The following is a 57,671-nucleotide window of genomic DNA, read 5'->3' on the forward strand; positions in this document are numbered from 1 at the left end:
ATTTAATAGAGCTTTTACTACATCTTTTTCATCATTTAGACATGCTATGTGTAATAATATTAATTCTTTTTTTCTAAAGCCATCATTATCACTAAATTTATAATTTATATCAAAATTTTCGTTGCTCCATTCTTCATAAGTAGATGAGCATCTTTCTTTTATTTGCCCTTTTATTTTTTCAACTATGTTATTACCATTCAAATCATTTTCACGATTTACTATACTTAATATCTGTTTCAACAATGCTAAATACATATCAAACTCTCCTATAAAAATAATAATATACTTTAATTATTATATATCTAAGTAACAAAGTCAAGGATTTAATTAATTATCATAAATATTTAAACAAGAAAAAGGGGCTTTTGTGCGAGCGTTATTAATCTTCAGTTTAATAGGATAAGATTCGTCAACATTTCTGTAAGTATCTTCTATATAGAAGAGTTGCTACCAATAAAGCCTAAGCTGACCAAATACATTTCTGTAGATTCAGATCTACTTGACTTTGGTTTGAAGTATCTTACTGTTTTGAACATTTTTTTTAGCTCATTGCAGAAATCTTTATCAGACTCTCCTTGAAAAATTTTTACTACAAATTTGCCATCATGATTCAAAAAATGCTTTGCAAAATTGAGCGCTGCTTCGCATAAAAGCATAATTCTGATATGATCTAACGATTTTAAACCGCAAGATTCTGGTGCCATATCAGATAAAATTACATCAAATTTGTGATCCTTGAATTTTTCTCTTAAAATTTCAAGTTCGCTGATAATATCACACTGTATACACTCTACTCCACTAATTGCGTTTATTGGTTTTATGTCAACAGCAATCACACTCGCTCCTTTCTTAGATGCAACTTGTGACCATCCACCAGGAAAAGCGCCAAGATCAATAATTTTTTGCCCTTGTTGGAGTAGTTTAAATTTATCGTCTATTTCTATTAACTTATATGCCGAGCGCGATCTATAACCGTCCTTATTGGTTTTTTGCACATACTGATCATTCAAATGGCGATGTAGCCATCTTGTTGAAGATAACTTTCTACCTCTAGCTGTTTTTACTCTGGTCTTTATACTAATAACCTACTTATTATTGATTATATCTTTGAGCTCTTTTTCAACTACTTCTTTTACCAATGCATGTAGATACTTATTCAGCCACTCTGAAAGCTGAGGTTTTAAAAGAGATACAACTAATTCTTCAACAGTAAGATCCGCTCTTTTTTGTTGTTTATGCCGTAGTTCGCTTTGCATCTTTTCAAGCAATGTTTTAATTTCCTCCATATTTTCTTTTAAAACTAAATGCTCGTTACTTTGTTCTTGATAGCTCACTTTGTTATTACTCATTTGGATATTATCATACAAATTTTTCTCTTCTGAGTTGTAACTATTAAATTGGTTATTCATTTTCTCACTTTGACAATCATTCTCTTCTTCACTATTTTCTTTTTCTTCGATGTCTTCTGGGTACTCCTCTTCAAGGCATAGTACATCATCATCTTCATCGATTACTTCTGCTTTATCAACACTTGCATTTTTACCCGATATAGCTTTTTTTATATCTTCTAGGATATCTTTTACAGATTGATTATCGCTCATACCATTAAATTTAAAGGTTTATACTATTTATCATAAAAAGCAAGTTGTAAACACTAATTACATAATTGCTTTTTGCTCCAACCAGATCGGAGCGTGCTTTAAATAATGCATCTTCAGTGTCCAAAAGGTCAGATGTACTCTTTAAACTTAAGTTTACCTCTTGCTTAACTCCTTCCAATGCTAAAGCTGCTGCTTTTTCCGCTTCTTGACTTGCTTTAATAATAGCTTTTGCTGTCAGCACGTTATTCCAAGCATTTACAACTGCTTCTTCTATATTTTTTACCGTTTCATAATAATCGTAGGTAGATTTTTTTGCATCCATTTTAGCTTTACTGACACCAAAAGCATTCGCTCCTTTTTTAAAGATTGGAACATCAAGAGTAAAAACTATATGAACATTTTCTAATAGCTTGTCTAATTTTACACCATCTTTCCCAAAATTTTTGCTTGCGCTTAGATTTAAAGAAGGAAGCCACTTGGAGCTTTCAGCGATCACTTCCATTCCAGCAGCTCTTTTTTGATAAACTGCTGCTTTTAGAGATAAATTATTGGTTTTTGCTAATTGTAAACATTCATTTAGCTCTGGAACAGAAGGTAATTTATCATTAGCTTCAGAAAGTTCATCAGCATCTTCGCCAATCAAATGATAATAAGCAATATTTGCCAATTTTAATTTACCTTCAGCATCAACTCTTTCGGATATAGAAGACGAAAATTTTGCTTTTGCTAGCAAAACTTCAGCATTAGTAACTTCTCCAAGGGAAAAGCGTTTTTTCATAGCTGACAAATGTTCCAAAGAAACGCGTTCTCTATGTTCTCTCAGTTTTAATATTTCTACCTTTTGTAAAACATTAACATATGCTTTCACAGCATTAAGTGCAAGCTCTTGTTTTGACTGCTGAAATTGCATTTTTGCTGCTTTGAGAAGATTACTTGATCGACTGAATGTAGCAAAGGTGCCACCACCATCTATTATTCTTTGACTTAATATTAGATGCTTTCCAGAGTTTTCCAGGCTAAAACTACTATCGAAATTATATTGTAAATTAATGTCAGGTAAAAATCCAGCTAACCCAGAAGATTTATAATATTTTTCTGCGCTTTTATATTGGTAAAATTGAGACTTTATTTTTGAGCTATTTTTGATAGCTTTGCTTATAGCCTCTTCCAAATCGATTGCATAGCAATCTATAGCACTAAAAGCGATTACAAATATAATAATCAATCGAAACATTTTGCTTTCTAGCATATTATTAAAGTTATTAGCATAAATTACTTTAATAATCAATAACTAATGTTGTTGACACTATCAAGCAACTTAGTATATCATAATCTACTGTTATGTATTGATATATGAAAACTTTTTTCTTAAAAGAGAAACAAGTCGATAAAAAATGGCTTGTTATAGATGCAGAAGGATTAGTAGTAGGAAGGCTTGCAGCGTTTGTAGCAGCGCTATTGCGTGGAAAGCATAAGCCTGAATACACACCTCATATGGATTGTGGAGATAATGTAATTATTGTTAATGCAGAAAAGGTACATTTTACCGGAAAGAAACTTAAAGATAAAATCTACTATAGGCATACAGGTTATTCTGGTGGTTTAAAGAAAACTACTCCAGATAATATTTTAAATGGCAAATTCCCTGAGCGTGTGATAAAAATGGCAGTAAAAAGAATGCTTGATGATGGTCCTATGGCACGTAGACGGTTTGAAAATTTGTATGTTTATTCTGGTTCAGAACATAAGCATCAAGGACAGCAACCTGAAAAAATAGATTTTGCCTCTTTAAATCGTAAAAATAAGAAATAATGGAGCAAAAAGTGAAAATAAATAATAATGATCAGCCAAAAAAGGCAATGATTGACTCACTTGGTCGTTCATATGCCACAGGTCGAAGGAAAGAATCTGTAGCAAGAGTATGGATAAAGCCAGGAAGTGGAAAATTTAGTGTTAATAAAAAAGATGATTTAATTTCTTATTTTAAAAGAGAATCAGTGTGTCAAATGATTAAAGCGCCATTCATAGTAACTTCTATGTTAGATAGGTATGATGTGTTTGCAACTGTAAAAGGTGGAGGACTATCTGGCCAAGCAGGTGCCTTAGCTCATGGAATAAGCAGAGCTTTAAGTAGTATAAGTCAAGATCTACACTCTATATTACGTAAGGGTGGATTCCTAACTAGAGATTCACGTGTTGTTGAGCGTAAGAAATATGGTCAACATAAAGCTCGGAAAAAATGTCAGTTTTCTAAGAGATAATTGTTTCATAATGGTATTTTTTTGTAAATATTATACAAGTTCTTACAAGGGTTTATGACATTTTCTCTTTTTATGACGAATTTAGTTGACTATTGGCATTAGCATAATATGCTGTTTATGTAATTTTTCAATATTAAGGTAATTTATGAGTAAAGAAGATATAGTAAACCAACTGAGTCGAGAGTGCTCTAGTCAAGGTATAGATATAACAAAAGCTAGTTTGGGTAAGCTTCATGATATTTTTATGGAAACAATCAAGAACGATCTAAATCGTAAAGGTGAAATACGTTTGCATGGAATAGGGACATTCTCTACTGCTATAAGTAAGGAAAGACAATGCCGTAATCCTCAAAATGGTGAGATTATGACCGTTCCTGAAAAGAAAAGAGTAAGGTTTAAAGCAAGTCAAGCTCTTTCAAGTACTTTAAATACCAAAGAGAAAGTATAAGCTACTTAGATATTGTCATTTTCATCTTTTTAGTTACACTATGTAAGCCATGAAATATAGCCTCGCTGATTAAAGAATGGCCTATATTAAGAGCTGAGATGTGAGGTATCTCTTTTACTCTTTTAGCATGTTTATAATTTATGCCATGCCCTGCGTGGCATTCTATTCCTAGCTTATTAATGTATTCTGCAGAGTTAGTAATAAGTTTTAATTTTTCTTCTGATGGATTATCACAGTAATCCCCTGTGTGAATTTCTATTATGTCAGGCTTTCTTTCTAGCTTCTCAAGATATTTTAGTTGATTAATATTTGGATCGATAAACAGTGAGACTTTTATGTCAAAGCTATGCATTTCCTCTATTATACCAGAAAGTTTACTGTGCATATTCACGATATTCAGGCCACCTTCGGTTGTTAATTCTTCTCTTTTTTCTGGTACTATACAAATCGAATAGGGTTTTACTTCTTTTGCTATTTTGAGCATTTCTTCCGTAGCTGCGATTTCAAGATTTAACTCAGTGCTAATGTTTTGTTTTAGATTGAATACATCCTCATCTCTGATATGCCTTCTGTCTTCTCGTAAGTGTACGGTGATAAAATCTGCTCCAGCATCAATAGCTATTTTTGCTGCTTTTAATGGATCTGGATAAGAAGCTCCACGTGCGTTGCGAAGGGTTGCAACGTGATCAATATTAACGCCCAATTTCATAATTTACCTCAAAAATTATTTATAAATTATACATATTATTAGATCTTATGCATGTCATTGTTTAATGCCATAGCTGAAAGACGGAGCTAGCAGTTATACCAATTCTCATTGTTGGCAAGTCAAATAAGAAACATTCAAAATTGTTTGATTGTGGAAGTGGAAAGAGAAGTAATAAATTTGCATACACTTGCCCTTTTTTACAGTTAATCTAGTTTATAGAACTACTCGTGGTAATCCAAACAAGATTTTTTCTCATAATCAAGTTATAGTAAACGGGGAAAATTTTTCGCATCTAAAAAATTTTAGATTTAGGATTGAAATTAATAAGTGGAGTGATTATGTAATGCATGTATTAGTAAAAGGAGGTACAACATGAGTAATATAGTTCATTTAAATAAAAACAATAATCGTGATAATTTTAGTGTAAGAGGGTTACAAAGAGCCGTTGATGACATATTTGATAGCTTTTTTACAGGATGGAACCCAGAGCTTTCCAAAAGAGGCAGTAGTCTACTACCAGTTTGTGATTTTTATGAAACAAAGGAAAGCTATTGCCTATCATTAGAGTTACCAGGTATTCCTAAAGAAAGCATAGACATTAGTATATCTGGCAATAACTTAATAGTGAAGGGTGAAAAAACATGTGATAATGAATCAAAAGATAAGCAGTTTTACCATAAAGAAAGGTACTATGGTTCTTTCTATAGATCTATTCAACTTCCAACAAATGTAGAGCAAGATAAGGTATCTGCCAACTTTTTAGATGGAGTATTGCATGTAACCATACCTAAGTCAGAGAAACACATCAAGAAAATTGATGTAAAGTAATCAGTAAGTAATAGCAGGCTTCTGACCTTGAGGCTTGCTATTTTAATATCTGTTCAGCAGAGTGGCAAAATAAGGTAAACGAGAAAAGACAACTAAATGAGTGTCATGAAAGTAGCTGATGCTGGCTCCCTTATGAAGGTGTCATCTTAGCACCCAGACACTGATTTTTTAATTGAAAATGTTGTCTTGTTTGTGATAAATTTTGCTCGATGCCAGTGTCGAGCACTGGCATGACATTATAGAAGCTGGAATTACAGTGTCAGCTACTTGAATGACAATATTTGCTGTGTAATTTACCTTAAAAAATGAATATTCCTACAGCTACGTGTAAGCTACTTTCATGATACTCATTTACTTGTCTTTTTTGCCACTTTGCTGAACAGATATGCAAAATATTAACTTAGCAATACAAAAAATTATCTATAGATTAGACACACCATTAGATCTTATGCATAGTCATTTTTTAATTCCATAGCTGAGACGGAGCCTGCTCCCCTTATCATGAAACTGAAGTCTATATGGTACCACAGTATAATGATATAATAAAATATGAAAAAAATACCAATAAAAAAAGGCAAAAAAAGCCCGTATTAACTTTAACAATTTAAAATGATTTAATGTGAAAACCATAGGCGCCAATTGTTTTTTTAACTTAAAAATAAAAGTCAAGTATCAGGAATTCTAGACATAAACCCTCCTATATGAATAAAGAGCTAGCAAAAATAAACTTATATATTTTTTGCTGAAATTTGATTATTTGGTGAAAAAACCTGCAGGTGAAGATAGATTTTGGATCCTAAAAAATCTTCATTCTCCACTATAATGAAGCCACCAGAGTCTGTCAAGTAATTTTTTATTTAAACTGCTCGCAATCTTTTTATACACTCATCTTTACCAAGAATTACCATGATATCGATGATTCCAGGCGCATCCATTATTCCAGTTATTGGGGCGCGTAATGAGTGGTATATATCGCTCATTTTTATATTATGTAATTTTGAAAATTCCTTAATCTGAGAAGATAAAAAATTCTTATTCCAATCTTCACTACCTACACTCGAAAGAAATGATGCAAGTAACTTAATTACATTGAGGTTAGATTTGACAATTTGCTGAGCTTCTTCACTTAAATCAACTTGAATATAAAATTTTGCTAAGTCCAATAATTCGGTCAGATAGTTTGCTCTTTTTTTCAGCTCTGTCAGTCCCTGCAGTAAATAGCCCTTTTTTTTGTCAGTTAGAGTATTTTCTCTAAGCATTAGAGTCAGAATATCTTCATTGCTCATATTACTAATATAGTGGTTATTCAAATGCTCCAGTTTTTTGAAATCGAGCCGTGCAGGTGAACGACCGATGCTTTCTAAATTAAACCACTCTATTGCTTGCTCATCGCTAATAATCTCATCGTTGCCATGACTCCAGCCAAGTCTTAGCAAGTAATTACGCATTGCCTGTGGCAATATTCCCATCTTTTCATAATCGCAAACACTTGTAGCCCCATGCCTTTTAGATAGCTTATTCCCGTCTTCTCCATGAATTAGCGGTACATGTGCAAAGCGTGGAACATCAAAATCAAGAGCTTGGTATATTAGTAATTGCTTGAAGGTATTAGTGAGATGATCAGAGCCACGTATAATATCGGTTATTCCAGCATCATGATCATCAACCACTACAGCAAAAATATATGTTGGAGTATTGTCAGAGCGCAAGATTACTATGTCATCAAGCTGATCGCTACTTATTGTAACTTGGCCGTATATTTTATCGTCAACAACAATATCTTCTGAGTCTGGCACTTTGAAACGGACAACAGGGTTTGCGCTTGATGTCGAATGAGTACACTTATGCTTATATATTTTTCCTTCTTCTCTTGCTCTTGCCTTCTTTTCTGCAACTTCATCTTCAGGGCAGTAACAGTGATACGCCCTACCCTTTTCAACTAAAAGATTTGCAACTTCAATATGTCTAGCTATTCTTCTCGATTGGTATATTATTTCTCCATCATAGTTTATTCCAAGCCATTTTAGCCCATCCATTATTGCATCAATTGCTTCTTGTGTTGAACGTTTTCTGTCAGTGTCTTCAATCCTTAGCAAAAACTCCCCACCATGACGCTTTGCATAGAGCCAATTAAATAACGCAGTACGAGCTCCTCCAATATGTAAAAATCCTGTTGGTGATGGAGCGAATCTAGTGACTATACCTGGCATATTTGTCTATTGTGATAACGTAACCGATGATAACTAAAATTTGCACTTGCAACAACGTGGAACTATAGTAAATTTGAAAGATCAATTTACATTTATTTTTAACAAACTGCATTGTATAATTTAATATTAGTGAATGCAGTGAGGTGTATATATGGATAATTTATTTGAAATTGCAAGAAAAGGGAATGTGGATAAATTTGTCGATTCTTGCAAGGAAAGAGTTGCTTGTGTAGCTAAGCATAGAATTGATGAAAATGGAAACCCATTTCATATAGCAGCAAGTAAAGGGTTTCTATTATCTGCGTTACAGGGGATCATAAAGTATTTAGAAAAAGATACTGAGAGCAAAGTCAAGAAAGCAAAAGAAGCTAAAGATTGGGAAAAAGTAAAAAGATTAGAAAAGGAATTTAAGAATAACAAGAAATATATTAAGGAAGCACTCCTCGATAAAAGCTATATTAAGGATAATAAGGCAGTATCACCTCTTTACTTCTTGGATCCTTCAGAGCAGAAGGAAGTTAAGCAAATTGCAGATATAAAATGTGGCTTTATATGTAATAAGAAGTTTCATATATGCTTATATATAGTAGGAGCTATAGTGTGTGCTACCGCTATGTGTGTATCTTTGTATCTTCTATTTTCGGCTTCTCAATCTCTTGCATTGGCTTCAATAGCGACAATAGCTTCTGGAGGGTCTTCATATCTGTTATTTAAGGCATGTAACGAGGTATATGGCCTCTATAACGAAAGTACTATAGTGACAGATCCTAATGTTATGCAACTTTTAGAGGGTGGTTTAGCCCCAACATGAAGTACTTGCAAGGAATAATATAGAAATTTACTTTCTTAACTTAAGAAAGTATACTGATAAGATGATAAGAAAGAAGTATAGTAAAATTTTAATAGCAAATAGAGGAGAGATTGCTTGCAGGATAATCAAAACTGCTCGCAAGATGGGTATATCTTGTGTATGCGTATATTCAGATGCAGATGTAAATTCTGTGCATGTAAGGCAAGCAGATGAGTCGAAGTACATTGGTCCTTCACCTTCTTGCCTGAGTTATTTAAATATTGAAAAAATATGCGAGGTGGCAGTTGAAACAGGTGCTGAAGCGGTTCATCCTGGCTATGGGTTTTTAGCAGAAAATCCAGATTTTCCCCGTGCTCTGGAAAAACATAACATAGATTTCATTGGTCCAAGTGCAGAAACAATAGAAGTTACAGCCAATAAAATAACAGCAAAAGAAGAGGCAAGAAAAGCTGGAGTAAATGTAGTGCCAGGATATATGGGTAAGATCGAAGATGCTGCCCACGCAGCCATCGTTGCTGAAGAGATTGGTTTTCCCGTTATGCTCAAAGCTGCATCAGGTGGTGGTGGCAAAGGAATGCGAATTGTATATTCCAAAAAAGAAATTGAACTAGCATTTACATCAGCAACAAATGAAGCAGAGAAAAGTTTTAAAGATGGCAGTATTTTTATAGAGAAATATATAGAGCTGCCAAGACACATTGAAATACAAATCATAGCAGATAAATATGGCAATATAGTGTGTCTTGGAGAGAGGGAATGCTCGATACAAAGGAATAACCAGAAAATAATGGAAGAAACTCCAAGTCCATTTATTAGTGAAGAAGTAAGACAAAAAATGTATGCCCAATGTGTTTCTTTGGCAAAGCAAGTTGGTTATTTTTCAGCAGGTACTGTCGAGTTTGTTGTAGATAAAGACCAAAACTTCTATTTTCTTGAGGTAAATACGAGATTACAAGTTGAGCATCCAGTAACAGAATTTATAACTGGAATAGACATAGTAGAAGAAATGATTAGAACTTCCTGTGGAGAAAAATTGAGATTCAATCAGGATGATATTAAACTTACTGGTTCTGCAATAGAAAGCAGAATTTGCGCTGAAGACCCATCAAAGAAATTTTTCCCTTCCAGCGGAAGAATCAAATATTACGACAAACCAGATGATGTAAGAATAGATGATGGAGTAGCTAGCGGTTCAGAAATCAGCATGTTCTACGATTCAATGATTGCAAAAATTATAACCTATGGAAAAGATAGAATAGAGGCGATCAGCAGAATGCAAAAAGCTTTGTCTGAGTGCTATATAGGGGAAGTAATAAACAACATAGAATTTCTAGAATCCATCTTCCATAATCCAAATTTTATTGCAGCAAAACTCCACACAAGATTCATTCCAGACCATTATCCCAGTGGGTTTCAAGGCGATTTTATCACAGAGGAATATATTAAAATATTTATCTTTACTGCACTGTATGTTCACTTAGAAAATGAGGGAAAGTATTACAGTAAGTCAATAGATGAAGCATTCATAGTGAAAATAGACGATAATGAGTACTCCGTAAATGCAAAATATCAAGATAACACATTAACAACAGTATATAACCACAATAAATACTCCGTGGTAGGTAAGTGGAAACCAAGTTACAGGTTGTTATATATAACAATTAATGATGATACCAATATAGCACTTAAAATAGAAAGGCAAGGCAGCAAATACTTTATAAGACACGCAGGTATGAAAGCTAAATGTTGTGTATTGAAACCTCATGTAGCTAAACTAAGCAAATTAATGCTAAACAACAAAACAGAAGGGATTTCAGTAGACACTGTGAAATCTCCAATATCTGGTTTATTAGTTAAATTACACGTAAATGCTGGAGATCAGGTAGAAATAGGACAACCTCTCTTTGTTGTGGAGGCAATGAAAATGGAAAATATCATATGTGCTGAATCAGAAATGGTGATAAAAAATATCCCTGTTACAGAGGGGAAAAATGTACAGGCTGGTGATTTGGTATTAGATCTGCTTTCTTAAATAACACAAGAAATATAAACCTGACCCAAATAAGATAAATGAAAACATTTGATGGGCTATGGCAATGGCCATTGGTATATGCAGCAACAAAGTGACTACTCCTAAAATTACCTGAATAATGACGGAGAGTAGCATAATATATACTGGTTTTACACTGGCATTTTTTATTGTGAGTATTGCTGTCAGAACTAATATCAGCAATGCCAATGCCCGGTGTATGAATTGCACTGTTACTCTATTTTCAAAGATATTGAGCCATGTAGGCTGTAAGAAAAATAAATCTTCCGGAACAATTTGTCCATCCATTAGTGGAAAGGTATTGTAAATTAAACCAGCATTTAGCCCTGCAACAAATGCACCGAAGATTATTTGTACTGTCACTAGGATTAAAATTATCCATATGTAACATGTACTAACCTTAAGTTTAGTTTGCCTTGGTTTGATTTGGTAATCAAAAAATTGATACGACAATAATGCAAAAATAACCAATGCAAGCAGTAAGTGAAGTGCAAGCTTATAGTGACTAACATGAGGATTAGATACCAAACCGCTTTTTACCATATACCAACCAGCAAAAGCTTGTAAAATTCCAAATAATAGTGCTGTAGATAACCTTATTACTGCATTTTTAGGTATTCTTTTTTTTAGTGTAAAGTATATAAATGGTAAGATAAAAACTAAACCTGTCAGCCTTGCAATTAACCTGTGCACATATTCTATTAAGTATATGGTGCGAAACTCTTCCATACTCATACCATAATTAAATGCTTTATATTCAGGTGTAGCTTCATATTTTGATTTTTCTTTTAGCCAGTCTTGTTCACTCAGCGGTGGCAATGTTCCGGTAATTGGTTTCCATTCCGTGATTGACAATCCTGCTTTTGAAAGTCTGGTAAATCCACCAATTCCCACCATGCAAATCACCATGAGAGAGCAGAGAAAAAGCCAAATAGCTACAGGTTTTGCTTCCATAATCCATGCTGAGTTTTATTCCATTGCTGAGGGTGAATAACAAATTCCCACAAAGCGAGAAAAGCTGCAACGCTATGTAGTAGACTATAGACGGGAAAAAATATTGATACTATATAAAAATAAAAAGGCATTTTTTGTTGTCTGATAGCTATTATCAAAAAAATCAAGTTAATACCGTATACTATTATAAAATAATATAAGAATAATTCATTCAAAATTTGAGTCAGCACCAATGAAAGTAACAAAAAAGGAGTCGTGAAAAATATAAAAGCTGAGGAACCAACAAAAAGGTTTAATAGCAAAACTCCCTTAAGCCCAGTGTGCTTAAAAAGTAATTTTATATTTTTTAAATGAACGATATAAGTTTGCATATAACCTTTAATCCAGCGTGCTCTTTGTTTGATCCAAGCAAACACAGTAGTTGGTGATTCTTCCAATGTTTCTGAATCAATAATCCTGGTTTTATATCCCATTTGCGCAAGTCTCAAACCAAGGTCAGCGTCTTCAGTGACATTGTAAGCATCCCAAAAAAGCACTTTCTTTAAAATTTCCACTGAAAAATGGTTACTGCTACCACCCAAAGGTATTGGCATGTTCATTTTTTGAAATCCAGGCAAAAAATATTGAAACCAGTTCATATACTCGAGAGAAAAGAATTTTGTAAGAAAATTGCAACCAAAGTTATAGTAATTTAATTTCGCCTGTACACAAGCCAACTTTTCGTCGCCCTTATTAAATTCAATTAGTGCTTTTTTTAACTGCAACGGATCTGGCTTGTCATCTGCATCATATATTACCACATACTTTCCTCTAGCAAAGCTCATAGCATAATTGCATGACTTAGCTTTTGTTCTAGGCAGAGAATGAGGCACTTTTATTACTTCAAAATACTGTGGTAAAGTGCATTTTTCTATAGCTGCCAACATTTCTTGATCATCGCTCTCTATCACAAGCTTTACATCTAATTTTGATTTTGGATAATCCAAACTTTCAATGCTCTTAATCAATTGCTTTATAACCGCATTCTCTTTAAAAGCAGGCAATAAAATAGTATATATAGGTTCATTCATCTTATCATAATCTGCTTTTTGGTTAGAAATTTTACGCAAGCCAAAAATTTTAGTTACAAATTTGAATAAAGAACTAGAACATCCGATTATAAATATCAACACCAAAGCAAAATATGCATATTTTTTTGTCAGTGTTAAAGTCGAAATCACAACAAAGAAAGAGGAAAAAAAGATTGAACTCAGCCTAATGCTTTTAGCTGAAAAATTAGGATTCTTATAATATAAGTAGTTACTTGCGAATTCTGAAATACCAAAGTGTGAGTTAAGAAGATTTAAAATCTGTTTGCTATCTACTTTTATCAATACATATTCAATACCGTAATGAGATTCGACCCAAAGATTGATATCTTGGCTTATGTCTTCAACCATAAAAAAAGTAGTATCATTTAATTTTTGCCAAGGAATTATATTAAACCTATAGTAGAAAAGTTTCTCTTGTTCTTTGCATAAACTAGAATCAAATTTAATTTTTTCTACATTATCAGTTTGAAGTACAGGCATTAAACTTAATGCAACTTTTTGCTCAAGTCACGTGAAAACGAAGATATAACCTCACTACTACGCTTATCATCTTTACGTTCATGCATTATTTTTTTTACAGCATCAGCAGCTATACTCGCTGTGTTAGCTTGTAAATCCCCAAGAGCTTTTTCAACTTGGTCAGTAACTTTCTTCAAATTAGAATGGGCATTTTCATCTAACGTTTGATCGAGTTGCTGTCTATTATGCTTAATAATACTATTAGCCTTATCAAGTGCTTCATTCATCATTTTGTTAACTTCTGCATCTAATTTTTTGTATTTTTCAGAAGATTTTTTGTAATACTCCAACATATCTTTTCTGAATTTTTCAGTTTCTTCACTTGAAAACTTGCTTTTGTTACGTTTATTGTTAAGCGCGTTTTTTATTACCTTCCTTAGCAATTTATATGAGAGGATAAAACCTACTAAAAAAGCAAGGCTTATAACTAGTAATGTAGACATAAAAACCCTAAAATTCTTTTGACACCAAGTCAGCAACAAATTCCTCTTCAATCTCAGAATTAGTTAACTTAGTATAGTAAATCAAAGCAATACTAGTAGCCATTTGTTTTAATTCACTAATATACTTAGATTTAAATTGTACTACCTTTTCTTCAACAAGTTTAATCATCTTCTTGTCTTCCTCTTCCAATATATCCTTAACATTCGCTCTCATTTCTTCTACTTGAGCAAATGCATCATCTATGATTTTTTTTGCCCGTACTCTAGCTTGATTTAAAGCTGCATTATACTTGGCAATTTGCTCTTCTGTAAGTCTTAAAAGGTGAATAGAACTATTAAATGAATCTAACACTTCTTTACTTCTAGTGCTTATTATTTCATCTAACTTCGGTAAAAACAAACAACTCACTACAAAAAAAAGTGAAGAGAAAAAAATTAAAAACCAAAAAATTTGAGAAGAGAAAGTTGAAACATCAAGCTGTGGCATCTGTTAAGCAGCAAATATTAATAACATTGCAAGTACAAACGCAAGCAACCCCATGATTTCAACCATGGCAGCACCAATATAAACGTAACTTTTCATTTTACCTTCTGACTCAGGATTTCTCGCAATCCCATTTAACATAGCAGAGAAGATATTAGCTATACCTAAACCAGCACCGAGCATTCCAAATACAGCCAAACCAATTGCTATAAATTTTAAAGCCACTAAATCCATATATTACCTTTAACTATTTCTTTATAATATAATTGTAAAATATTCTGCAAGGAAGTCAATTACTTTACTGCATCTGACAAATATACACATGTTAATATAGTAAATATATAAGCTTGCAAAACTGCAACAAATACTTCAAATCCTATTAGTGCAATTATAAACAAAAAAGGTGCAGGTGTAAAAAATATGTTCATATTTATGACGAATCCTGCTATCACTTTGATGATTGTATGACCCGCAATCATATTTGCTGCAAGCCTTATTGATAAACTAATCGGTCTTACTAAATAAGCAAATAATTTAATAATGATGATTATAGGTGCAAGCCACGAAGGAGTTCCTTTTGGTAGCAATATACGTAAAAATTCTACTCCTCTTTCTTTAAACCCAACAATCGTTATATAAGTAAAAACCACCATTGATAAAGCGAAGGTAACTATCACATGACTTGTAACTGTGAAACTATAAGGAAGAACACCAACTAAATTACACGATAAAATGAAAATAAATACTGTAAATATCAAAGGAATGTGCTCCAAACCTTTGCTTCCAGTGTTACTTTCTATTATTGAAACAACAAAATCATATACATATTCAACTGCAGCTTGCAAATATCCTGGTATTACTGCACCTTTTCTTATTCCAAGGAGCAAAAACAGTACCATTAATATCACCGAGATCATCATAAAAAGAGATGAGTTGGTAAAGTTTATGTCATACCCAAATAATTTTGGTAGTTCTATTATTGTATATACTTTAAATTGTTCTAGCGGATTTAACGCCATTTTGACCCTGTATACTTAAACTGCAGCAGTAAATAAAGTATAAATTTTATAAAATAAAGTCAAGAATTAAGATAAGGAGCTCTGTATTATTAGAGCATTAACATATTAACAAAATATACAATTAAAATGCAAATTATAGTCAGCTACCAATCTTATTCTAAATTCTTGACTTAACATCTTATTTTAACTATAATTTAGTTTTAATATGAGGCAATTATGAACGAAATAGATTTTACTAATCCACCTTTAAATTTAGAACAGGAATGTGGTAACGGGTACATCAAGTTTACAGATTATTCTTCTAACTCAGACACTGGTCTTTTCCACATGGCAGGTGAAATGCTAAATGAAAGCCATGATGTTATAGGAAATTTCACTGGTGATGCTTACATTTATAATTTCCATATAGATGATCACAATATGAACATTCAACTCTGCATGGAAATGGACTGCAAAGGTGATATAAAGAAAATTCTTTCTTTGTAGAAAGAGTAGGCTTCTCTGTTGTTTCTTGCAATATAGAAGCCACTTATTACAACAAACTTTAAAAACATCACATTTTACATTACAATGAATTTTTGTTTCTTGTTAGATAGATGAAATTCACATTATCTTGGTTATTAGAGTACTTAGAAACCAATGCTAGTTTAGAGGAAATTACTGATAAATTAACTCACATAGGGTTGGAAGTAGAGAATGTGATCGACAATTCCAGATTGGCCGGGTTTGTTGTTGCAGAAGTATTAGAAGTCGCACCTCATCCAAATGCTGATAAATTAAAATTATGTAGAGTAAATGATGGAAGTAAAGTTCTGCAGATAGTCTGCGGAGCAAAAAATGTTAAAGAAGGCATGAAGACTGTACTTGCATCTCTTGGTAGCACATTGCCAGAAAGCAACTTTACAATTAAGCCTACAAAAATAAGAGGAGTGCTAAGTGAAGGGATGCTCTGCTCTGCCTCTGAGCTTTCGCTGACTCAAGATGAAAGTGAAGGAATAATCGAGCTTTCTGATGATTATAAAACAGGAGATAAATTTTTCAATTGCGATCCTGTAATTGACATAAACATCACTCCAAACCGTGGAGATTGCTTAGGTGTTTATGGAATAGCACGTGATCTAGCAGCAACTGGAATTGGAACGTTAAAGACTTTAATCATTCCACAACTTACCGCTTCTATGAACTCACTAATAAACGTCAAAGTCATCGATGGGGAGAGTTTTATTAGTGGAGTATATATCACTAATGTAAAAAATAAAGAGAGTCCAAAATGGCTAAAAGATAGTCTGGAATCGATAGGAATGCGCTCCATTTCTGCAATAGTTGATATTACTAATTACATCATGATATCCTTTAATCGCCCAATGCATACATATAATGCAAAAAAAATAGAAGGAGAGCTCACAGTACGTAAAGCAAACGATGGAGAAAAATTTATTGGTTTAAATGATAAAGAATACTCATTGAACAAAGACATAAGCGTTATTTCTGATGATAAAAACGTTCAGGCAATTGCTGGAATTATGGGAAGTAAGTACAGTGAATGCACTCTTGAAACTACTGATATCTTTTTAGAGTCTGCTTGGTTTGACCCCATCTCCATCACTAAATCTTCAAGGCAGCTAGGCATCTCCACAGACTCAAGTTACAGATTTGCACGTTCAATTGACCCTGAATTTACCCTTGATGGACTCAATCTTGCAGCCAAAATGATTTTGGATTTATGTGGCGGAGAAGTGTCAAGCATAGTGTCTGCTGGCAATTTGAATAAGGCTTATACCAAGATAAATTTTGATTATCAGAATGCAAACAAACTTGGAAGTGTATCTGCATCACCTAATGAGGTATTCGATATTTTAACAAAGCTAGGGTTTAGTATCGATAAAAAAACCGAAGGTAATTGGAATATACAAGTACCAAGCTGGAGACCGGACGTAACCATACCTGCTGACTTAGTTGAAGAGGTAGTAAGAATATACGGCTATGATAAAATAAAGGAAGAGCAACTAGCAGAAGACGTTACAGTAGAAGAAGAGACACAAGATGATTTGCGCATTTTAATGACAAGCAGAGGGTTTCATGAAGTGATAACTTGGTCTTTTATGAGTGAATCAACAGCTGAAAAGTTTGGTTACTTGAATAAGTTATTCATTATCGATAATCCATTTAATAATAACTTCAATATAATGAGGCCAAGTGTCATACCAAATTTGTTGCAAGTCACTGCAGATAATATTGCTCACGGGATATCTGATCTCGCAATTTTTGAAATTGGACCAATTTATAATGGTGAGGCTCAGTCTAAGTACGTTTTAAGTGGAATTAGATCAGGAAATAATTCGCCGAAAAACCACTATAACACTGATAGGAAAATAGATATTTTTGACGCAAAGGCTGACCTCATAACAGCTTTGGAACTTTTTAATGTCAATTGTGATAATTTAGCAATAGAGAGAGCAGAAAAAGAATATTATCACCCAGGAAAATCAGGCTCCTTATCTTTTAGAAGTAAAATAGTTGGTTATTTTGGAGAATTGCATCCGAGTATATTGGATTTTTTTAACATTAAACAAAAAATTGTAGGCTTTGAGTTGATATTAGAAAATATCGAAAATTTACCTATAAGTAGAAAAAAATTTATCGATTATAAATATCAAAGTGTAAAACGCGACTTTGCATTTATTGTAAATAAAGATGTAGCAGCAGGCAGTATAATCAATATGGTGAAAAAAAGCTCAGAGCTCATCACAGAAGTTTTGATATTTGATGTATATCATGGAAACAATATAGAATCGAATAAGATGTCTATAGCATTTTCAGTTACTTTCTGCTCTCCAACTCACACTTTAACTGAAGAGGAAATCCAAAAAGAATCAAATATGATAGTCAACTTAGTGTGTGAAAATACTGAAGGAACTTTGAGAGCTCATTATTAAGCCGTAATCGCCGTTTCCTGATTTTGCTGTGTCACGTTTACTTCATCCAATTTATTCCCTATCTTGAATTCAATATCCTTGAAAAACCTATCCCACATTCCATGCAAATGCTCTTCTACTTTAGGCCAGACATCATTTTTAAATGTCGTTCCATCATCAGAAAATAAATTACCCAAAAAAACTCCTACTTCCTCATAACTTGATTGAAAATGTTGAAGAAATGTTTCTACTTCCTTATGAGTATCATGTGCCACACTCAACGCTTTTCCTTCTGTGCTCTTATCCCCACGCATTGCAACGGCAAGACCTGTTTGAATATATCCCAAGCCTGTCCTAATAGCTTTTATAGGCTGCAGCCATGAACTCTTATCACTTTTTGGTACATTATTTACTATATTTTCCACCAACCTATTTATTAAAGGAGACAATAAATCTTGACAAAAATGTTTGATATTGTCTTTTGTCTTAATCACAGGACTTTTTATGCACTTTTCTGCCAAATAGTACTCAAGTTCTGCTCTCTCTAGTAACTTCTTAATTGCTTCTTCATCAAAAATTTCATGCTCGAACGCCTCCAGTAAATCATCCTCTATTATTGCAAATTTTATTTTTTCACGAGATTCTAGCTCTTCTCTATAATTATTTTTTGTTTTTTCATTTATCAACAATCCTTCTTTTTCTAATTTTAACTGTTCTAATGCTTTTAGAATTTCTTTGTTATTTTCTAAGTGCTTCTGTATTAGCTTTGTATTTGGATGCTTTTCTCCTTTTCTCTTTCGCTCATCTTCTAAGTACTTATTTAAATCCTCACTTTCTTCTATTACTTCTATTACTTCTCTTAACGATATAGGTTGATCTAAGCATTCTGCAATTTTCACTCGGTGCACATTAATCCTCTGTACTAAATCCGGCTCCTTTTCCTCTAACAGCTTACATGAATTCTCTATACCCTTTGCTTGACTTTTAAACAAATCTTGCGTTTTACGTTTCGTTATTTCTAAATACATCTTTGCTATAAAATCATTCACTTTACCTGAAGCTTCTTCTAAACTTTCCCCATTCAAAGGACCTTTTATCTCCTCTTCTAAATCTCGAAACTGGTCTATTAAGCTTAGTATTCCTAACAGGCTTAACTCACCCTTTGCTTTTCTCATTACTGATTTTACTAGCCTTCGCTCAACTTCTTGATCACCATACTCGAACTTAAAAAGACCTTCTAATTTCCTTTTTAAATCATTGTCTGTTAAGTTATTTTTTCCTTCATCATATATTGCTTTCAATTTTTCATGTATCCTAATATATCTTTCCTGTCCTTCTTTTTTTAAACACTCAATCTCTCTTTTAGTGTTATCTAGAGCTTTCTTCGTTTCTTGAGGATATATATCCTTATAAACATCAATGATTGTACTCTTAGCTATTTTCCCTTCTTCTTTAAGTCGTTCCCACTCTGCTTTAAATACAGGAAGTGCATCATCACTTATATCTCTTGTTATCCCACCTACTTTTCCCAATGCTTCTAATCGATCATCTTCATCAGCTAAATCAAGTGCCTCTTTATTTTTCAGTTTTTTTATATCTCCTATTATCATCTCTTTCTCATTTGGTAATTCCTTACCTTGACTTTCTAATTTCTGTTTCACTAAAGTATTTTTTAGCTCATCCTCCAGTGAAAAATCTTCTCCCCGTCTATTTTGCTGAAACTTAATTGCTTGTATGAAGGCAACTTGATAAGCATTTTCTATCAAATGAGTTGTCAATTGATGGCCTATACTATCTACAACTTTCAGCCTGAATTCGTTCAACAACTCCTTCAGTTTATCATGTGTAATATCTTTCTTTTCTAGCTTCATCAGCTCTTCCATAGTTCTTGCGCATTCTTGAATCGAAGTTGCAAGCACACTCTTGATTTTATTACGCAAGGGCTTAAGACCATTTTTTAAATTGATGTTAGTTGACAATTTCAGTACGATATTGCGCTCTGAATCCCGCGTTACACTAAACCACTGATTATTTTCATTATCGCATAAATCTCTAAGTAATTGTTTAAATTGCGGTGGAAACTTTATTTCCATATCCCATGTAATGTTTGGTTCAGGAAACTCCGTTTCATGAAAAGATATCTCAATATTTTGGTGCTTATTAGAATACTGCCCCATAGTTATTTTAAGAGCAGTAACTAAAGAGTGAGATAAATCTCTATTTAAAAGATAAAAAGTAGCCAAAGCAACTGTTGCAGGAACGATTAAGGCTACAAGCACAGTCACATTAACAAAAATTGCCATTGCAGCAAGAGCGCCATATGCCAATCTTTTTGGCACACCTGTTTCACTCTTTTTTGTCTTATCTTCCACTACACCTTCTTGTGTCTTGCTATTTGCTTTAAATCTACTGTATATGACTAACCCCAGTGCAGTAAAAGCAATATAAGGGAGCATTAAAACTGACAGAGCTAAATTTAATACTTTCTTCTCTGGGCAAGCTCTGTTTATCTCTTTCAATATTTCGCTTGACATATTATACCAAGAGGTAAAAAAGTCAGAGTCATAATCCTTATAATGGAATATACTGAGCGGAACATTAAAAGCAGCTATTTGTTTAATTAACCAATCCTGCTTACTTACAGCATCAAAAAACTCTTCTTCCTCTTCTGAATTAGCAAGACCTAAATCATTCCCTTCTTCTACATTAGAAACATCTTCCATAGCATCAAAAAACTCTTCTTCCTCTTCCAAAGCAACATTGGAAATAGATTCTACTTTACCTAAACCATCACTGTTGTTATTTAAATCAATAACTTCTCTATGACCATCTGCAACAACTTGATTCATATCACCACCCTACTTAAAGTAATTTAAGTATAGCATAAACATTACTAACTTTGCAACTTTATTAACTTAATACCAACTGTCAAACCTTGGTATTCCTTAGAATAGAAATCGGCCTCGATCTCTTTATTAGTGTCCAAAGATAAGGCAAGGGTCTGCTCTTTTATATACTCATCCCACCTGTTTATTGCCTCTTTAACTTTCTCATCTTCTGCTTTGATTATTACTCTGATTCTATCTGATATATAAAAATCAGCCTGTTTTCTAGTTTCTTGAATAAGCCTCACAATATCTCTTGCCAGCCCTTCTAGAATTAGTTCATTATTTAATTCAGTATTTAGAATAACAACTCCTTTGTTATTATCAAACACAGCAGAATATTCACTGTTTGCTTTTAATAATAGTTCATATTCACCTTTTTCCATAGTATAGCTCTCTGTTTCATCCCCCAGAAATATTTGCTCATTCTCAACTTGCTTCCACTTTCCTTCCTTAACGTATTGAACTAGTTTCTTGATTTTGTCTGGAACTTTTCTTCCAAGCACAGGAAAATTTAATTTTAACTCTAGTGATGCAACCTCTTTCAATTCACTTACTATTTCTAGTTCTTTTACATTCACCTCATCTCTTACCATCTCTTGATATTCATCTTCAAGAAAATTGCAGGAAGACTTATGATAAATAGTCATGCTACCAAGTGGCTGCCTTATACGTATGTTAAACATGTTTCTAATAGAGAGTGCAGCATTACATATTTCCCTTACCAAATCCATCTTGGCAATGAGTTCACTATTATATCTATCTAATTGTGGAAAATCAGCCAAATGAACAGATGTTTCTTTATACTTCAGCCCCTGCCATATAGTCTCTGTTATAAGTGGCAACAAAGGAGCTGCAGCCCGTAGTATGTAATAAAAAACTGTGTACAGAACATTATAAGCGTCGGTTTTATCTTGATCTAAGTCACTTTTCCAAAAACGCTCGCGACTGCGACGAATATACCAATTATTTAGCACTTCAAAAAAATCTGTCAAGATTTTGCAAGCTTCCTGAGAGTTATAGTTGTTCATAGAAGCTCGCATACCTTCCACAGCTTCAAAACATTTTGAAATCATGTAGCAATCAATAGTATTCTGATAATCCCTACAAATCTCAGCTTTAATTCCATCTGCATTTGCATACATAGTAAAAAAGTGATAACTGTTCCAAATAGGTTTTATTACGTTTTTCAGAACATCACGCACTAAATTTCCTTCTTTGTCGAGTAGTAAATTACCACCGCAGACAATGGAACCAGACAGCATAAGAAAACGCAGCGCATCAGAACCATATTTGTCAAACACTTCCATTGGGTCCGCATAATTATTCAGACGTTTGGATAATTTCTGCCCTTTCACATCAAGAACCACACCGTGGCATATGCAGTTCTTAAATGGCTCACTGTCAAATAAAGCAGTGGAAAGCACAAAAAGCGTATAGAACCATCCTCTTGTTTGTGCTATATATTCAGTGATAAAATCCGCAGGGAAATTTTTCTCGAACCATTCTTTATTTTCAAACGGATAGTGAACTTGCGCGAACGGCATCGAGCCAGACTCAAACCAACAATCAAACACATCAGGCACACGACGCATAACTGATTTTCCTGTTGGATCATCAGGATTTGGTCTCGTCAAAGTATCGATAAACGGTCTGTGCAAGTCATCTATCTTAACATTAAAGTCTCGCTCTAGTTCTGCTATTGAGCCATACACATCCACTCTTGGATATTTTGCATCGTCTGATTTCCACACAGGAATTGGAGTACCCCAGAATCGATTGCGTGAAATAGACCAGTCGTGCGCTCCTTCAAGCCATTTTCCAAATTGACCATCTCTTATATGATTTGGCATCCAATTAACTCTCTTATTTAGCTCTGTCATTCTTCCCTTAAACTTTGTCACAGCAACATACCAAGAAGGCATAGTGCGGTAGATTAAAGGAGTGTCAGTTCTCCAGCAGTGTGGATAATTGTGAATATATTGCTCAGTTTTAAACCAGCTCCCCTGCCTTTTTAATTTCTTGATTACTGTATCATTGGCATCAAAAACATGAACTCCTGCCAAATCTGAAACTTCAGTAGTAAATTTTCCAGCGTTATCAACTGGACAAACAGCTCGAATATCATGACTTTGGCAAAGGTAAAAATCTTCTTCACCAAATCCAGGAGCAGTGTGTACAACACCAGTACCATCTTCTCCTGTAACATAATCAGCAATGAAAACACGGAACGCATTTTTTGTATCTTTAAAGTAATCAAACAGTGGTTTATAGGAAAGACCTGCAAGATCACTCGCTTTAAGTTTTGTATTACAGTTTTCATATTGAATATTGCTTTGTTCACAGTGGCTGACAAATTTCTCTAAATAACTTTCAGCAAAGATGCAGACTTCACCATTTACTAACACCATACAATACTCAATATCCTCCCCTACTGCCAGTGCAAGATTGCTCGGCAACGTCCAAGGCGTTGTAGTCCAAGCAAGTAATCTACATTTTTGTTTAAATTGCTTTGGATTTTCTAAAAGTTCAAAAGCAACAGTTACAGCTTTGCTAATTTTTTCTCTATATGCATTATCAAGCCTTGTTTCAAAATTAGAGAGTGGAGTTTCGCACGCCCAGCTATAGGGAACAACGCGTATTGATTCATACACCAGACCTTTATCATAAAGCTGCTTAAATGCCCACATGACCGACTCCATGAATGACTTATCCATAGTCTTATAGTCATTGTGAAAATCTACCCATCTTGCTTGTCTATTTACATACTTCTCCCATTCTGATGAAAATTTCATCACAGAAGTACGGCAATGATTATTGAATTTTTCAATGCCAAATTTCTCTATCTCAGTTCTACCAGATATTCTAAGTTCCTTTTCCGCGCCCATCTCAGCCGGTAGCCCATGGCAATCCCAACCAAATCTGCGTTCAACCCTTTTTTGCAGCATAGTTTGATATCTTGCAAATGCATCTTTTATAAAACCAGTAAGCAAGTGTCCGTAATGCGGAAGTCCATTTGCAAACGGAGGCCCATCATAAAATACAAAACAATGATCCTTGGAACGTTTCTCGACTGACTGCTCAAAAATTTTATTTTCCTGCCAAAATTTTATGATTTCCTTTTCTAGCAATGAAAAATCAGGACTGCTGCTTGTATCAGGATAATACTTCATATTCATTTTAACTGGATAAAATCAAAGAATATAGAGCTTTCTGGAAAATTACAAATCCAAAAACTCTGTTTCTATAAACATTGATAGGTGTTGACATTATTATACAGCATATTAATAAATCAGACTTATTTACTTAAGTTAAAGATGAATAAAGACAATAACAGTTGGCCTTATCAGAAATTTCACGATGCTAACAAAAATAATAGTAAAAGCAGCGTTATTTGGAGATCGCTTTCTTATGAATATAATAATTCTGGAAAGGTTGAAAAAGTACACTATCAGTGGGAAAAGAAAAAAAATCCCGCAAATCTATTATATCAAGTCTCATATGATTGCGTAACAGAGAGTTGTAGTCCTTTAAGGATTAAATCTAGATAGCTTATAAACTTATAAAAACACACAAAGTGCTTCTACATGAGACCATGGGAGCACTTTTCTCTAATTAGGCAGCGCATCCCAACAAACTATTTTGCCGAGCTTCCAATATCCTTACATTTACTATTTTATCTTTGTATTTATCGTCAGGATCATCAACGCATACTGATTGCATGTATGGGCTTTTACCAATAATTTGATTTTGGTGTTTACCTTTTTTATCACTGAATAGAACAGGAATAGTTTTTCCTATCATACTCTGATTAAATTCAAGTTGTTGCTTGCTAATTAATTCCTGTAAACGAAGAAGACGCTCTGTTTTAACCTCTTCTGGTACTTGATCTTTTCTTTCCGCCCCTGGCGTTCCTGGCCTTGGGCTATATTTAAAACTATAAGCCTGAGCGTACTTTACTTTTTCTACTAACTTCATAGTTTCCTCAAAATCTTTTTCAGTTTCTCCAGGAAAACCAACAATAAAATCAGAAGAAAATTCGATTTCAGGTTTCAATTTGCGCAATCTGTCTATTATTCCCAAATATTCCTCTGCCGTGTGTTTTCTATTCATTGCATGCAATATTTTATTCGAACCTGACTGCACAGGTAGGTGAACAAACGGCATGAGTTTTGATTCCTCCGCATGTACCAAGTAGAGAGATTCGTGCATATCTCTTGGATGAGAAGTTGTGTAGCGGATTCTTTCTAGCTTTTCAATTTTAGCAATGTGACTAATTAATTTTCCTAAATCCCACACCTCTCCTTCGCACTCTCCATGATAAGCATTAACATTTTGACCGAGCAAATTGATTTCCCTTGCCCCATTTGCAACTAACTTCAATGTTTCACGGAATATTTCATTTACTGGTCGTGAATACTCAGCCCCGCGTGTATATGGTACCACACAAAACGTACAAAATTTATCACAACCTTCTTGTATGGCAAGAAACGCAGAAGACCCCTGGCTATTGCCATAGCATTCATCTGGCAATTTATCAAACTTCGCAACTTCTGGAAAATCAGTATTTATTACATGACCTTTACTTCTGCTTGCTTTGACTATTAACTCCGGTAAAGCAGAAATACTCTGCGGACCAACAACAATATCAACAAAAGGAGCCCTTCTGAACACTTCTTCTCCCTCTGCTTGCGCTACACATCCAGCCACCACTATGGTCATTTCCTTATTTTTTTGTGATGAATGGATTCTTCCAAGCTCTGAGTAAAGCTTTTCTGCTGCCTTTTCTCTAATATGACAAGTATTTAATATCACCAAATCAGCTTGTTCTGCATCACTAACAACGTTGAACCCTAAAGGCTTAACTATATTCTCCATTAAAATGGAGTCATAAACGTTCATCTGACAGCCGTAAGTTTTAATATATAGGCCTTTCATATTTAAAATTCTTCACACAAATTCTAGCAAATTATACGAAAAACTGAATTCTAGTACAACAGCCAATAAAGATTGCTTGACAAACCTTCTCGCTTTCCTTACTCTAACAGTAGAGGTATTTTAAGAGCTCAAAAATCTATCTTCGTCTGCAGACTTTTCAGTCAATTTTTCAAAAAAAAACGTAGTGTATCTTCTTCAGCACGTGTTCAAATTCTGTTGTATATGCGCTGCATTTTCTTTCTAATCTTTCAGGAGGATTTTATGTCCAGAATTCCAGATACTTAACCTTTATTCTTAAGCTAAAAACCGATTGGTACCTATGGTTTTTATAAAGAAAGTGCAAAAAATACTTTAAAGAATATGAAATAAAGGTAGAAAAGGTTTGAGTAACCAAAAACTGTTTCCAGGCATAAATTTGTTATGTATACCAAAAAGTAATTACACTAATATAATATTCACACTTATATGCTAATATAGATATAATACTAATTAAAGAGCATGTTATGCAAGAAGAAGTATCAGATTTTACAGATGCTCTTTGTCAAAATAAATGTGATTCCTTTCGAGTGACACTCTCCTATATCTTTCTTTAGGTTATACAGAAGTCTAACACAATTATAGAACAAGCGTAAAAGTTCTGGTAAAGTAGTTTTATTTACAAAAAATATGCTACTTGATATTGAAAAACGCAGCATAACAAATGCACTGTGGAAGTTACAAGAAGCAGATCAAAGGGAGATTTTTACTCTTATACAGAGATTTGAGTTGCCAGAAATATTAGCAAGAATATTAGTTGCTCGTGGTGTTAACATAGAAAATGCACATGACTTCTTACACCCACTAATCAGATCGCTATTACCAGATCCCTTTCACCTCCTTGATATGGATAAAGCTGTTTCTCACATAATAAAAGCAATAAACAATAATGAGAATATTGCAATATTTGGTGATTACGATGTTGATGGTGCAACGTCATCAGCATTGATTAATAGGTACCTAAGAGCGATTGGAACACGCTCTATAATCTATATTCCAGATCGTGTTGATGAGGGCTATGGATTGAACACAGATGCTTTATTACAACTTAAAAAGAATGGTATTGATTTATGTATTTCTGTTGATTGCGGTACGCTTGCATATCAACCAATAGAAGATGCAAAAGTCTTTGGACTTGATATTATAGTTGTCGACCATCACCTTGGAACAGAAAAATTACCAAGTGCTGTAGCAGTTGTTAATCCCAACCGCCTTGATGAGAGCTCTCCTTATAATAACTTAGCAGCAGTTGGAGTGTCATTTCTGCTAATTGTTGCTCTTAACAGAATCCTACGTGAGCAAGGATTTTTTACCAACAAAAAAGAACCAGATTTATTTGATCTACTGGATTTGGTTGCTCTTGGAACTGTTTGCGATGTTATGCAGATTACAGGCCTAAATAGGGCTTTTGTTTTACAAGGATTAAAAGTTATGTCAGCAAGAAAAAATGTTGGCTTACGTGTTTTGTTTGACGCTTTGGGAATCCTTGAAAAACCAAGTGTTTCACGATTAGGGTTTAGTATTGGGCCATGTATAAATGCCGGAGGAAGAATTGGAGAAGCATCGCTCGGTGCAAGGTTGCTTTCCACCGATGATGATGATGATGCACATTCAATCGCGCTAAAACTAATAGATTTGAATAATGCAAGAAAAATGCTAGAAAATGAGGCTATTTTGGAAGCCACAACACAAGCGGAAAATTTTGCCCACTTAGGTGTAAATTTTATAATGGTAAGTGGTAATTGGCACCAGGGAATAATTGGTATCATTGCATCAAGACTAAAAGAGCAGTTTCACTTACCAACGATAGTGATATCTTTAAACAATGGAATAGGAAAAGCAAGCTGTAGGTCAATTTCTGGAGTAGATATTGGTGCTGCGGTTCTTTCTGCAAAATTTACCAACCTAATCATTGAAGGTGGTGGTCACAGTATGGCAGCAGGATTTTCGATTAAGGAAGATAAAATAAGTGATCTACATGATTTTTTTACTGAAAGATTTGCAAACTCCACAAACGATAAAACTATAAAAGCTGATGGTATAGTAACAGCTAAAGCAATAAACTTATCCCTTTGGAATCAACTGCAGCGCTTAGAGCCATTTGGAGCTGGCAATCCTGAACCGAGATTCATCATTCAAGGAGCAAAGATAAGAAAGCCGGAAGTTATAGGAGTTGACCATATAAAATGTTTTATTGCTGACGATAATGTTATGGTCAAAGCTATTGCGTTTCGCTGTGCAAATACTGAGCTTGGCTCTGCTATTATGCAGGGTAATGTTAAAGCCATTTTGGGTAAAATCTCTATGAATTACTGGAATGGCAATGAATTTGTGCAGTTTTTAATAGAGGATGTATTGACCATTAGTTGAGTTACTATTTTACAATAATTACCTATCAATCTCACCAAAGACTATGTCGAGTGAACCGATAATTGCTGCAATGTCAGCAAGCATATGTCCTTTTGCCATGAAATCTAAGGCCTGTAAATGTGCAAAGCCAGGTGCTCTTATTCGACATCTATAAGGTCTATTGGTACCGTCTGAAACTATATATACTCCAAATTCGCCTTTTGGCGCTTCAACAGCCACATAAGCCTCACCTTCTGGCACATGATATCCTTCTGAATAAAGCTTAAAATGATGAATCATAGCCTCCATAGATTCTTTCATTTCTGCTCTTGGCGGTGGAGAAATTTTTCTATCTTCAGTTTTTATTGACCCTTCAGGCATCTTCTCTATGCATTGCTTCACCAAGCTGATAGATTGTCTGATCTCCGCCATTCTTACTAAATAACGGTCATAACAGTCACCATTTTGGCCAATTGGTATATCGAAATCTAATTGGTCATATATCTCATATGGCTGGCTTTTTCGCAGATCCCAAGCAAGCCCAGCAGCACGGAGCATTGGTCCACTAAAGCCCCAATCAAGCGCCTGTTTTATTGATATTTCACTAATTCCTACAGTGCGTTGCTTCCATATCCTATTTTCCGTTAAAAGTTCATCAACATCATCTATATACTTTGGAAATTGCTCTATAAATTTTCCAATATCTTCAATCAAACCTTCTGGGATATCTGCTGCAAGTCCACCTGGCCTTATATAAGCTGCGTGAAATCTTGCACCTGAGGCCCTTTCATAGAACTCGAGTATTTTTTCTCTCTCTTCAAAGAGCCATAAAAGAGGAGTCATCGCCCCAACATCAAGTGCTTGAGAAGAGATATTTAGTAAATGATTTAGTATTCTTGTCAGCTCACAAAACAAAACACGCAAATATTTTGCTCTAATTGGAATTTCACATTGCAACAATTTCTCTACACACAACGAATATGCATGCTCTTGTGACATTGGCGACACATAATCAAGGCGGTCAAAATAAGGCAGAGCTTGAAGATATGTTTTATGTTCTATCAATTTTTCAGTGCCACGGTGCAAAAGCCCAATATGGGGGTCTGCTCTCTCGATCACTTCACCATCCATCTCTAAAACAAGTCGTAGCACCCCATGTGCAGCTGGGTGCTGAGGACCAAAATTTAGCATCATTGTCTTTAGATCAGGCATGCTTTGGTAGCTTAAGGTATTGGAATTGTATAGGGTAAAATGTGCTTAAAGTCAATAGGCTTCTTGTACAAGCTATAACTCATCGTTACAATAGAAAAACTCTCAAAAACTTCACCACTTCTTCATGATCTGATAGACAATGTTTATGTGTCACATACAATTATTGCACTTATGTTGATCAAGGCAGCGAAATTATGTATAGATAATTTTGATTGAGAAATAGTTTTTCTACTATATAAATTCTACTTTAGAGTAATCAAAATTAATGAAAGACAATAAATATAGTTTAGGTTTAAGGATCATTCATTGGTTAATGTCTGCTTTTATTATTGGCATGCTTTGTTCTGGACTATACATGAAAAATTTGCCGATTAGCAGTGAAATTAAATTCAGCATATACGCTGTTCATAAGGCTTGTGGTATCACCGTTCTTGGATTAATTATAGTACGTATATTTTTTCGCGTCTTTACTTATGTTCCGCCATTACCAGCCAATTTTTCTCGATTTGTAATCAATGCGAGCAAAACGATACACTTTGGTTTATATGCTTTGATGGTGCTAATGCCACTATCTGGTTATGTCATGTCTTCTGCTTCTAGCAAAGAGATCAAATATTTTTTTCATATCCCTTTATTAATTAACCATAATGAAGATCTAGCTAGTGCAGCTAATCAGTTACACTCGATACTTGCATATTTTATGATACTCTTTATAGCCTTGCATATAATTGGTGCTTTAAAACACACATTTATAGATAAACAAAACATTTTTAAACGTATGATATAGGTTATATGTTAAGTAGCCTCTGGAAAAAAGGAACAAATTTTCTCGGTAGTGAGTTTGCCATAATGGGTGGCGCTATGAGCTGGGTTTCAGAGAGAAATTTAGTTTCAGCAATCTCAAATGCCGGTGGTTTTGGTGTAATTGCATGTGGTGCAATGTTTCCAGACTTACTGAAAAAAGAAATCATAGAGACACAGAAATTAACTAACAAACCATTTGGTGTAAATCTAATTACTATGCACCCAAAGTTGAGTGAGTTGATAGATGTGTGCATTGAAACGAAAGTAAGCCATATAGTGCTTGCAGGTGGACTACCAACGAAGCCTAATATAGAAAAAATCAAGAGTGCGGGCATTGAAGTTATGTGTTTTGCACCAGCATTAAGCCTCGCGAAAAGGTTAGTAAAAATGGGAGTAGATGCGTTAATAATAGAAGGTATGGAAGCAGGAGGACATATCGGTCCTGTTAGCACTTCTGTTCTCGCACAAGAGATATTACCTCATTTTAAAAATGAGAAAACACCGGTGTTTGTTGCAGGTGGAATAGGAAGAGGCGAAATGATAGTGAACTACCTAGAAATGGGAGCAAGTGGCTGTCAAATAGGTACATTATTTGTCTGCACGAATGAGTCAATCGCTCACAAAAATTTTAAAGAAGTATTCATCAAATCAGCTGCGCGTAATGCTGTATCTTCTGTGCAGATTAGTGCTGATTTCCCTGTAATTCCAGTAAGGGCTATAGTTAACAAAGCAAGTGACGATTTTATGGAGCATCAAAGAGACATTATTGATAAATATCAAAATGGAGAAATCTCAAAAGAAAATGGGCAGCTTGAAATAGAAAAGTTCTGGGCTGGAGCCTTAAGAAGGGCAGTAATTGATGGAGATGTTGAAACAGGATCTTTAATGGCCGGTCAAAGTGTTGGCATGGTTGATAGAGAAAAGCCTGTAAAAGAAGTGATAGATATGTTAGTTCAACAGGCAAGCAATTATGTTGAAATGTAAAATCAGTAATCAGCAAAGAAAATAGTTAGCAAATTGCTATAATTATCCGCAATAAGGCATAACTGCCCGGTTTTAATGTAAAATTAACGCTAAAGAGGTATTCATACATTTTATTTATATGAGAGGAATGTTATGTTTGATTCATCATATGAGAAAAGAGTGCTATTTGATAGCGCAGTAGGAAACAATACTTACTCATCTACTAGCGATCCTATCAGAAGTTCACAAATCTCAGATAAGAGAAAGGAGAAAACAGGGAATTCTTCAGCATCAAAAACGAAAGAGTTGCACGAAATTATACACAAAAAGGTCACAAAAAAAAGACATAATCATGAAAATCTAAAAAAGGGAGATGGAACTATCGCAAAATGCATAGAGTTGTTCAACAAAGGAGCTGATCCGAACATATTAATTAAATTAGAAAAATTACTGAGAGAGCAAGAAAAATATTATAATTATTACACCAAGAAATTTCTTCCAGCATTGGAAAAAGAAGTGATAGAGTCAGAGGAATTAATGAAACCTTCAGTACTTAACAATGAAGAAAAATCATCACAAAGATCACCAACAATAAGAGGGGAAATATTACGAATAATTTTAGAAATTACTAATAAGGGCAGTGACAAAAATCATTCTAGCGTTATTCAAAATCAACAAGATAGACAAGGTAATGCGGAAACATTTAACAAACAAAGTCTTTCTGGTAAAGTTGAAATTCCTAAAAATTCAGGTATTAATCCTCTGGAAAAGGATTCTTTAGCTAAGGGTGTAAGTGGAAAAGGAATCTCTGGAACATATAATTCCTTGAGAAGTTTAGATAGTTATGATGCTTCAACAATTCTTACATCAAAACAATCGCAAGCAAGAAAGAAGATCACACAATCACAATTGAATAGTCAATCTGATCTTTCGATTGATAGTAAAGATTTAAAAAATGAAAAGCCTAATATAACTGTGAATGCTGTAGAAGTGCCAAGTGGTGCAAATACTTCTAAACTCAGTAGTAGTAGTGATTTAGATAGTCGAATAAATTCATCTAGCTTGGCATCAAGTAGCAGAAGGAACAGCTTAACTTCAGTAACAAGCATTTCATCTGAGGAAAGTGTACACTTAAAATTAAACCCTGCTGAGGAAGATAATAGTTTGCAACTAGAAGATGAAGGAAAAACAAAATTAGCACATCCGAACAAAACAAGGCCCAAAGGCCCAAGCGGAAGAAGATCCCCTTCTAAACATTATAAGAAGACTGAAGAAGGGCCTCATTGTGTGATCTCAGTGACAGGCAGTAAGGTAAAAGATACAATGCAATCCAATAATTATGAAAATAATAGTAAAATCAAAAACAAAAATCTTCACGTCGCACTTGTAACAAGTTCTGCTCTCTTAGCAATAGGGTGCATTGTTGCAGGAGCAATGACATCAGGATTAGTAGGAGCAGGACTGTTTGTGGTGGCTGCAGTGTTTGCTACAGCTGCAGCAGTTGAATTGCGTTCAAACTTTCTATCAAGTAAATTGACATCCATTAATGTGAGTCCTCTTGTTGACGATAAAAAGCTTGCGGCGTGGTAAAAATTAAATATGAGTTACTTATGGTGAGCAAGTGAATTCGGTTCTTGCCTATTGATGTAAAAATTGTTACAGTTAAGGAGTATCTTAAAGGTATTTAGCTGATGCGTATTCAATTGGGTAGAGTTTTTGCTATTGTAGCCCTGTTAAGTTTTATCTTCATGTCATGTTCTAGCAAAGCAAGTGATGAATTGAAAAATATACCAGGAACGTTGAAAGAACTTATTTCTTCATTTTCAGTTAAAGATACTATGGAAAATATGAATCCTTCGACAATTATAGGGTTATGTATAGCTACAGTGATACTTGCAGTAGTGTTCAGAGGTCTAATTTTCTTCATGATACTGTTTGGTGTACTGATCATGATGTTTGGGAGTACAGAAAAAGCAACAGATTACTTGAAAGAAAAATTCAACTTTGCAAAAGATATAAAATTACAGCCCGACAGCGAAAAAAAAGATAAAAATTAAGATAGTATTTTTATGTTTTTTAATTATCTTTTTATTGAATACACATAATGTTGTATGCAACCAAAAGTACCAGCCACTAGCTCTAATTCTGAAAAAAAGAACAATTTAGCGTTACTAGAAAGTATTAATTTAGATTTTATCCCTTATGCTTGCCACTACGATGAAGAAACTATACTAACAAAACAGGGGGAATTGTTAAAAATAATCAAATTAGAAGACTATTCTTCAGTTGATAACTATGGTGATCTTAGAACTGAAATTAGAAAAAGTATATCAAAAAATATCAAGAGTTTATATTTTACCGTTTGGATTCACACTGTCCGTAAGCGCAATAAACTGAGCTTACAGTGGAATAAAACTGCAGACTTTTCCGATCAGCTACACTCAACGTGGTTTAATAAACTAGTTGATAGTAAACTACAGTATATAAATGAATTGTACATTGTGGTGTTACTTAGTGATTTTGGCAAAAATATTAATAATGCATTTTTTTTTGGCGGGATAAAGAATAGGCACAAGTTATTTTTACAAAAAAATCATCAAGAATTACAAAAAATAACTGACCTGATTCAAAAAGATTTAGAACCTTTTGGAGCTAAAAAACTGGGCCTTAGGTCTAGTGAAGGCAAAATATATTCTCAAATGATGGAATTTCTCCATTACATTATTACATTAACGCACAAAGATTATCCAATATGTGAAAGGGACCTATCGCAGCATGTGAAAAACCTAAAAGTAGCTTTCGGTTTCAATAAATTTCAAACATCGTTTGAAGGTCAACAGAAGTTTGGTTCTATTTTTTGCATAAAGGAATATCGAGAAATCCCCTTAGAAAATATAGATAGGTGTTTGCAACTTGACTCTGAGCTTATCATCACAGAAATAATAATATTTACTAGTAATAATAAAGCAGTAAAAGAATTCAAAAAACAAATTAATATACTGCAAATCAGTGAGGACAATACCTTACTTCAAAACTCAGGAATAAATGAAATAATAGAGCTTGAAAAAATTTCTGCTATGGATTTTTGTCAACAGAAAATTATTGTTACAATCTTTGCAGATGATAAGAATAGGTTAGCTAAAAATATCAGCGATTTATCCTCTGTAATGTCGTTAATCGGGTTGATGATGTTTAGAACTGATCTGCACATGGAAAATCATTTTTGGGCACAGCTTCCTGGAAACTTTGCTTTTGTTACACAACCAAAAAATATATTAGAAAAATATGCTTGCAGCTTTGCTATGTTGCATGATTTTACATCAGGTACGTTAAAAGGAGGAAGATGGAAAGAAGCAGTAACAGTTTTTTTTTCAAAAAAAGGCAGTCCTTACTTTTTTAACTTTCATGGAAAGAAAAATAATGGTCATACCACAATACTTGGAGCTCCAAATTCAGGTAGAACCTCACTGATCAATTTCTTACTTTCGGAATCAAGAAAATTTAACCCTAGGATTGTTATATTGGATAATACTGGAAAATCAATAATATTTACTAAAGCAGTAAGCGGCCAATATTACATAATTGATCCAAAATATAAAGATAAAAGTCTAAAATTTAACCCACTGAACATTGAAGATAGTGCTTCTAATCGCAATATGCTTGTTGAATTGATCAAAAGGATGGTTGCAGATGCAAGTTTGGTAGACGTAGAAGAAAAGACAAAAAAAATTGTAGATTCTATATTTGCTATACCAAGAGAATCGCGATCTATTTCTCAAATTTCTGAAGTGCTTTTACTTCTTGGAGGCAAAATAAGTAAATGGTGTGGTGAAGGTGAATTTGCTTACTTATTCCAAGATGGTGATGAGTCAGATATTGACTGGGGAACAAAAACTATATCCCTCAATACTGCAAATCTCACTAAGCAAAAAGAATGTATGTCCGTGATACTTTACTATTTCTTATACTCTTTCGAAGCAAAATGTGATGGCTCACCTGCAATACTTGTTTTGGATGAAGCATGGGAGATAAGTAATATTTTTCCTACAGAGGGAGAGTTTGACGACTGGATGCAAAGAATGACAAAGTTAAATGTTGTAGTAATTCTAAGTACTGAAAACTTAAACCTAGCATTTGCTAGCAAGTTTACTCAATATTTAGATAAGCATGTCGATACGAGAATCCTGATGCCGAACATAAATGCAAACAGGTTATACATGAAAGCATTTTCTCTGTCGAAAGAGGAACTGAATGTCATTTTGCAAACACCAACACAGGAAGGTTTATTTTTGATAAAGCAATACAAAGGTTTAGTAACTTTAAATCTAGATTTGAAGAATATGAAAGAAATACATGTACTTTCAGCTAATAAAGAGACTATAAAGTATATGTATGAAGCAATAAAGGAAAAAGGCGAAAAAGTGAGTAAGTGGTTACCGGCGTTCTATGAAAAATGTAAAGCTTAATTTTTTATTGATATTCTCCTTGATATTTTGTCTTTCTTATCAAGGATATGCTGATTGTCCGCCTCTTGTAGAGAGTAATACTACACTTGAAGCTGGAGGCAAAAAAGCTTTGGAGGGTTTTTTAGCAATTTTTACTTTTGGTACTAAAGGTAGTTTTAAAGTTGATGAAAAGCTATACCAATATATTACAGTAAGACAAGTAAAAGACCAAGGAATTGATGGTTATTTTAATCCAAAGATTAAGGTCTGCGACTACGAAGGGAACGACAACTGTTATATATTATCCAGTGGAACATCTTGCCACAAAATATATGGCACACAAGCCACAGGTGCTGGAGTTTCTGCAGCAGCTTTTATCGATTGGGAAGGAGATAGAATGTTAGCTGATGGAACAATTAAGACAGATAACAGTAAAGAAATCAAAGAAGGAATTGCGAAACGCCTTGAATGGGAATGGGCAGATGGTGTTACTGATGAAGAAAAAGTAAAATTTGCTAATGCCCCTAAAATATGTGCTTGCAGTCAGAAAGGGGCTTGTATGGACACTTTTTTTGGAGGTCTTTCTAGAATCTTTTCAGGGGAAAATATTTTCCGTCCAGGGAATATGGAAAATGTTTGCGATACCTGCTATCAAACCAAAGTACAATGTGTGCCTGTACCACTTGCACCTGGCCCACCTCCATTTTGTGAACAACTTGCGATGTCACCACCACAAGTTAGAATTGTTCCTATAACAAATGAAGAAAATGATTATTTCCATCCAAGAGTTGGAGTCATTATTGGTGAGCTGAAAGAAAGAAGGGAGCTACCTTTTCCGCGCGGTTTTTCAAATAGTGAGAATACTCCAATTTATCCATTTACTATTAAAGATACTATCCATTATCTCAAAACCTATAGAAAAAAAGGTCAGCTCTGCGCTGAATACTATGGTACTGAGGAAGAAGAGTCCGAAAGAAAATTACAATTTCCTGCTCGCTGCTTCCCAGCGCCACCTGCTCCAAAGATTGAAGAAGTGAGCATACCAAAGCCTAATGAGGGTAAAGGCGAAAATACGCTAAAAGTAAAAATGAAGATGAGTGAGAACGTTTGTACTTATGACGCACGTGGAACTCACAGTAATGGCATCTGTACTTTTTATGTTAATAAAAATTCTCCTACATATGTTGGCCATCTACCTTTAAAAGTAGTAAAGCCAGCAATAGTGGCAAAAACAACTGATAGCAGTAACAGTAAAAGCGACATCGATAGCGTAATAGAAGGTATATTAAAAAATAATTCGCAATTTGAAGTTCTAGAAAAATATGGGTATGTTCCCGATATCGAAGCAGAATGTAAAGAGCTTCAGAATGGTAAGTGCAAACTAGATGGCTCAGGATATCCAAAAGTAGAAATAAAATATAAAGAAAATCCTAAAAGTAAAATGCTCTGCCTTTCTGGGTGGCAACCAGAACCGGAGGAATTCGTTCTTGAAAAAGGAAGTGAGCTAATATCACTGAAGTCAATGAGAGCAAGATACAATAAATACAATACTGTTTATTCAAAGGAGTCTGATCAGCTTTATTATTTTCCCTGTAACGAAACAATTGAGGTTTTAGCACAGCCACAAGATGCACTGAATGAAATAATATTTAATAAAAAAGGATATATTTCCATTCCTGCTGAAAATAAGTCTAGAGATAACTGCATGGCAAAAGAGGATAAAGAGGTAGATACAAAACAAAATTGTGACAAATGCAAAATAGTATATGAGTTAACAGATGGAAAGTATGAAGAAAAAAACTGTAATCACGGTGATGATGGTTGCCTCTGCTTTGATGGAGTATGTAGTCGCTCAACACAGTATGTAGATAAGAATGATAAACTATTTTACTTAAGATATGAAGAAGTGGATTGCAAGGATAAGGATGGTAAAACAGTAAAAAACGAGAAAGGTGAAATACAAAAGTGCACACAATTAAAAAATCAACCGATTAAAGCAAATAGAACAGAAGTCTTTTATGCTGATAAATTGTGTAGGTTCGATTTAGAGGGTTTAAAAAAGAGATTACGTGAAATAATAATAGCACAATTGAAACATAAGAAGCAGATTATTGAAAACAGGGATCAAAAACTTTATGAGCTTGGAGATGGCTATACAGATGATCTGTCAATGTATGATTACGTTGAAATAGAAGCATGGGGAGGTGGTGAAGCTGGTCATATAGCTGATAAAGCTCAGTCTACTGTAAGTAGACTAGGAATGCCAGGTGATTACATTAAAGCTAAACTAAAAATCAACCCCAATTATCCCTATATTAAAGTAAAAGTGACAGAAGGAGGTGGTGGACAAGAAGATGATGAATCTAACAAGGATGGGGGACCAACTTTAATAAAAATGTGCAGAGACTCTTCAGAAACAATTTGTAAAGATTTAATTACTGTTGCAGGCGGAGGTACATACAGAACCTATGGGGGAAAGAATTACAAAGATACAATAATTCATGAACAAAGTTTAAAATTAAAAGAAGAAATTAAGAAAGGGGACAAGCTAAACTCTAGTAAAGATAATAAAATAGCATATATAGAAAATGGTGAGATTGGGTATAAAGATGTAACAAAATGTAGTAAAAACTACGTGAATAAAACATATGGTGCTGGTGGTTGTATCAACGAAAGCAGCAAAAGTTATAGCAAGGGCGCTCCTGGTTACGCAAACATTAAACCTATATTTGATGAAATTAATAAAGAAAGAGTAAAAAAAATAGATGATGCTATTGAAAAAATGATACAAAATCCAGATGACATCACAGGTATTGATGATTCCTTAATAAATAAACTTGATAAAAAGATTATTGATACAATTAAAGAAGAAATTAGAAAAGAATTGTTAGGTCTATAGTCAAAGAACCCTGATGGTTGCAAATGGGGTAAAGTTGAATTTACATCACTGAGACAGATGCATGTGAAACCAGTGTTTCTTTTCTTGTCATCACAGCTTCCATAATGTCATCTCAGTGCGTGATGCACAGCTGTATAGAAATTGAAGATGTCATTCCAGTGCGTGACACCCACTTCTTTCTAGTGCTTCCTTCCTTGTCATCACAGCTTCCATAATGTCATTCGAGTAGCTGACACTGGAATCCATGTAAATTTAACTGAACGCCAATGTCACAAACTAGTTTTCTCATCTATCTTATTTTGCTACTCTGCTGAACAGATACGTCAATTTTATCTACTGATGAGCTAGGTTTGTTGTTCTTCACATGTTGTGACAAAAGCTCCTTAACTCCTTTTTTCACAAGAAGTACTGAATTTGTATCCTTTTCAAGCATAAAAACTGTAGAGTTTTCAATTATCTCAGCTATTTGTAAAGGAGTATCTCCTGAATGGTTTTTAATATTAGCATCAGCTCCTTTTGCTAATAGTAATCTTGCTATTTCTTTGCGGCCTGTTATAGCTGCTATATGTAGAGGTGTATTGCCAATCTTATCGCCAATATTGACATTTATTCCTTCTATACTAAGTAATAACTCAACTATTTTCTTATGGCCATTCTTGATAGCTACACTTAAAGGATCTCTATCGACATTACAGCCATTGACCTTAGCACCATTATCAAGAAGCAACTTGACTACTGCTTCATGCCCATTCTGAGCAGCTAGATACAAGGGTGTGACATTATTTTTTTTATCTACTATGTTAACATCAGCATTTTTTGTGCTAATTAATAGTTCAACTATTTCAGTATGTCCGTTCTGAGAGGCTAAGTACAGAGCTGTTATACCAAATTCATTGTCTTTAGCATCAATCTCAATTTCTTGAGTATTAAGTAACACCTTTACAACTTCTACAAGTCCATTTTGAGCAGCAATATGTAAAGGTGTCTTACCATCAGTACAGTCTTTTATATTGGGATCAGCTCCCGCTTTAATTAACTCCTCTACTATAGCTTTGCTTTTAGCTACAACAGCAAAGTGTAAAACTGTACTGCCTTTAGTAGTTCTTGCATGAATATTAGCTTCTTTACTGATTAGTAACTTTACTACGTCTAAATGTCCTGAATAAACAGCAAAATGCAAGGCTGTAAATCCTTTTTTATCCTTGATATTGATATCAGTTTTTACATTAAGTAATAACCTAACTTCATTTATGTTACCATTATAAGCGGCTTGATGTAATAGAATATTTTCAACCGGGAGCGATTGATTGCTGAACATATTTACCTCTATATAATAGTATGCCTAGTGGTACTACATCAAAACAAGGAACATTCAAGAAAAATTTTTGCATCTGGCAATCTATTTTCTCTATTCTAATATATACAAACTCTTTAAACCCACCTTGTAATCAGGATAAACTAGAGAGACACCAAGGTCTTTTTTAATTTTAGTATTGCTTACTTTTTTTGAACCTAAATAAAAACCCCGTGCGTAATTTGGTACGGAAGAAATCTCAACTGGCTCTGGAGGGCTAATATTGAGAAGCTCGGCTGCATACGTGACCACTTCAGATTGCGTAGCAGGTAAATCATCTGCACAATTGTATATCTCATAAGGCTTTATATTTTGCATGGAAGAAAATAAAATATTCGATATATCTTCAACATGAACACGAGAAAAAATTTTTTTCACATTTCTTGCTTTGCCAAGCTGCAGGTCAATTAGCGCATTTCTACCAGGACCATATATCCCAGCCAAACGAAAAATATGTACAGGCAATTTGCTACTTAGCCACTTCTTTTCAGACTCAAGGCGCTTTTCTCCTCTAATTTCTATAGGCTTTGTTTCAGATTCCTCATTCACCCAATTACCACAGTGGTCACCATAAACATTAGTTGCAGACAGATAACCAAGCCATTTAATATTCTCCAGACAATGACCGTATCTCTCCATAACATCATCGCCGTCTGGAGGAATAGAAACTAAAACATGCGTTACGCTTTTAAGCAGATCTTGATCAACCTTTTCATAATCAAAAAGTTGTATATCTTTATTTCTTGATGTACCGTTAACTTTCCAGCCTAAATTTAGCAATTTTTTCGATAGAAATTTAGCTACATATCCGTAACCAAAGCAAAACAAGTGCATGGAAATTAATTTCCAAAATTCTTCTTGATAAACTCAACCCCTAACCTTATTCCTTCTTCATTAATAATATGGCCTAATCCATGAATTGGGTATCCTTGAGCGTTTACTCCATTTTCTTTCAGAGCTTTAACCGCTAAATCAAGGGACGAAAAAGGTACCACATCATCAGCGTCACCATGAATAATACATATGTTAGGTTTTGATTTTATCTGCGGTGCAGTTTTTGAAGGCGAAAGAAATCTACCAGAATACGCAACAACTGACGCACAAGACTGAAGCCGGGTAAGAGCCACATGCATTGCAAGCATTGCCCCTTGAGAAAATCCAACCAAAGAAAGCTGCGTATCTTTTAAATTAAGCTCCTTTAATTTTGTATCAATAAAATGATTTACAATTGATGCAGCATTTTTCACCCCATTATATAGTGCTTCCTCACTACGATCTTCTAAACTAAACCACTGATAACCATCACCTATTTCTCTCTTAAACGGAGCATTGGGAACTACTAAATATGAATCAGGCAAAAACTTGCTCATAACTTTAGCAAGGTGAGCGAAATTATCGCCACTTGAGCCCCAACCATGAAAAAAAATAATTAGATTTTCCTTATTTCCATTTGGACAAATTTCTTGGCTTTTAAGTTCAATCATCTCTTCATCCCTTTATTTTATGGTAATACCAAATTTGAGCCTCACTATTGTTACAGCCTCCAGATGTTTACCTATGAATAAATACTACTTGCAACAACTAAAATAAAACTATTTAGTTTTATTCCCTTCCTCTTCTATCTTTTCTATCAATTTTTTAACTAAGCCTCTTAGCTTTTTACTGGATTCATCAAGCTCTTGAATCTGTGAGCTATCTTTTTTCATGAGCTCTCTATAATTAGCCTTTATGTAGTCAATCATTTCCTTCATTTGAGCAATCATCTTGTTGATATCCATACCACCCATATCAGGTATCATGCTAGGCATATTTCCTTCTAGCATACCACCAGCCATAAGTTGCTGAGACATTTGCATGAATGGCTTTAAGGTCTGTTGAAGCAAATTAGGGTCGCTTGCCAATTTTTCTATTTGCTCTTTGCAAGTATCCATGTACTGCTTCATAAATTCATCATCTTGCATTTTATCTGTCATAATTACACCTATTTGAAACTAATATTATATATTGTTTTTAATTAAAAACAATACAAGAACAACTATATTAATACTTGATTAAATGACAAATTAACTATTTTAAAGGTTCACATACTCTCTTTAACCATTCCTTATCTTTTATGCCATTTTCTATATTTTTATAAACAAATTGGTGATAGCTATTTATCCATTTAACTTCATCTTCAGTAAGCATTTGTATATCTATTAGCTTTTTATCATAAGGAACAGAGGTCAATTGTTTAAAGCTTAAAAAGACGTTTTCTCGCCTTTCAATATACATCAGATTCTCAATTCTTATTCCATACTTTCCTGGAATATAATAACCAGGCTCGTTAGAAAGTATCATGCCTGGAATGAGTTCCACTTTATTTCCTCTTGATATTGCTTGCGGTCCTTCGTGTACCGAAAGGTAACTTCCTACTCCATGTCCTGTACCGTGCATGTAATCCATTCCAAATTTCCATAAATGTATACGCGCTAATATGTCCAATTCTCCACCAGTAGTGCCAGAAGGAAAGACCGCACTTGCTATCGCAATGTGAGCTTTTAATACTATTGTGTAGTGAGCTCGTTGCTCATTGGTTGGACTACCAATTGCTATAGTTCTTGTAACATCGGTTGTGCCATCAAGGTACTGACCACCAGAATCGATCAAATATAGTCCATCTTTTTTAATAGCTTTATTTGTCTTATTGCTTGCACGATAATGAATGATTGCTCCATTCTCGTTGAATGCTGAAATTGTTGGAAAACTCGATTGCTTAAACAAATTCTGCTCTTTTCTGTATTCTAAAACTTTTTCTTCAGCTTCAAGCTCAGTAATTTCACTGTCAATATTGTTTTCAAGCCAATATAGAAAATTTATAACTGCTACTCCATCTTTGATGTGCGCACTTATAGCTCCAGTTATTTCAGTTTGATTTTTTACTGCTTTGTGAATCAAACAAGGATCCTCCTTCTCAATTATCTGCTTATTTTCTATTAGACCTCTTTCATTACTTATTGTCATCCCAGTGCTTGACACTGGGATCCATGCTTTTTTATTTCTGGTCAAGCACTGGAATGACACCGAAGCTGATTTTTCATTTAAATAATGGTTATACAAGGGATCTATTGCATTCATAATGCTCATTGGAGTCGTGCTTGGATCTATCACCACCAAATTTAACTTATGTAGTGAATTTTCTAGCTCACTAATATCAAAAACATTTATATGGTTATCAAAATTTGCTTCTATAGTTGAATGTTCTTTATCTTGAATAAATAAATCAACATTGCCGTTTTTATAAAGTATTGCACGACCCAATATACAAGGAGTATATTCAGCACTTTCATTTCTTAAATTTAATAACCACGAAATTGAATTTGGATCAGTCAGAAGCACTGCTTCAGCCTCTATGTTTTTAGCTACTCTTTCACATTTATCCTTACCACTCTCACCAGATACATGTGAGACTATTGTTTGTGCTTTATGACTACTATCTTTTTTAATTAAGTATGGTACTAGTTTACAAATGCCTTCATATTTTCTTATGTCCTTCATAGTAAAATATTGCGGATAGTAACCCAGTGAGGTAGTCAATGTTAAGTTTGCTTTTACCCATTTGTGTGGATCCTCTTCTTGTATATTATATACTCGAAAACTGCCCTGATCGAGCTGACTGCGAGCTTGTGTGATATAGCGTCCATCTGTAAAAAATGGGCACTTATTACTCTTTGTAACGATAAGTAGCCCATTTGTTCCCGTGAAGCCACATAACTCTGCTAACTCTTTTGAATATTCATTTAAATACTCGTCTTTAGTATGCAACATAAATGCATCAACATTTATTTCGTGCATAAAAGAGCGAAATTCTTCGATTTTTGACATGTTACGCAGAATTAGCAGCTATTTTCGTTTTCTTATTCCTAAGGTACACTAATATGCTAACTATTGCTGCTGGAGTAATGCCCTGTATTTGCTTTGCAATGCCAATTGTTGCTGGTTTTATTGATTGCAACTTCTCTATCACTTCAGTTGACAAGCCTTTAATCTGTGAGTAGTTGAAATTAGTTGGAATTTGAGTATTAACTTCCTCTTGTAGAAACTTCATATCTGCTTCTTGTCTTACTAAATAAGGCTTGTATTTTGCTTCAATTGCAACTGCTTCATATATTTCATTCTTGGCTATGCTATCAGTTATAGTGTTATTCCAGCACATGACGCTGGAATCTACATTTTTTTCAGTGTCAACTGCATCCATTCTATCATCATTCAAGTACTGGATCCCAGTGTCAGCTACTTGGATGACAGGAAGAGGTGCTTTGGTGTTATGCAAGTAGCTGACACTGGAATCCATGTTTAACTCTGGCCATATTTCTCGTAATTTATTCCAGTCAATATTTGGATAACCGAGCAAATTTAATGCTGTTTTTCTTATTCCATCATAAGATATTTTAATGCCATAGGACCTGAGCTGCTCAGGAGTAATTGTTAGGCTCTCTAATTTCTCCTCAAGTTGCTTAATGGATTTAAGTTTACCCTGCAAAACAGAGTATCTCTCATGCGACACAAGAGAGATGTCATAACCTTTTTGTGTCAATCTTCTATCTGCATTATCTGACCTGATTGCCAGTCTATATTCTGCACGCGAGGTGAATAATCTGTAAGGCTCAGCAATTCCCTTAGTGACCAAGTCGTCTATCATTACACCGATATATGAGTCTGTACGATGAAGAACAAAACTTTTTTGAGATAAAGAGAATGCTGCATTGATTCCGGCAATAATTCCCTGCCCGGCTGCTTCTTCATATCCAGTGGTACCATTAATTTGACCAGCAAAATATAGTCCTTTAACTTTCTTAGTTTCGAGAGTATGAAATAGCTCTAGTGGATCGATATAATCGTATTCAACTGCATATCCAGGTCTTAATATTTCTGCATTTTCAAGCCCTTTTATACTCTTTATCATTTCATACTGCACTTCGATGGGCAATGAATTTGAAATTCCATTTGGATATATAGTGTTATCATCAATCCCTTCTGGTTCTAGAAATATTTGGTGATTATTTTTTTCTGCAAATTTTTTAACTTTAGTTTCAATTGATGGGCAGTATCTTGGTGCAATAACGTTATCTAAATATGAAGAAGCTGATCTGTGAAGATTCTCTCGAATTACTTTGTGTGTATGTTCATTAGTATGAGTAATAAAACATGAAACCTGAGGCTGGTTAATTTTCTCTGTAAGATAAGAAAATGGTGTAGGTGGATTGTCACCCACTTGTTCTTGTAATACCGACCAGTTTATAGTGCCACGATCAAGCCTCGGTGGAGTTCCGGTACGTAATCTGCCCAGTTTAAAATCATACTTCTTTAGCGTATTTGCAAGCTCTATTGCAGGTTTATCTCCCATTCTTCCAGAAGGAGTTGTTTGCTCTCCTATATGAATCACACCACGTAAAAAAGTCCCTGTAGTCAAAACAACTCTGCTTGTCAGTATACGTTCACCTGATTCTGTTATTACAGCTTTTATATAAGATTCTCCATTGCTATCACTTTCGATAAGAAAATCGTCAACTGACTCTTCTTTTACTGTCAAGTTGTTATAATTTAGAATAATTTCCTGTATTGCTTTTTTGTATAATTTTCGGTCTGCCTGTGCACGTGGGCCCCATACCGCTGCGCCTCTGCTGCCATTTAAAACGACCGAGTGTATGCTTGCTCGGTCGATAGCTCTTCCCATTATTCCATCAAGAGCATCAACTTCCCTCACCACAACACCCTTTGCAACTCCTCCAATTGCTGGATTACAAGACATCTCTCCTATAGTTGAAATTTTGTGAGTTATAAGTAGTGTGTTTGCACCAAGGCGAGCTGCAGCTGTAGCTGCTTCACACCCGGCATGACCGCCACCTACTACCACTACATCGTACTTATGCATCTTCTTGAGTAATTCCTACTCTATAATATTCCAACTATCAGTGATTGATGTCAAATTTTACAGATTACAACATTGCACACTAACTTAGCTCAAACTGCCGTCTCTCTCGCAGAAAAAACTTTTTCAACTTTGGGAAAGATGATACTTTTATTAATTTCTTCTTCCGGAAAGGTAATACATTCATCCACTTCTTCTTCCTGAGATATTTTGACATATGTAGAATCTGTAATCGAAATTGCACTTACTGCAGATTTAATTGCTGTTTCATCTACACAATGCACTATAGCTACAGTTGCAAAGAACCCTAAAATCGGTGCTATCAGCCCTATCATTCCACTTATTAATGTAAATCCTATTTTTGGATTAGGAAAAATAGCAGCTATGCTTCCAGCAAGTGTAACTCCAATTGCAGCGCTTGTAGATATCATCAAACTCAAAAAATTTGCTACTTTTCCATGATCCTCCCCAACAGGATCTCTTTTGCAAAACTTATATAGCAAACATCCTACGTGAAAAACCGCAATCAATGCTGGAGCTATACAACCAGCAATTCCACCTATGGCTAAAGGTGATGAAGTGTCAAAACTTAACCAACAAGCTAATACTCCTAGTGCTGACACTATACTATAAGCTAACAAACAAATATACATACAATCCCTCTCACTAATTAATAGGCATCATTTTTACTCTAAATCGCAAACTTCCCCTCCGCCATCTAAATACTAGAGCAACAAGGAATGCTAACGGCCGTGAAAAAATATCTAATGTTTATATTTATGTAAAGTGGAAAATTTTAGTGGGGCGAGCGACCAGGATTGAACTGGCGACATTCAGTACCACAAACTGACGCTCTACCAACTGAGCTACGCCCGCCAAGGTATAAAATTTCTAACACACAAGCATAAATAGTCAATTAATTATTTAGGCTACCTACTTTTGCATAGAGTTTTAAGTTTAGCGAATAAACATTTTCATTTATGCTTTTAGCATTATAGTTAATCGTATTGAAATCGTGATATGTTTAAAAGTATTTTCACATTTAGTTTTTTTACAGCTATTTCAAGAATTTTAGGGCTAATAAGAGATGTATTGATTGCTACAGTTATTGGTGCAACTTCTCTTGCAGATATATTCTTTTCCTCGTTTCGCTTTGCTAATTTATTTCGATCGTTTTTTGCAGAGGGAGCATTTACTACCTCATTCATACCATTATACTCTGCAGAGTCATATGATAATAAAAAGGCATTTAATTTCGCAAGTAGTGTAATATCCATTACGTTTATTATTCTAGTAATTTTTTGCCTTATCACACAAACCTTCTTCCCTTACATGATCAAAATCTTCACTCCTGGATTTGACCAAAATAAATTTACCTTTACTGTAACTTTGTCGAAAATTATGATGCCCTACATAATCTTCGTGTCAATCGCATCACTTATTGGTGGAATGTTGCAAGTAAAACAGCATTTTGCTTCAACAGCTATTTCACCAATCATTTTGAACCTCTGTTTAATCATCAGTTTGTTTTTACCTTACATTGAAACACCGGCTCATAACCTTTCTATAGCTGTCCTGATTGGAGGGATTTTGCAGCTACTTTTAATAATATTTAGTGCATACAAATTAAAGGCTTTCTTTTCTTTTAGTTTAGAATTAAGTAACGAAGTAAAATTATTTTTTAAACGTGTGATACCTGCAATTATCAACAATTGTGTAATACAAATAAGTGTATGGATTGACACAATCATGGCGAGTTTTATACCAAATGCAGTTTCTTATATATATTATGCCGATAGACTAAATCAACTACCGCAAGGAGTAATTGGCACTGCAATTGGTACAGTACTTCTTCCTCTGATTTCAAAACGAATAAATGATACTGAGAATATAGTCAAAATACAGAACAAGGCCCTTAATATAGGGTTAATATTAATTATGCCAATAACTGCTGCTTTTATCATTATTCCTGACATAATTTTACTTACGCTTTTTTCTTACGGCCGATTTGATTATTATGCAGTGCAGCAAACTGTTCCTACATTAGTAGCATTTTCTCTTTCTTTACCCGCATTTATTATAAATAAAGTATTGCTACCCACATTCTTTGCTAGGGGAAAGCTAAAAATACCAACTATGTTCTCATTAACGTGCCTTGGAATTAATGTAATACTAAATCTCATATTAATGAACAAATACCAACATATAGGAATTGCTATTGCTACTTCCATTTCCACTTGGATAAATTCTATTTTATTGATTAATTATTTAACAATAAATAAGATGTATAAGATTAGCCAAGCATTATTACTAAATATTGTAAAAATTCTCACTGCAACATTGGTTATGTCAATAGTTCTTTATCTCTCTAATTACTTATCAGCAGGGTTGTTTTTCGATAGAGGGCTAGCTCGTATTGTTTATTTAGTAACTTTAATAGCTTTGAGTGTTATTATTTATTCTAGCACTCTTTACCTAATTTTTAGAGGAAATTTGAATAATTTGAAATATGTATAAATTACACCCTTTGTATTGCTATATGTCATTTCAGCTACTATTCCAATATCCACTCCTTTCATCCCATAACCTATTCCTGTCATCCCAGCACCTATTCCTGTCATCCCAGTGCTTGACACTGGGATCCAGAAATTTTGTTGATTATATAATCTGGAAAACCTTATTTAAGTCACACTGGATCACAGTGTCACACACACAACTGTATGAGTGTTGTGGTTTGAGAGCAATTTCCACTGGGAACCCAGTGCTCATCAGACCAGCTTCTCATGTAAAAATGCTGTGTTTTAAGATAAGAATAGCTACTTTTTTGCTAATTAACTTAATGTCTAATCAAATTTCCTGGATCCCAGACTGGGATGACAAGAAGAGAAGGGATGCTGGAATGAGAGGTCTATTATGAAACTTTCTTTATACGCCATATCATCAATCTTGTTTCTATTAATTCTCATGCACGTTGCTGCAACTTTTAAGGATTGGAGTGGCTACAGAGAATATATCGTAAAAGAGTTAGAGAAGACGTATGATGCTAAAGTACATGTTGGAGGAAAAATTGAAGTTTCGCTCATTACTCCAAAACTTACTATTCACAATGTATATGTACAATATAACAAAAACAAGGAACAAAAATTATCAGATTTAATTAGTGCAAAAAAAATTGAAATAAGGCCATCGTTGTTTTCATTTTCATTGCAACCAAAGTCAATCTCATTTTTGGGCATGAAAAGCAACAAAGAAAATTTACTTAATATTATAAATACGAAAGCCAATGATAATATAGTTGATATATTAATAAAGGACAGCCAAATAAGTTTTAACGCCGATACTATTAACATCAAGGAAGTTGCTATAAAAAAAAATAAGCAGTTTTTTGGTGAAGTACAGATTGGTGACAACAATTACGATTTTTCTGGAAAGGTTAATGTCACAAAAAATAATGTACACATTAGTGTTGATTCAAATTTTGCAAATTTGCTATTTAAAGGTAATAGAAATCAACAGGGTAATTTAATACTGACAATCAATAACAGTTCCGGTTCTGTGAGCAATTTAGCAAAAATCATTAATCTTAGCTTCCTTTCTTATGTGATTCCCAGCGAAAATATTGAGATATCATCCAATATCAATCTCAATGAAAGCGAGTTTACGGCAACTGATTTAAAAATTGAGTCCAAAAGCATGCAAGGCACTGGTATAATACAAAATGATAGAAAAAGTGATCATACTAATATCAATATTAGTTTTAGTAAAGTCGACCTAAAAAACGGCTCACACAAAACAACAGATATGAAGGGTCTTTTAGAATCTTTTAGAGAGGTTGTGCCAAAGAACCTGAGCTTGGATTTTAATATGGAAGCTTCAAATATTCAATATCAAAACAGGATATTGGACAAATTTCATGCTACGCTAAAATTTGCTAATGGCGAAATAAACGTTGATACTCTTCTTCAATTTCCTGGAACCAATAATATATCTCGCTTATCAGGAAGAGTTTCAAACAATGGCAACTTGTCTGAATTTAATGGTGATATATTGATAAAGGGTGAGTCGTTCATCTCACATATTTTACCTTCTATCAAGATGCAAGAAAGAGAGAAAAGTCAATTTACAGCAAGTTCTAAACTATATTTAGCACCTAGAATATTATCTCTTTCAGATATCAGATTGCTAAATAACAAAGAATCTTGGCAAGGATCAATTAAGGTAAATCACACAAAAAAACACAATATGATCGATAGCAAATTTAGCATACATAACATTAATATAGATAAATATGATTATTCATTATTCAGCAAAGTGCAATGGCTGAAAAATCTTAAATATGATGTAAATATAAGAACTAGTGTTAAAGATTCTATATTCAATGGCACAAAAATTGAAGATTTGGATTTTTCATTAAAAATACAAGAGAACAAGCTAGTTGCAGATAAAATAAAGTTATTCGGAGAAGATTTCGACATTACCGGTAGTGTAAAAATATTAGTGGATCAAAAATACACTAAGCCTTTATTAGACGTAAACCTTACAGGTAATAAATTTAATGGAAATATCTTTAAATTACCAAAACTATTAGAGGTAAAAAGAAACTCAAGAAATGAAATAAATCAAATTCAATGGTCAACAAAGCAGCTTAATTTTTTAGATGAGAAAGGAGATTTTGATGCAAACGTGCAAATCAAAACTACAGAATTTAAAATTGGGCAAAACGTCTTAAAAGATTTTAACTTGGATACAGTGATAAGAAACAACACTATCACTATCAAACAGATAAGTTACATACTAGAACATGGACAAATGTTTTTTCAGGGTTATCTAAAAGCAGGCTCAATTCACACAAAATTTTCTATTGCAAATTTGGACACCAAGGAAGTTATAGGAGTTAATAACATAAATGGCAAGATAAGCTTAAGTGGTGAAATCAAAACTCAAGGGACAAGCTTTGATGATTGGGCTAGTAACTTATCAGGAAATGTAAACTTTCAAGCACAGAAAATAGAGTTTACAAATGTGGATTTTAATTCATTCATCACTAAGTTGTTAAGCAGTAAGAATAAACCTGAAATTTCCAAGCTTGCTTACGTTGATATATATAATGGCAGTACGCTTTTTGAAAATATTAATGGAAAAGTAAGTATTAACAGTGGTGTATGTTCAACTAGTTCACAGTTTAGTATCGATCAAGCATCAGGTTCTATCTCTTCTAATTTAATCTTATCTAATTTCTCCTTAACTTCTATATTCAGACTCTTTTTCATACTACCAAATCACAATAGTCCTCTTTATATCGAGGCACACTTAGATGGCCCTATTTGGTGCCCTAAGATGAGTTTTGATGTAGACCAAATTTACAACACCTTAGTTAGCAAGAAAAATAGTTAACTCATTTAGATGTAGGATTTAAGGGACCATCTATCTTTAAGTTAGACCTTAGTAAAAGATGTTCTACTCTCACCAATGATAAGACTGATTGATTGTTTGTACATTCTCAATGCTTGCGTCGCTGCAGCTTGTGCTTGGACTCTCTGTCTCTCCAAGCAATAACTGTGTTATCTCCGTGTAGCCTTCACAAACAGACAAATGCAAAGGAGTAAAACCAGAATTGTCCACTGCATTAACATTTGCTCCGTTTTTAAGCAATAATTTCATTTCCTCTAAGCGGTTTCCGCAAGCAGCATAATGTAAGGGAGTAGCGTCATTATGATCTACTGCATTAACACTCGCTCCGTTTTTAAGCAATAATTTCATTTCCTCTAAGCGGTTTCCGCAAGCAGCATAATGTAAGGGAGTAGCACCCTTATGATCTGCTGCATTAACATTCGCTTTGCATGTCGATAACAATTCTATATGAGGAAGAGTAAATCGAGAATTACTTACTGAATTTCCTTGTTCTTGATACATAAAATACCCCCAGTTTATTACAGCTTAGTATAAATATCTACACTATATAAATATCAATTCAACTTATCACCACCGGGTAACGGTGGCAAGCCAAAAGCTTCTCTTTTTTCATTGAGCGTCATGAAGCTTGCGTTTTGCACGTATTTCCACATCTTTTGTCTTTTCTCCATTAGAATTTCTATCGCGTCTTTATCATATGACAAACATAAATCTTTACCAAACTTGGGCACTAGCCAAGAATTCAGGTGACAGATAATATTTTCTAGCGTTGGTAAAATCGTCTGTTCCCAAAGGGAAAGACGTGCTTCGATCAAATTGCTATAAGTATTATCACCTGGTATGCCAAGCAACTGCGGCGGAACGCCAAAAGCCAGTGCAATATCACGAGCTGAGCTGTGTTTAGACTCAATAAAATCCATATCTCTCGGTGATAAGCTCATTTCCTTCCACTCTAAGCCCCCTTCAAGTAATATTGGTCTTCCAGCGTTAACAGGACCTGAATAATGATCGTTTATCTGTGCTTTTAAGCGTTGATATTGCTCTTGACTTAAGTTTCCACCACTTCCATCCTTTTCTGATTTTACAACTATTGCACCACTTGGTCTTGCTCCATTTTGCAGCATTGCCTGATTCCAAGCACCAGCCTGATTATGCTGATCTATACTATATGCAGCTGCCTCAATTGGTGAAAGTCCATACCAATCATTCAAAGGGTTAAAGGTTTTAAGATGCAGTACTGTTGAACGCCCAGTCAATTTATCAACTTTAAAGTCATAACTGTTGTTATTTACGGTATAACGATAGGCATAAGGAACGTTACTTCTCCCCGGAACAATTTCAACTCTATCAGGGCGCAGAAGATAAAGCTCTGTTGGTTTGTTCTGCGCCTCAATCATCAATACATAAGAATTGCCATTAACTAATCGATAAGTCACAATCCCTTCAATAAATTCCGATTTTGATGTCATTGGATTAGGAGAATAAAGTAACTTCAGTAATGGATGCGCTTTTAGTTGTGATTTTCCCTGGTCAGTAAGCTGGCAGAGAGTAAAAGGTACCGAAGATGAAGCACTTGCGATCATATTAATTGCTCGAAAGGCAATAACATTTTTTATGTAACCTTCCTCAGCAAAACTTACATAATCACGCCTACTCCAACTTGGTTCCATCATTAGTTGCAAAGCAGAGTATTCACTGCTTTTCTTTCTTTGAAAAATGTTAAAATTCATATGTGCCTCCTGAAAATTTTGTTAAAAATTTGAAATTGTAGTTGAATTATATCAATTGGTGTTACAAGAATGATGTCATCCCAGTGCTTGACACTGGGATCCAAGAATTTAATTGTAGATAGCGCACTTAACTGGTGAGCATAGCTGTTTTATACCAGAACGAACACCTTTGACTAGATTGTATGAAAAGCTGGATCCCAGTGTCAGCTACTCGGATGACAAACATGGACTACTTCAACTACACCATCGTTAAAGAAACCAGAAAAGCTGTTATCAAAGCTGAAGCTCTCTTTGGTATTCCTCAACTTTTGGATCGTTAATTTTGCTATTGTAGCTACTCATTGCATAAACATTAAGACAAATGTTTGTCACTATTCCAACAAGCATACACATCCCTGTAATCATTGCAGCTACAGTAAAAGCTGTGCCTAAGGTTCCACTTGTAAATATAGCTGCTATTAACGTTGGAACAAATAGACAGAATGAAGGTTTGATTACGTAACTATAAATCTTTTCAATTCTATCGAAATTTTTCCATGGTTCAGCAAGATCTTTCAATGGACCAGTAAGATTTCTTGCCATTTTAACCTGGGTTTCTAAGTTTTGCTTAAAGTAATCACTAAAACTAGTACTTGGAGAATCGTTATCAAGAATTGAAAGAGAAAAAGAAAAACCTACCTTCTTCATCTCCTGGCCTTTAAATTCTCCTTTCATGTACTTAAAATTCCTAACATTCAATCTGGATCCATCAATATACTCAAGGTTAAATTGCATGTTAGGATTCAATACATGATTTAAAGTGCTTGCCTTTCTATCTATCAAAGTTTCAAATTTTTCTTTATTCTGATCATAATAGTCAATAAAACTTTTTAACTCTTTTGATAGCTTTTCTAGATCTATTTTTATGCCATATCTTCTCAATTCGGTCAGAAAGGTAAAAAAGTTTTGTAAATAATCCTTGGTATTACTAAAGCTTAAATAGAATGACCTACCATGATCAATTTTTGCCCAGAGTTTTTCTTTTACTTTTTTACCCTTTGCATTTTCATACTCCTCTTCTATTACACCAAAATTTTCTGATTGTGTAATGTCAACTTCTCCAAGCAATATTTGAGCAGCCAGTATTTTCTCAAAACCTTTTGCATCTTGGTAATTTTTGCCTTTTTCCTGAAGATCCATTAATGTTGTAAATTTGTCCAAAAACTTTGATCTCAGATAAAGCTTATCCTGGTATTTCTCTTTCTCAATGTGCTCTTTAAATTGATCATTACGATTAGCAAATCTTTCCTTTGGCAAATCGTTATTTGTTACCAATTCAACAATTGGAGCTCTGTCATATAAAAACAGCTTATATAAACCACCAGCAACATATTCCCTGATAAAATCAGCAATATTGAGGTCATCATAACATATATTGCTTTCTACGTTCTGCCATGATAGATCAATAAAAGAATCTATTTCATCATGGCTTTGTTGCATAGCACTGATAGGCATGTAAATCACAGTGAATTTACGCAGCTAATTTAAATTCAGCCATACCTATATCAGTAAATTTGTTCAATAAGTAGCACTTAATTAACAGCTCTTTTTCACGATTTACCTCTGATTTATTTTTCAAGCCAAACCCAAATATTTGCTTCAACCTATAGAAAAAGACTTCAATATAAGACCGTGCTCCATACTTAACTTTTTTCTTCCATTCATTAATACCATCTTCATAATTCTCATATGACCTAATTCTACTAATATACTTGTTTCTTTCTGATAAGTAGTCAGCTAAACAAATTTTAGTATCCTTCCTAGGGCGAATAATAGGCACAATATTGTATTTTCTGCATTCTTTATACACACTTTTTATATCATAAGCCGCATCTGCTCGAATAGAACAAATGTTATATTTATCACTGACTTCTTCTAACATATCGCAGACCGGCAAATAGTCTACAGCAACACCACTAGTGTAGTTCATGCTTATTGCTTTCTTATCATTTATGTTTAAAACAACATGTAATTTTCTTACTTGACCATAACCACTGTATTTTCTTTTTCGAATATTAAGCTTACTATGCCCACCGTTATTATTGTAGATACTAACTCTAGTGCTATCTACGGCAATTTCAACATTTTCCAGATCATCTTTATTGCTTCTATGGTCATCAATCTTCAAATTAAGCTTTTTAAATCTTCTGGAAGCTTGTGTATAGCTGATAATCTTAAGTTTTTTGCCTATTTGTACCATATAACCTTTTACAAAACCTACAGCTTGTCTCAAGCCAATTCTAAAAAGATGAACTATTATGTGTATTAAAATTACAACTTTATCACTATAAGTGTTATTGCCACCTGCAACTTTTGGACTATTTTCATACCAATTTTCTATGGCTTGATTAACAAAATGAAAAACATTTCCTCTTTTTTTGAGAAACTCGTTATATTCTCTTTGGTTACTTACTCTCATTTTTTGTGGCATAAGTTGTACTTGTTTGAAAAATGCCTATTTTACAACAAAATGCGTTAGTAGCCATATATTAAAAAGCTTTTCTTCTTACAATAACCTCAACCAACACTAGCTATGCAACAAAGCCTTTCATCATCTGACGAATAAGGATTTTGCAACTTTAAAGCTTTTCTTGATCCTTTGTAAAAAGATTCTTTGAATTGTGCTAACTTAGACTGTTCTTCCTCTTTTGTAAGCGTATGATTTAGAACAGACTTAATCATGAAAGGTGCCTTATCACCTTCATTGTTACTATACTCATGCTCTGCTTGAAATCCTGAGCTGCAGCCTGCTTCTTTCTCTCCTACTTTCTTGAACTCGCTTATAGGCTGAATTGTTCTATCATGGAAATGTTTTTCTAAGGTTTCTATATTTCCCCCTTTATTTATCTCAGATTCTTTTTTTACTGCTTCTAAATCTTCCTTTTCCTTTTTAATCAAGTCTTTTACGAATTGATCCCATTGTTCTTGATTAAACTGACTCAATTCATTTTGATTTTCTTGTGTTGTACCTAACATAAAATTCCCCTACAAAATTAACCAAAATATTTTAATTTAACATGAATATTAAGTATTTATTAAAAATATTAGCGTATCTAGCAATATATGTCAAATTCTTTATTATTAGGTGATAACTTTCCTTTTTTGTTACAAAAGCCCTATATAGCTTTATACGGAAAGCCTTAAAAGCTTACCAAAAGCCTAAATTTGCTTGAAAAGCAAGTAAGTATTATAAAATTAAATAAAAGAAATTGAATATGACAGAATGGCTAATCTCTAACCAATTTACTGATTATAACCATGCTATAAAATTCATGGAAGCAAAAATTCAACAAATTTACAATAATTTATCTGACGAGCTAGTATGGCTGCTCCAGCACCCTCCACTTTATACTGCAGGAATCGGTGCAACAGATGATGACATTATTGAAAAATTGTTTCCTGTCTATAAAACAGGCAGGGGCGGTAAATATACATATCACGGTCCAGGGCAGCGTATTATATACTTAATGCTAAATCTTAAAAAAAGAAACAAATGTGACATAAAACTATATATCAGAGACCTAAGTAATTGGATCATAAATGTTTTAAAACACTTTAATATACTTGGGGAATTTAAGGAAGATAGAATAGGCATTTGGGTGAACAACAACGGAGTAGAAGAAAAAATAGCAGCTTTTGGCATTCGCTTGAGAAAATGGGTAACTTATCATGGCATAGCACTTAATGTCTCTCCAAACCTTTCCCACTATGAGGGTATTATTCCTTGTGGACTAAAAGATTACGGCGTTACATCAATGGAAAAACTAGGAGTAAAAGTTTCTCTTTGCGAATTAGATGATATATTAAAGCAAGAGTTTCATAAGATATTTTAATGTATTCCTTTATTCTTTATTTTCTATGCCTTTTACTCACTAATCCTGCACACACAATCAATCAAGTTGATATTATTGCTCCTTCTTCGAAAGGAAAAGAATCAGATCTGCCTACTATAAGAGAATACGTAAAAACTTTGGATTTTAATCCTCACATTTCGGAGAAAATATACAGTAATGACAACCCATTTTATTCTAACTCTGATGAGTTTAGAGCGAATGATTTGGTTAATGCGCTCACTGATGATAGCAAAATAATTTGGTGTATCAGAGGAGGAGAAGGGGCTTCTCGGCTAATTCCCTATCTAGAAAAGTTACCCAATGATAAAAAAGAAAGAATTGCTCAAAACAAAAAAATTCTTATAGGCTATAGTGATATCACTGCTTTACATATTTATCTGCAAGTTAAATATGATTGGCAAACTCTTCACGGCACCATGTTAGAAATGATAGTAAATAACTCCGTTGCTGAAAGTTCTGTTGAAAAATTAAAAGAATTAATTCTCAACCAACACAAC

Annotated in this window: 48 protein-coding genes and 1 tRNA gene (2 of these 49 running past the window's edge); 20 read left to right on the forward strand and 29 right to left on the reverse strand. The window is 34.1% G+C overall.

The genetic code is table 11. The annotated features are described in order from the left end of the window. From ABWU56_RS06385 to ABWU56_RS06400, 4 genes are all read right to left on the reverse strand, one after another. Positions 1-255, reverse strand: the 5' end (the start) of a protein-coding gene (locus tag ABWU56_RS06385) for an ankyrin repeat domain-containing protein (protein ID WP_353281341.1). The gene continues 834 nt to the left of window position 1, outside the view; 255 of the gene's 1,089 nt are visible here — the first part of the coding sequence; it begins with the start codon at positions 253-255; its stop codon lies beyond the left edge, outside the window. 176 nt (positions 256-431) lie between these two features. Further along, complete coding sequence (locus ABWU56_RS06390; RefSeq protein WP_064085440.1) at positions 432-1,010, reverse strand: RlmE family RNA methyltransferase; 579 nt, start codon at positions 1,008-1,010, stop codon at positions 432-434. A gap of 75 nt (positions 1,011-1,085) precedes the next feature. Further along, a complete protein-coding gene (locus ABWU56_RS06395; RefSeq protein WP_010402496.1) occupies positions 1,086-1,601 on the reverse strand; it encodes a PopZ family protein in 516 nt (171 codons plus the stop codon). A 10-nt stretch (positions 1,602-1,611) separates the two neighbouring features. Next, a complete protein-coding gene (locus ABWU56_RS06400) occupies positions 1,612-2,850 on the reverse strand; it encodes a TolC family protein (protein WP_353281343.1) in 1,239 nt (412 codons plus the stop codon). A 104-nt stretch (positions 2,851-2,954) separates the two neighbouring features. On the opposite strand from ABWU56_RS06400, the gene rplM reads away from it, so the two are divergent. The 3 genes from rplM (at position 2,955) to ABWU56_RS06415 (ending at position 4,310) form a co-directional block, all read left to right on the forward strand. Continuing rightward, complete coding sequence (gene rplM / locus ABWU56_RS06405; protein WP_006014941.1) at positions 2,955-3,413, forward strand: 50S ribosomal protein L13; 459 nt, start codon at positions 2,955-2,957, stop codon at positions 3,411-3,413. After that, the gene (gene rpsI, locus ABWU56_RS06410) at positions 3,413-3,862 is read left to right on the forward strand and encodes a 30S ribosomal protein S9 (protein ID WP_010402504.1); all 450 of its coding nucleotides are present in this window, start codon (positions 3,413-3,415) and stop codon (positions 3,860-3,862) included. Before rplM ends, rpsI begins: the two co-directional genes overlap by 1 nt. Before the next feature lie 145 nt (positions 3,863-4,007). Next, entirely contained in the window at positions 4,008-4,310 is a 303-nt protein-coding gene (locus tag ABWU56_RS06415; protein WP_353281344.1) for an HU family DNA-binding protein, read from the forward strand. A 1-nt stretch (position 4,311) separates the two neighbouring features. Here ABWU56_RS06415 and ABWU56_RS06420 read toward each other — a convergent pair whose 3' ends face one another. Next, positions 4,312-5,019, reverse strand: a complete 708-nt coding sequence (locus tag ABWU56_RS06420; RefSeq protein ID WP_353281346.1) for a pyridoxine 5'-phosphate synthase — start codon at positions 5,017-5,019, stop codon at positions 4,312-4,314. 372 nt (positions 5,020-5,391) lie between these two features. Between ABWU56_RS06420 and ABWU56_RS06425 the strand changes: the two genes are divergently transcribed. Then, positions 5,392-5,847 (forward strand): Hsp20/alpha crystallin family protein, encoded by a 456-nt coding sequence (locus ABWU56_RS06425; RefSeq protein WP_353281348.1) that lies wholly within the window; start codon positions 5,392-5,394, stop codon positions 5,845-5,847. Between the two features lie 857 nt (positions 5,848-6,704). Here ABWU56_RS06425 and gltX read toward each other — a convergent pair. Next, entirely contained in the window at positions 6,705-8,057 is a 1,353-nt protein-coding gene (gltX, locus tag ABWU56_RS06430) for a glutamate--tRNA ligase (RefSeq protein ID WP_353281349.1), read from the reverse strand. Positions 8,058-8,208: 151 nt separating this feature from the next. Here gltX and ABWU56_RS06435 point away from each other — a divergent pair, with 151 nt between their 5' ends. After that, positions 8,209-8,868: an ankyrin repeat domain-containing protein gene (locus ABWU56_RS06435; protein WP_264375789.1), complete on the forward strand. Its 660-nt coding sequence runs from the start codon at positions 8,209-8,211 to the stop codon at positions 8,866-8,868. A gap of 61 nt (positions 8,869-8,929) precedes the next feature. Then, positions 8,930-10,900 carry a biotin carboxylase N-terminal domain-containing protein gene (locus ABWU56_RS06440; protein ID WP_353281351.1) on the forward strand — a complete coding sequence of 657 codons (1,971 nt, stop codon included), beginning with the start codon at positions 8,930-8,932 and terminating at the stop codon, positions 10,898-10,900. On the opposite strand, the gene ABWU56_RS06445 is transcribed toward ABWU56_RS06440, so the two are convergent. Genes ABWU56_RS06445 through ABWU56_RS06470 form a run of 6 tightly spaced genes read right to left on the reverse strand, consistent with a single transcriptional unit; the run spans position 10,883 to position 15,428 of the window. After that, the gene (locus tag ABWU56_RS06445) at positions 10,883-11,872 is read right to left on the reverse strand and encodes a COX15/CtaA family protein (RefSeq protein WP_264375791.1); all 990 of its coding nucleotides are present in this window, start codon (positions 11,870-11,872) and stop codon (positions 10,883-10,885) included. The genes ABWU56_RS06440 and ABWU56_RS06445 overlap by 18 nt on opposite strands. After that, positions 11,854-13,443, reverse strand: a complete 1,590-nt coding sequence (locus tag ABWU56_RS06450; protein ID WP_353281353.1) for a glycosyltransferase family 2 protein — start codon at positions 13,441-13,443, stop codon at positions 11,854-11,856. Before ABWU56_RS06450 ends, ABWU56_RS06445 begins: the two co-directional genes overlap by 19 nt. A 5-nt stretch (positions 13,444-13,448) precedes the next feature. After that, a complete protein-coding gene (locus ABWU56_RS06455) occupies positions 13,449-13,925 on the reverse strand; it encodes an ATP synthase F0F1 subunit B (protein ID WP_052264897.1) in 477 nt (158 codons plus the stop codon). A 7-nt stretch (positions 13,926-13,932) separates the two neighbouring features. Then, complete coding sequence (locus ABWU56_RS06460; RefSeq protein ID WP_007302046.1) at positions 13,933-14,412, reverse strand: ATP synthase F0 subunit B; 480 nt, start codon at positions 14,410-14,412, stop codon at positions 13,933-13,935. A gap of 3 nt (positions 14,413-14,415) precedes the next feature. Next, positions 14,416-14,643 carry a F0F1 ATP synthase subunit C gene (locus tag ABWU56_RS06465; RefSeq protein ID WP_006014985.1) on the reverse strand — a complete coding sequence of 76 codons (228 nt, stop codon included), beginning with the start codon at positions 14,641-14,643 and terminating at the stop codon, positions 14,416-14,418. Positions 14,644-14,702: 59 nt separating this feature from the next. Further along, on the reverse strand, positions 14,703-15,428 hold the full coding sequence (locus ABWU56_RS06470; protein ID WP_007302047.1) for a F0F1 ATP synthase subunit A: 726 nt from the start codon (positions 15,426-15,428) through the stop codon (positions 14,703-14,705). A gap of 216 nt (positions 15,429-15,644) precedes the next feature. Between ABWU56_RS06470 and ABWU56_RS06475 the strand changes: the two genes are divergently transcribed. Next, entirely contained in the window at positions 15,645-15,914 is a 270-nt protein-coding gene (locus tag ABWU56_RS06475; protein ID WP_010402566.1) for a hypothetical protein, read from the forward strand. A 110-nt stretch (positions 15,915-16,024) separates the two neighbouring features. After that, positions 16,025-18,364 (forward strand): phenylalanine--tRNA ligase subunit beta, encoded by a 2,340-nt coding sequence (gene pheT / locus ABWU56_RS06480; protein ID WP_353281355.1) that lies wholly within the window; start codon positions 16,025-16,027, stop codon positions 18,362-18,364. Here the strand turns inward: pheT and ABWU56_RS06485 are convergent. Both ABWU56_RS06485 and ileS read right to left on the reverse strand, forming a co-directional pair. Continuing rightward, positions 18,361-21,192 carry a hypothetical protein gene (locus tag ABWU56_RS06485; protein ID WP_353281357.1) on the reverse strand — a complete coding sequence of 944 codons (2,832 nt, stop codon included), beginning with the start codon at positions 21,190-21,192 and terminating at the stop codon, positions 18,361-18,363. The two genes, pheT and ABWU56_RS06485, sit on opposite strands and share 4 nt — an antisense overlap. 44 nt (positions 21,193-21,236) lie before the next feature. Then, positions 21,237-24,407, reverse strand: a complete 3,171-nt coding sequence (gene ileS / locus ABWU56_RS06490) for an isoleucine--tRNA ligase (RefSeq protein WP_353281358.1) — start codon at positions 24,405-24,407, stop codon at positions 21,237-21,239. Positions 24,408-24,545: 138 nt separating this feature from the next. On the opposite strand from ileS, the gene ABWU56_RS06495 reads away from it, so the two are divergent. Further along, positions 24,546-24,779 (forward strand): hypothetical protein, encoded by a 234-nt coding sequence (locus tag ABWU56_RS06495; protein ID WP_010402600.1) that lies wholly within the window; start codon positions 24,546-24,548, stop codon positions 24,777-24,779. Positions 24,780-24,843: 64 nt separating this feature from the next. Here ABWU56_RS06495 and miaB read toward each other — a convergent pair whose 3' ends face one another. Next, positions 24,844-26,166: a tRNA (N6-isopentenyl adenosine(37)-C2)-methylthiotransferase MiaB gene (gene miaB, locus ABWU56_RS06500; protein ID WP_353281360.1), complete on the reverse strand. Its 1,323-nt coding sequence runs from the start codon at positions 26,164-26,166 to the stop codon at positions 24,844-24,846. Between the two features lie 666 nt (positions 26,167-26,832). Here miaB and recJ point away from each other — a divergent pair. Continuing rightward, entirely contained in the window at positions 26,833-28,572 is a 1,740-nt protein-coding gene (gene recJ, locus ABWU56_RS06505; RefSeq protein ID WP_353281362.1) for a single-stranded-DNA-specific exonuclease RecJ, read from the forward strand. An 18-nt stretch (positions 28,573-28,590) separates the two neighbouring features. Here recJ and ABWU56_RS06510 read toward each other — a convergent pair whose 3' ends face one another. After that, complete coding sequence (locus ABWU56_RS06510) at positions 28,591-29,763, reverse strand: NADH-quinone oxidoreductase subunit D (RefSeq protein WP_353281363.1); 1,173 nt, start codon at positions 29,761-29,763, stop codon at positions 28,591-28,593. A gap of 265 nt (positions 29,764-30,028) precedes the next feature. Here ABWU56_RS06510 and ABWU56_RS06515 point away from each other — a divergent pair, with 265 nt between their 5' ends. From ABWU56_RS06515 to ABWU56_RS06540, 6 genes are all read left to right on the forward strand, one after another. Next, on the forward strand, positions 30,029-30,550 hold the full coding sequence (locus ABWU56_RS06515; RefSeq protein ID WP_353281365.1) for a cytochrome b: 522 nt from the start codon (positions 30,029-30,031) through the stop codon (positions 30,548-30,550). A gap of 5 nt (positions 30,551-30,555) precedes the next feature. Next, positions 30,556-31,551 carry an NAD(P)H-dependent flavin oxidoreductase gene (locus ABWU56_RS06520; protein WP_007302056.1) on the forward strand — a complete coding sequence of 332 codons (996 nt, stop codon included), beginning with the start codon at positions 30,556-30,558 and terminating at the stop codon, positions 31,549-31,551. Between the two features lie 132 nt (positions 31,552-31,683). Continuing rightward, positions 31,684-33,120 carry a DUF350 domain-containing protein gene (locus ABWU56_RS06525; RefSeq protein ID WP_353281366.1) on the forward strand — a complete coding sequence of 479 codons (1,437 nt, stop codon included), beginning with the start codon at positions 31,684-31,686 and terminating at the stop codon, positions 33,118-33,120. 101 nt (positions 33,121-33,221) lie between these two features. Further along, positions 33,222-33,587 carry a hypothetical protein gene (locus ABWU56_RS06530; protein ID WP_010402638.1) on the forward strand — a complete coding sequence of 122 codons (366 nt, stop codon included), beginning with the start codon at positions 33,222-33,224 and terminating at the stop codon, positions 33,585-33,587. 54 nt (positions 33,588-33,641) lie between these two features. After that, on the forward strand, positions 33,642-35,996 hold the full coding sequence (locus ABWU56_RS06535) for a type VI secretion protein (RefSeq protein ID WP_353281367.1): 2,355 nt from the start codon (positions 33,642-33,644) through the stop codon (positions 35,994-35,996). Next, entirely contained in the window at positions 35,977-38,874 is a 2,898-nt protein-coding gene (locus ABWU56_RS06540; protein ID WP_264730173.1) for a hypothetical protein, read from the forward strand. Before ABWU56_RS06535 ends, ABWU56_RS06540 begins: the two co-directional genes overlap by 20 nt. Before the next feature lie 289 nt (positions 38,875-39,163). Here ABWU56_RS06540 and ABWU56_RS06545 read toward each other — a convergent pair whose 3' ends face one another. From ABWU56_RS06545 to ABWU56_RS06580, 8 genes are all read right to left on the reverse strand, one after another. After that, positions 39,164-40,192, reverse strand: coding sequence for an ankyrin repeat domain-containing protein (locus ABWU56_RS06545; protein ID WP_353281369.1), 1,029 nt, complete (start codon positions 40,190-40,192; stop codon positions 39,164-39,166). A 90-nt stretch (positions 40,193-40,282) separates the two neighbouring features. Continuing rightward, positions 40,283-41,062, reverse strand: coding sequence for an SDR family oxidoreductase (locus tag ABWU56_RS06550; protein ID WP_007302062.1), 780 nt, complete (start codon positions 41,060-41,062; stop codon positions 40,283-40,285). A 5-nt stretch (positions 41,063-41,067) separates the two neighbouring features. Then, positions 41,068-41,712 (reverse strand): alpha/beta hydrolase, encoded by a 645-nt coding sequence (locus ABWU56_RS06555; protein WP_353281370.1) that lies wholly within the window; start codon positions 41,710-41,712, stop codon positions 41,068-41,070. A gap of 108 nt (positions 41,713-41,820) precedes the next feature. Continuing rightward, positions 41,821-42,201, reverse strand: a complete 381-nt coding sequence (locus tag ABWU56_RS06560) for a hypothetical protein (protein WP_264375803.1) — start codon at positions 42,199-42,201, stop codon at positions 41,821-41,823. A 94-nt stretch (positions 42,202-42,295) separates the two neighbouring features. Continuing rightward, positions 42,296-44,092, reverse strand: a complete 1,797-nt coding sequence (locus ABWU56_RS06565; protein WP_353281371.1) for an aminopeptidase P family protein — start codon at positions 44,090-44,092, stop codon at positions 42,296-42,298. Position 44,093: 1 nt separating this feature from the next. Further along, complete coding sequence (gene mnmG / locus ABWU56_RS06570) at positions 44,094-46,142, reverse strand: tRNA uridine-5-carboxymethylaminomethyl(34) synthesis enzyme MnmG (protein WP_353281372.1); 2,049 nt, start codon at positions 46,140-46,142, stop codon at positions 44,094-44,096. Between the two features lie 89 nt (positions 46,143-46,231). Beyond that, a complete protein-coding gene (locus tag ABWU56_RS06575; RefSeq protein ID WP_353281374.1) occupies positions 46,232-46,792 on the reverse strand; it encodes a hypothetical protein in 561 nt (186 codons plus the stop codon). Between the two features lie 147 nt (positions 46,793-46,939). Then, a tRNA-His gene (locus ABWU56_RS06580) sits at positions 46,940-47,015 on the reverse strand. Positions 47,016-47,159: 144 nt separating this feature from the next. Here ABWU56_RS06580 and murJ point away from each other — a divergent pair. Further along, entirely contained in the window at positions 47,160-48,656 is a 1,497-nt protein-coding gene (gene murJ / locus ABWU56_RS06585) for a murein biosynthesis integral membrane protein MurJ (RefSeq protein WP_026092648.1), read from the forward strand. Between the two features lie 396 nt (positions 48,657-49,052). Further along, a complete protein-coding gene (locus tag ABWU56_RS06590; RefSeq protein WP_353281376.1) occupies positions 49,053-51,533 on the forward strand; it encodes an AsmA-like C-terminal region-containing protein in 2,481 nt (826 codons plus the stop codon). 69 nt (positions 51,534-51,602) lie between these two features. Here the strand turns inward: ABWU56_RS06590 and ABWU56_RS06595 are convergent, their stop codons facing one another. From ABWU56_RS06595 to ABWU56_RS06615, 5 genes are all read right to left on the reverse strand, one after another. Further along, positions 51,603-52,052: an ankyrin repeat domain-containing protein gene (locus ABWU56_RS06595; RefSeq protein ID WP_064085664.1), complete on the reverse strand. Its 450-nt coding sequence runs from the start codon at positions 52,050-52,052 to the stop codon at positions 51,603-51,605. Positions 52,053-52,105: 53 nt separating this feature from the next. Further along, positions 52,106-53,281, reverse strand: a complete 1,176-nt coding sequence (locus tag ABWU56_RS06600; protein WP_353281378.1) for a phage portal protein — start codon at positions 53,279-53,281, stop codon at positions 52,106-52,108. A 273-nt stretch (positions 53,282-53,554) separates the two neighbouring features. Beyond that, the gene (locus ABWU56_RS06605; protein ID WP_353281379.1) at positions 53,555-54,775 is read right to left on the reverse strand and encodes a hypothetical protein; all 1,221 of its coding nucleotides are present in this window, start codon (positions 54,773-54,775) and stop codon (positions 53,555-53,557) included. Positions 54,776-54,791: 16 nt separating this feature from the next. Continuing rightward, positions 54,792-55,751, reverse strand: a complete 960-nt coding sequence (locus ABWU56_RS06610) for an IS5 family transposase (RefSeq protein WP_341815149.1) — start codon at positions 55,749-55,751, stop codon at positions 54,792-54,794. An 86-nt stretch (positions 55,752-55,837) separates the two neighbouring features. Further along, positions 55,838-56,296, reverse strand: a complete 459-nt coding sequence (locus ABWU56_RS06615) for a hypothetical protein (protein WP_353281381.1) — start codon at positions 56,294-56,296, stop codon at positions 55,838-55,840. A 239-nt stretch (positions 56,297-56,535) separates the two neighbouring features. On the opposite strand from ABWU56_RS06615, the gene lipB reads away from it, so the two are divergent. After that, positions 56,536-57,153 carry a lipoyl(octanoyl) transferase LipB gene (gene lipB / locus ABWU56_RS06620; protein WP_353281383.1) on the forward strand — a complete coding sequence of 206 codons (618 nt, stop codon included), beginning with the start codon at positions 56,536-56,538 and terminating at the stop codon, positions 57,151-57,153. Then, positions 57,153-57,671 carry the 5' portion of an LD-carboxypeptidase gene (locus tag ABWU56_RS06625; protein WP_353281384.1) on the forward strand. The gene runs 450 nt beyond the window's last position, so 519 of the gene's 969 nt are visible here — the first part of the coding sequence; its start codon is at positions 57,153-57,155; its stop codon lies beyond the right edge, outside the window. Before lipB ends, ABWU56_RS06625 begins: the two co-directional genes overlap by 1 nt.

The organism is Wolbachia endosymbiont (group B) of Horisme vitalbata (genome assembly GCF_964028625.1).
Taxonomy (GTDB): domain Bacteria; phylum Pseudomonadota; class Alphaproteobacteria; order Rickettsiales; family Anaplasmataceae; genus Wolbachia.

Coding starts and splice junctions, on each gene's coding strand:
- ABWU56_RS06395 (WP_010402496.1), bottom strand. CDS start 1,601: ATGAGCGATAATCAATCTGTAAAAGATATCCTAGAAGATATAAAAAAA.
- ABWU56_RS06400 (WP_353281343.1), bottom strand. CDS start 2,850: ATGCTAGAAAGCAAAATGTTTCGATTGATTATTATATTTGTAATCGCT.
- rplM (WP_006014941.1), top strand. CDS start 2,955: ATGAAAACTTTTTTCTTAAAAGAGAAACAAGTCGATAAAAAATGGCTT.
- rpsI (WP_010402504.1), top strand. CDS start 3,413: ATGGAGCAAAAAGTGAAAATAAATAATAATGATCAGCCAAAAAAGGCA.
- ABWU56_RS06415 (WP_353281344.1), top strand. CDS start 4,008: ATGAGTAAAGAAGATATAGTAAACCAACTGAGTCGAGAGTGCTCTAGT.
- ABWU56_RS06420 (WP_353281346.1), bottom strand. CDS start 5,019: ATGAAATTGGGCGTTAATATTGATCACGTTGCAACCCTTCGCAACGCA.
- ABWU56_RS06425 (WP_353281348.1), top strand. CDS start 5,392: ATGAGTAATATAGTTCATTTAAATAAAAACAATAATCGTGATAATTTT.
- gltX (WP_353281349.1), bottom strand. CDS start 8,057: ATGCCAGGTATAGTCACTAGATTCGCTCCATCACCAACAGGATTTTTA.
- ABWU56_RS06435 (WP_264375789.1), top strand. CDS start 8,209: ATGGATAATTTATTTGAAATTGCAAGAAAAGGGAATGTGGATAAATTT.
- ABWU56_RS06440 (WP_353281351.1), top strand. CDS start 8,930: ATGATAAGAAAGAAGTATAGTAAAATTTTAATAGCAAATAGAGGAGAG.
- ABWU56_RS06445 (WP_264375791.1), bottom strand. CDS start 11,872: ATGGAAGCAAAACCTGTAGCTATTTGGCTTTTTCTCTGCTCTCTCATG.
- ABWU56_RS06450 (WP_353281353.1), bottom strand. CDS start 13,443: ATGCCTGTACTTCAAACTGATAATGTAGAAAAAATTAAATTTGATTCT.
- ABWU56_RS06455 (WP_052264897.1), bottom strand. CDS start 13,925: ATGTCTACATTACTAGTTATAAGCCTTGCTTTTTTAGTAGGTTTTATC.
- ABWU56_RS06460 (WP_007302046.1), bottom strand. CDS start 14,412: ATGCCACAGCTTGATGTTTCAACTTTCTCTTCTCAAATTTTTTGGTTT.
- ABWU56_RS06465 (WP_006014985.1), bottom strand. CDS start 14,643: ATGGATTTAGTGGCTTTAAAATTTATAGCAATTGGTTTGGCTGTATTT.
- ABWU56_RS06470 (WP_007302047.1), bottom strand. CDS start 15,428: ATGGCGTTAAATCCGCTAGAACAATTTAAAGTATATACAATAATAGAA.
- ABWU56_RS06475 (WP_010402566.1), top strand. CDS start 15,645: ATGAACGAAATAGATTTTACTAATCCACCTTTAAATTTAGAACAGGAA.
- pheT (WP_353281355.1), top strand. CDS start 16,025: ATGAAATTCACATTATCTTGGTTATTAGAGTACTTAGAAACCAATGCT.
- ABWU56_RS06485 (WP_353281357.1), bottom strand. CDS start 21,192: ATGAATCAAGTTGTTGCAGATGGTCATAGAGAAGTTATTGATTTAAAT.
- ileS (WP_353281358.1), bottom strand. CDS start 24,407: ATGAATATGAAGTATTATCCTGATACAAGCAGCAGTCCTGATTTTTCA.
- ABWU56_RS06495 (WP_010402600.1), top strand. CDS start 24,546: ATGAATAAAGACAATAACAGTTGGCCTTATCAGAAATTTCACGATGCT.
- miaB (WP_353281360.1), bottom strand. CDS start 26,166: ATGAAAGGCCTATATATTAAAACTTACGGCTGTCAGATGAACGTTTAT.
- recJ (WP_353281362.1), top strand. CDS start 26,833: ATGCTACTTGATATTGAAAAACGCAGCATAACAAATGCACTGTGGAAG.
- ABWU56_RS06510 (WP_353281363.1), bottom strand. CDS start 29,763: ATGCCTGATCTAAAGACAATGATGCTAAATTTTGGTCCTCAGCACCCA.
- ABWU56_RS06515 (WP_353281365.1), top strand. CDS start 30,029: ATGAAAGACAATAAATATAGTTTAGGTTTAAGGATCATTCATTGGTTA.
- ABWU56_RS06520 (WP_007302056.1), top strand. CDS start 30,556: ATGTTAAGTAGCCTCTGGAAAAAAGGAACAAATTTTCTCGGTAGTGAG.
- ABWU56_RS06525 (WP_353281366.1), top strand. CDS start 31,684: ATGTTTGATTCATCATATGAGAAAAGAGTGCTATTTGATAGCGCAGTA.
- ABWU56_RS06530 (WP_010402638.1), top strand. CDS start 33,222: ATGCGTATTCAATTGGGTAGAGTTTTTGCTATTGTAGCCCTGTTAAGT.
- ABWU56_RS06535 (WP_353281367.1), top strand. CDS start 33,642: ATGCAACCAAAAGTACCAGCCACTAGCTCTAATTCTGAAAAAAAGAAC.
- ABWU56_RS06540 (WP_264730173.1), top strand. CDS start 35,977: ATGAAAAATGTAAAGCTTAATTTTTTATTGATATTCTCCTTGATATTT.
- ABWU56_RS06545 (WP_353281369.1), bottom strand. CDS start 40,192: ATGTTCAGCAATCAATCGCTCCCGGTTGAAAATATTCTATTACATCAA.
- ABWU56_RS06550 (WP_007302062.1), bottom strand. CDS start 41,062: ATGCACTTGTTTTGCTTTGGTTACGGATATGTAGCTAAATTTCTATCG.
- ABWU56_RS06555 (WP_353281370.1), bottom strand. CDS start 41,712: ATGATTGAACTTAAAAGCCAAGAAATTTGTCCAAATGGAAATAAGGAA.
- ABWU56_RS06560 (WP_264375803.1), bottom strand. CDS start 42,201: ATGACAGATAAAATGCAAGATGATGAATTTATGAAGCAGTACATGGAT.
- ABWU56_RS06565 (WP_353281371.1), bottom strand. CDS start 44,092: ATGTCAAAAATCGAAGAATTTCGCTCTTTTATGCACGAAATAAATGTT.
- mnmG (WP_353281372.1), bottom strand. CDS start 46,142: ATGCATAAGTACGATGTAGTGGTAGTAGGTGGCGGTCATGCCGGGTGT.
- ABWU56_RS06575 (WP_353281374.1), bottom strand. CDS start 46,792: ATGTATATTTGTTTGTTAGCTTATAGTATAGTGTCAGCACTAGGAGTA.
- murJ (WP_026092648.1), top strand. CDS start 47,160: ATGTTTAAAAGTATTTTCACATTTAGTTTTTTTACAGCTATTTCAAGA.
- ABWU56_RS06590 (WP_353281376.1), top strand. CDS start 49,053: ATGAAACTTTCTTTATACGCCATATCATCAATCTTGTTTCTATTAATT.
- ABWU56_RS06595 (WP_064085664.1), bottom strand. CDS start 52,052: ATGTATCAAGAACAAGGAAATTCAGTAAGTAATTCTCGATTTACTCTT.
- ABWU56_RS06600 (WP_353281378.1), bottom strand. CDS start 53,281: ATGAATTTTAACATTTTTCAAAGAAAGAAAAGCAGTGAATACTCTGCT.
- ABWU56_RS06605 (WP_353281379.1), bottom strand. CDS start 54,775: ATGCCTATCAGTGCTATGCAACAAAGCCATGATGAAATAGATTCTTTT.
- ABWU56_RS06610 (WP_341815149.1), bottom strand. CDS start 55,751: ATGCCACAAAAAATGAGAGTAAGTAACCAAAGAGAATATAACGAGTTT.
- ABWU56_RS06615 (WP_353281381.1), bottom strand. CDS start 56,296: ATGTTAGGTACAACACAAGAAAATCAAAATGAATTGAGTCAGTTTAAT.
- lipB (WP_353281383.1), top strand. CDS start 56,536: ATGACAGAATGGCTAATCTCTAACCAATTTACTGATTATAACCATGCT.